Below are 55842 nucleotides of genomic sequence, written 5' to 3'. Positions count from 1 at the left end.
CGCCCTACACCGAGCAGCCGCAGAGCTCGCAGAACGGCGACCAGCCGCGCTGGCCGTCCTTCGCCGAGGAGCCCCCTGCGCCCGCGCAGCAGCCGTTCGGTGAGCAGCCTTTTGGGGAGCAGCCGTTCGGGGAGCCGCGCTGGCCGTCGTTCGCCGAGGAGACGCCGCCTCCCGCGCCGCAGCCCAACTCGTTCGCGGAGAACCGGTGGCCGTCCTTCGCGGAGCAGCCGCCGCCCCTGCAGGAGGAGGAGCCGCGCTGGCCGTCCTTCGCCACCGAGCCGCCCAAGCAGCCGCAGGAGGAGCCGCGGTGGTCGTCGTTCGCCGACCCGGCGCCGCGCAGGTCGCTGTTCGAGTCCGAGGATCGTCCGCAGCCGCAGTTCGGGGAGTCGTACCGCTCGCCGTTCGCGGATGACCTCAAGCCCGCCGACCAGTTCCAGCAGAACGGGCAGTCCAACTACGACAGGTTCGGGCCCGGCGACTACTCCTCGCAGGACATGACCGGCCCGCTCCCCGTGGTGCGCAACTCGCCCATGGAGGAGCAGGGCGACGAGTTCCTGCCGATCTTCTCGTCGGTCGGGTCCGACTGGTTCCGGCGGCCGGAGCCCGAGGTGCTGCAGCCGCACAGCGAGCCCGCTCCCTACGAGCCCGCTTCCTACGAGGCCGCCTCCTACGAGCCCGCTTCCTACGAGCCCGAGCCGGAGACCACGGCCGTGCATCCGGCCGTGCCCGCCGACCCGGCGCCGGTCGCTCCCGCGCAGTCCCCGTCGGGGCTGCCGCGGCGCACGCCCGGCGCGTCCGGGGCGGGCGCGACGTGGTCCTCGCCCGCGGACTCCGGTTTCCAGGCCGCGCAGGCCGCCGCGCAGCCCGCGCAGGGCGGCACGACGTCCTCGGGTCTGCCCCGTCGCGTGCCCAAGGCCAACCTGGTGCCCGGTACGGCCAGCCTCGCCGAACCCCAGGCTTCGTCACCGGCACCGCAGATCTCACCCGAGCGGCTGCGCAGCCGGCTCTCCAGCTTCCAGCAGGGCGTCCGCCAGGGCCGAGCGTTCACCCGGGGCGAAGAGAATGAGGAGGACAAATGAGAGAAATGAGCCAGGGAGCGCGCGGCATCAGCTGGTTGATCACGGATTTCGTGAACAACGTGCCGGGCGTCGCCCACACGGTCGTGGTGTCGTCCGACGGTTTGCCGCTGGCCTTCTCCGAGGGTTTTCCCAAGGATCGGGCCGACCAGCTCGCCGCTGTGGCGTCCGGCGTGATCAGCCTGACCCAGGGCGCCGCGCGGGTCTTCGAGGGCGGTATGGTGAGCCAGACCGTTATCGAGATGCAGCGTGGGCTCTTGATGATCATGTCCATCAGTGATGGGTCCTGTTTGGCGGTCCTGGCTGCTCCCGACTGTGACATGGGCCTGGTGGCTTACCAGATGACCCTGTTGGTCGAGCGAGCGGGCCAGGTGCTGACGCCGGCCGTACGCGCCGAGCTGCAAGCGGCCCGCCCCCGTTAGTGGGGCGGTGACAGGAGATCATGGTGTCAGGTCAGGGTTGGGCTGGTGATAGCACTCCGCCGCATCCGGCGGCTCCCCGTCCGCAGAAGCAGAGCTCCCTGGTACGGCCCTATGCCGTGACCGGGGGGCGCACCGCTCCGCGGATGAAGTTCGCCATGGAGGCATTGGTGTCCTCCGTGACGTCGGAATACCAAGACATTTCCCTACTTAGTCCGGAGTATCAGGCGATTATTCAACTGACCCGGAACGTCCGGTCGGTTGCCGAGATCTCCGCCCTTTTACGCCAGCCCCTTGGGGTGGTCCGGGTGCTGATCGCCGACATGGCGTCCGAGGGCCTGATCCGCGTGCACCAGCCTGCGCTGGACGCCGGAAAGCCGGACCTCAACTTGCTCGAAAGGGTGCTCAGTGGACTTCGCAGGCTCTAGCCCCGGCCTAACCTCGACGAAGATCGTCGTGGCCGGGGGCTTCGGCGTGGGGAAGACGACGTTCGTGGGTGCGGTATCGGAGATCCTGCCGCTCACCACCGAAGCGGTCATGACGGACGCCTCCGCGCACGTGGACGACGTCTCCCTCACACCGAACAAGACCACCACGACCGTGGCCATGGACTTCGGCCGGGTCTCGCTCGATCGCGACTTGATCCTTTACCTGTTCGGCACGCCCGGACAGCACCGCTTCTGGTTCATGTGGGACGACCTGGTACGCGGTGCGATCGGCGCGGTCGTCCTCGTGGACACGCGCCGCCTGGCGGACAGCTTCCCCGCGATCGACTATTTCGAAGAGGCGAAGCTGCCGTTCGTGATCGGCATCAACGGCTGGGACGGGCAGTTCGCGCACGCGGAGGACGAACTCCGCGAGGCCCTGTCGATCGGCGGCCACATCCCGATCGTGAGCCTGGACGCCAGGCAGCGGGAGTCGGTGAAATCCACCTTGATCACTCTGGTGGAACACGCCTTGACCCGCCACATGCACACCCCGGTGTAGGCGGACCCGCGGCCCGTCCGGGTTCAACCTGCTGGACCCCGCCCCGAGGCCAACGGCCTTCGCAATGGGGCGCTTCGCGCCGAAGGCGCTCAGACGTTCTTGTCTGGGCGCCTTCGGCGCACCCCACGCCTTCGGCGACTGGTCGGCCCACCCCTTGACCTACGAGGCGGTGGGCCGACTTCTGCCCACCCCGCCTACTGGATCCGGCAAGCCTCGTTGGGCGATCGCGGTTGAAAGCCCTGCGGAACCCGGTTGGCGGTCGTCGGCGGTTCCGCGACAACGGCGCGTGCGCCCGGGGCACGATCTCCCTGGTTGAGGTCCTGACACCTGGCCAGAGGCGGCCGCTCTCCGCGTGCTCAGGCCCCGGCGCGGCCCAGCGTACGCTCCGGATTGTCCAGCCAGATCCGTTGGCCCTCCCGCGTGATGGTCATGCCGAACCGCTCCCGGTCCGGCTCGCCCCAGGACACCCACTGTGCGTAAGCGTCGGTGATCTCATCCCACAGGGACCGATCGCCGAGCTGGTACGCGAGGTGATCGCCGTCCGAGTCGTGAACCGCCGCCGCCCAGTGGGCCGGGTCGGCCGGGTCGACCACGTACAGCACGAAAAGGTCCCCCTCATCGACCTCGCGGATGTGCAGGCCGGTGAGAGCCGACATGGCCAGCCCCGCCCCCGCCGGCGCGTGCGCGATCGTGCGCGGGTCCACCTGGGTCGTGGACCGTCGGCCGCTGCCGTCGTCGCCGGAGACAGGGGATCCGTCCTGCGAGCGCATCATCATGTACGACGTGCAGCCGGGGAACCGGCCGACGGCGACCCCGTCCGGCATCACCACGAGCCGCACGGAGAGGTCGACGTCGAAGCCTGGCGAGAACGGCGCCACGATCACGCCGCCCGGCCGAGTCTGCTCGACCCATGCATACGGCACCGTGTGGACGGCGCAGGTGACGTGGACCCGGTCGTACGGTGCTCCCTCGGCCCACCCGTCCGCCCCGTCACCGACGATCAGGCGCGGGTGCACGCCGGCCGCGGCCAGCGTCTTTCCCGCTTGCTCGGCGACGGTCTGGTCGACCTCGATCGAGGTCACGACGCCGTGCTCGCCGACCAGGTGGGACAGCAGCGCGGCGGTCCAGCCCGTCCCCGTGCCGATCTCCAGCACCCGATCACCCGGCTCCGGAGCGAGCAGGGTGAGCAGATCGACGACGGTCCCCGGAGCGGAGTTGGAGGAGGTGTAGCGCCCGTCCACCTCGCGGATGTCGGTTGCGCCGGCATCGAGCTGAGTCACGATGGCGTCCGGTCCGTACACCATGGCCCACCAGGTGTCCGGGTCGGCGTGCCGGTCGATGAGGCGGGGGCCGCCTCCGGTGAGAACGACCCCGGCAGGGGGCACGAACCGATGCCGGGGCACGGCCCGCAGCGCCTTGTCGATGGCGCCGCTGACCCGGCGGCGCTCGCTGATGGCGTCGATCAGGCCGTCAATGCGGGCGCCCAAGTCGAGGGTCACTTGCCGTCCTTCTTGTCCCCGTCCCCGCTGCCGCGTTTACCCGCGCTGCCGTCTCCGTCGCCCTGGCTCTTCTTCTTCTCCTTTGGGGGAGTGAACGGCTTCAGGCTGGGCTCCTCGCCCTTGTGCTTTCCCATGCCGGCCTCCTACGTCTAGACGAGTACCTTGTCGTGATCGTATGGCTACGGTGCGGAGTGGGCAAGGGGGTAGTGCGGTTCCGGTCTTCGCCGGTAGGCGAATGTCACTCCTCGCTCTGACACACCCAGGCGTGGCGTATGCCGAGGCCCCGCCCCCGGGGCGATAACCGGAAGCGGGGCCCGTCGTCGGCTGTTCGGCAGGGTCATCAGCAGCCCTCGAAGCCCGTGACGGGCCTCGGTGATCACGAACTGTCGTGCTTGTTCGTCAGCGGCGTCACTATGCCAAGGTCAGTTGGCTGAGACATCACAGATTCATCGGAGGCATCTCCTGCCTGAAGTCCGCGCAGGAGAAATACGGGCCTCCGCTTCCCTGGGCGCCGCTGCCATAGACCGCTTCCAGAGAAGAGGGCGTGGCTCAGGGGCAACCACTCCACGCCCCGATTGGCGGATTCCCTCGCATTCCCCAATCGGGGCTCCTCCACCCGAGGCTGCAGGGCTGTATGCCTGGGTGGGGGCCATCAGGATCTCCGGGTTGGTCGTCACCAGGTTCCACGTACGCGGACATAAGAGTCCAGGCGGTCGGTCATCGGAAATCCTGCTCGATGGCCATGTACTCTCTCGATCTTGCGGGCGTGCCCCGATCCGCTCTACTCCGCTGAGCGAGCGCCATGCCGCAAGCCGATCGATCCGCTCCTGTCGAAGATCGAGGAAGGGTCGATCGGTTGACCAGATGATCCATTGTGAATGGAGAGGCTCTTGCTGACCGGCGATCTCACACGGCTACGCCCCCTTGAACCCTCCGACGCCGAGCCGATGTGGCGTTGGAACAATGACCCCGAGGTCGGGCGCTGGATGTTCGGCAGCTATCCCGAGTCGCTCGCACAGATCACCAGACGCTTCGAGGACCTGCCCCGCAACTCCTATGCCAGCGCCTTCTTCGGCGTCGAGCCGCTCAACGAAAAGCGGTTGATCGGCTCAGTACGGCTCCGCGATGCCGAACCCGAGACCGGCGCCGCCGAACTCGACCTTCGGATCGGGGACAAGGAGTATTGGGGTCGCGGCTATGCCACCGACACCGTGAGAGTGATCTGCCGATACGGCTTCGCGGAGATGCGACTCCACAGAATTCGGCTCTCGGTGGTCGCGCAGAACGCCGCCGCCCTCCGCGTCTATGAAAAGGTCGGCTTCGTCGTGGAGGGCCGTGAACGAGAAGCCTTCCGCCGGGACGGCGCGTGGCATGACATGGTCCTGATGGGCCTTTTGGAGGGTGAGCTACGGTGACCGGGCACCCGGATCCCGGTTGGCCATAGACCTGGATTTTCACTGTCGCCAGCCTCGATCAGATGGGGGCTGATCGCAGGCCGGTCCAGCACGCGGTGCGCCCCAAGACGACAACGGCTCGTGTAGGGCGGGGGTCCGCCCACGGCCCATGTCGGTTCGGCCCTACGGCAACGGGAGCTCGCCGGGTAAGTGCCGGCTATCACCACTGCACCGCCCAAGGAAGTCCTGGGCGTCAGAGGGTCTTCACGGTGCCGCCGTCGATGACGTGGTCCGCGCCCGTGATGTTGCCCGCCACGTCCGACAGCAGGAACGCGATCAGCGCCGCCACCTCCCGCGGTTCGGTGATGCGGCCCGTGGTGATGCCGAACGCCGCCGGGATCCCCTCCAGGAACGCGCCGTGGTCCGCGCCCGCCAGGGCGGCCATCTTGCCGCCGAAGCCGTCCGGGTCGTCCCAGAGTGCGGTACGGACGACGCCGGGCGAAACCGTGTTGACGCGGACGCCCCGCGGTCCGAACTCCTCGGCGAGGGACTTGCCGAGCGCGGTCAGGGCGGCCTTGGCGGCGCTGTAGGCGACGGGGCCGGCGGCCGGGAGCCGGGAGTTGATGGACGAGACGTTCACCACCGAGCCGCGCCGCTCGATCAGGCTGGGCAGGGCGGCCCTGGTGACGCGGACGGCGCTGAGCAGGTTGACGTCGAAGATGGCGGCCCACTCCGCGTCGCCGGTGTCGAGGAAGCCGACCGGCTCCACGGCGTCTCCGCCGCCCACGTTGTTGACCAGCAGGTCGATGCCGCCCAGCTCGGCGAGGGCGGTGTCGATGAGGGTGGAGACCCCGCCGGGGGTGCTCAGGTCGGCCGGTACGGCTATGGCGCCCGACTTCTCCAGTTCGGGCGTGATGGTGCGGGCGGCGCCGACCACGCGTACCCCCTCGTCGATCAGGGCCCGCACGGTGGCCAGGCCGATGCCCCGGCTGGCGCCGGTGACGACGGCGGTCTTGGAGTCGAGTCCGAGCTTCATGATCTCTCCAATTTTCTTGAACTCAAGGTACAAAATGAAGGCGTGATAGATCCCGGTAAGGGGTGGGGTCAGAGGGAGTCGACGACCGCGTCGACCACTCTGGTGAGGCGGTCCGGGCCGTCGGCGACGCGCGCCAGCAGGCGCATGCCGACGACGGTGTTCAGTAGCAGGCTCCCGACCGCCCGGGCGTCCCGGTCGGCGGCGATCTCGCCCGTGCGCCGGCCCTCCTCGACCAGCGCGCGGAAGGCGTCCTCGGTGCGGTCGAACATCCGCCGCACGAGCTGCGCCGCGCTCTCGTCCGCCTGGCCGAGCTCGGCCGCGGCGTTCACGGCCATGCAGCCGCGCCGGTCGGGGTCGGCCAGGTCCATCTCGGACAGGAGGCGCAGTGCCCTGCGCAACCTGTCCTTGACGGGGCCCGGCTCCTCCAGCATCTCGATCAGCGCCGCCGCCTGGCTGTCGCGGTAGCGGCTCAGCGCCGCCTCGAACAGCGCGTGCTTGCTGCCGAAGGCGTTGTAGAGGCTGCCCTTGCCGATGCCGAGCGCGTCCACCAGGTCCTGCGGCGTGGTGGCCGCGTAGCCCTTGCGCCAGAACACGTCCATGGCGTGCCCGACGGCCACGTCCGGATCGAACTGCTTCGGCCTCCCCATGGCAACGACGCTAACAGTTTCTGGACCTGGAGGTCAAAATCACCCGGCGGCCGGCATCTCCGGGGGTGCTCCGGTCGCCAGCCAGTGGGCGCGCCGCGTGATCGCGGCCGGCCAGCCGTCCGGCACCACGGTGAAGGCGCCCGCCCGCACCGCCGCGAGGGCCTGGTCGGCGATGTCCGCGGGGTCCTCGCCGTCGGGCGACATGCCGGTGCGCACCAGGGCCGGGCACAGCATCGTCACGCCGATCGGCGTGCCGGCCAGCGACAGCGCCGCCTGTTCGGCGAGGGCGACGACGGCGTGCTTGGAGGCCGCGTACGCGCCACCGGCCGGGAACGTGACGAGCCCCGCCAGCGAAGCCGTGATCAGGATGTGCGCCGGCCGGCCGGACGCGAGCAGCCGCGGGACGAACGCGCGCAGTCCGTTGACCACACCGCCCACGTTCACGGCGAACACCCGGTCCCAGTCCTGCGGGCTCACCTCCCACGGCGCGCCCAGGTCCCGGCCGACGATGCCCGCGTTCAGGCAGACCAGATCGACATCCGGGGCGGCGGCGGCCAGCGCCTCCATCTGCGCGGCGTCGGAGACATCGGTCCGGACGGCCTCGGCCCCCAGCTCGGCCGCGGCTTCCCCGAGCGCCGTCTCGTCGACGTCGGCGAGCAGGACCCGTGCCCCGTCCGAGCGGAGCCGGGCGGCCAGCGCCCTGCCGATCCCGCCGGCGGCGCCGGTGACGACGGCGTTGGTGAGGTTCATGAAGATGCTCCGAACATGGTCGACGAGTCCGCCGTCGCGGTGGGAGTGCACACGACCGCGTCGAAGGCCTGGTGCAGCGGCGTGTCCACGGTCGCGCTCTGCGACCGGATACGGTCCAGCGGCGGCCCCGTACGCAGGTCGGTCAGGGTGACGGCCCCGCCGAGCCCGGCGTCGACGAGGGCTCCTTCCACGCTCCCGGGGGCCGGGGCGTCGAGGCTGACGCCGTCGAGCGTGAACCCGACAGGGGAGCCCTCGGCGGGGACGATCATCTCCGGCACCTGGCCGGCGGTGTGGGTCAGCGCCACGGCGCGGTAGCGCGGGCCGAGGTCGCGTGCCAGGTAGTGGCCCATCGGCAGGCCGGCCAGGTGGCCGCCGAAGGTGACCGGGGTCTTCTGTATGTGGTTGTTGTGGGCCACCAGCACGACTCGCGCGCCGTTGCCGGCCCTCTCCAGATGCCACTGTACGGCCGCGGCCATGTAGCGGTCGCGAGCCGACGTGTCGCCCGGCAGGCCCGCGCCGGAGAACAGGTCGTTCATCGCCCGGAGCATGTAGTCGGTGTGGCAGGCGGCATCCAGGTGGCGCCGGGCCGTGTCGTATAGGTGCCGGTCGGCGCGGGAGACGTAGAGCGGTTCGAGCGCCCGCAGCCGCAGCGACAGCCGGGACAGGCTCGCGGTGAGGGAGTCCCGGAACGCCGGGTCGAGAGCGCCCCACGCGGGCGCCGACACGGCGGCCGAGCCGCCGGTGATCTCGTCGGCCGCGCGCAGGACGCCGGCCACCAAGTCGTCGAGGTCCGGGTCGACCAGCCGCAGGTATTCGGCGACCGGGCCGAGGTCCGGCCGCAGGGTGAGGGTGTTGGGCAGGTCGATCCCCACGATCCGGACAGGCTGGGACCTGCTCCGGTTGTAGTGGCGCAGCCAGAGCAGCAGCTCTCCGAACACACCGCGGGTCAGGGGCCCGGCCAGCCGGAGGAGGTCGGCCTCGTCGCCCTCGCCGGCGAGCCAGGCGTTGACGGCGGTGGCGTCTGCGGATCCGAGCTCGAACGCCACGTCGGTGAACCCGCAGCGTTCGAGGAGGAAGCGCAGCAGCCGCGCACGGGCGAGGTTGAACTCGCGGACGAAATGGGCGCCCTCGCCGACGGCCACGACCTGGGCGTCACCGACCACGCCGCGCAGCGGCTCGAGGTCGTCGAGGACTGGGTCGGCCGGGTCGAGGGTGTTGAGGACAGCCGTGTGCCCTGACAGGGAAGTCATGGAAATGCACTCGTTTCTCGGTGGATGCCGGAAGCCGGCGGTCAACGCGTCGAAGAACGCGGAACAGAGCGCTCGGCCGGACCCGTGCCGACGGGTCGCCGGAGGCGCTGCGATGTCCGCTCAGGGACGCGGATCAGAGAAACAAGGTGCCAGGAACCATGCGGCCGATCATAGCGGAGCCGTAGCACGTACGCTCCGTCACCGCCGGTGCCGGTGCGTACGTTCATACTTCGCCTCTTGACCTTGTCAGACGGGGTCGGTAATGATCAACCGCGACTCCCGCCGAAAGGTGCACACGTGCGATTCATCGCAGGCAAGACCGCGGCTTTAGCCGCCGTCCTGACAGCAGTTCTCGTCGTCCCCCAGCCCGCCTCAGCCGCCGCCCAGCTCATCGGGAACGGCACCTTCGACAGCTCCACCGCCCCCTGGGCCGCGATCGGCCAGACGACGGTCGCGCTCGACGCCCAGCGGCTGCGGGTGGACGTGAAGGCCGTCGTCGCCAACCCCTGGGACGCCATGGTGGCCGCCCCCACCACCGCCGCCCTGAACCCGGGCAAGAGCTACACCCTCTCCTTCGACGCCTACTCCACCGTCGCCTTCAAGGCCACCGCCACGGTGCAGTACAAGGCCACGCCCAGCGCCAACCAGTCGCTGGCCACGGGCGTGCAGCTCACCACGTCGAGCAAGCGCTACAGCATCCCGTTCACGGCCGCGACCGCCACGGACACGGCGGCAGAGGTGACGTTCCAGCTCGGCGGGTCCGGCGGGACGCCCGTGATCCGGTTCGACAACGTGTCGCTGATGGAGACGCAGACGACGCGCCCGACCGCCCTGTTCGTGTGGAACCAGTCCAACCCGGCCAAGTTCGTCACGGCCAATCCGAACGCGAGCCAGACCGCGGCCATCTCCGCGAACATCGCCAACAAGCCGATCTTCGAGTGGTTCGGCGGCTGGTTCAGTGACATCACCCAGGCCGTGGACACCTACGTCGGCGCGGCGCAGGCCCAGGACAAGCTGCCGATGCTGGTCGCGTACAACATCCCCAACCGGGACGCGTGCGCCAACCAATCGGGCGGCGGCGCGGGCGACGCGGCCGGCTATCACGCGTGGATCACCGAGTTCGCCAAGGCCATCGGCACCAGGCACGCGATCGTCGTGCTGGAGCCCGACGCGGTCGCCGCCGCCGGGTGCGTGACCAAGATCGGCAAGAACCCCGAGGACCAGTACGCGATGCTGCTGGACGCCACGCAGGTGCTGAAGGCCCAGGCCCCCAACGCGTGGGTCTACCTGGACGCGGCCAACGCCACCTGGCTCGCGCCCGACGTCATCGCGCCGCTGCTGGTCAAGTCGGGCATCGCCAACACCCGCGGCTTCTCCGTGAACGTGTCGAACTACTTCTGGACCACCGACTCCGAGACGTACGCCGTCGGGGTCAACGGTCAGCTGTCGGGCACCGTGGGCGCCAAGAAGTACGTGATCGACACCAGCCGCAACGGCAACGGCCCCTACTCGGACAGTACGCCCGAGGACAACTGGTGCAACCCGCCCGGGCGCAAGCTCGGCGCCTCGCCGGTCAGGCAGTTGAGCGGCGCCGAGTACGTCTTCTGGGTCAAGGTGCCCGGTGACTCCGACGGCGTGTGCAACGCCTCCACCAAGCCGGCCGGGCAGTTCGACCCCGACCTGGCCGTGGCCCTGATCAACGGCTAGTCCCCGCCGGCCGGGCCTCTCGGCGAGAGGCCCGGCCGCTCTCTCATACCCGCTGGAGCAGGAGGGTGACGAAGCCGAGCGCCTCCCGGTAGCCGTTGAGCCACAGCTCGCGGTGCTCCCGCGCGACGGCGAGGGCCTGGTCGCCGTCGGGGCCCGGGTTGGCGGCGGCCCATCGGGCCAGGCTGCCGGTCCACGACCATTCGTACTCGTCCCACTCGGCGAGGGTGCTCACGTGGCCGTAGACCGCCAGCCAGCCCTCGGACTCGGCGGCGGCCACCGTGCCCGCCAGGTCGGGGTACGCGCCGATGGCTTCCACGACCTCGGGAGCAGGGGTCCGCTCCCAGAAGCCCTCCCCGATCAGCGCCAGCCCGCCCGGCCGGACGAACCTGGCGACCGCGTCCATCGTGCCCTTCAATCCCTGGAACGCGTGGGTCGAGCCCACGCAGAGCACCAGGTCGTACGGCTGCTCCGAGGAGAACTCGGCCGCGGACATCTCGTGCAGCCTCAGCCGGTCGGACAGGCCACGCGCGGCCGCAGCCCGCCCCGCCGAGGACACGGCCTCCGCGGAGAGGTCCACGCCGTCGGCCGTGGCCGAGGGGACGAGTTCGAGCGCGCGGAGCGACCATTCGCCCTCACCGCATCCCAGGTCGAGGACGCGGGCCCCCTCCGGCAGCGCGGCCCGGAGCAGCAGGCGGTCGAGGTTGCCGGGCGTGATGGGTGCGGCGATCGGATGGTCACGGTGGGCGATGGAGCTGATCAGCGTTCGTTCCATGCCGTTCAGTCTCGCGGCGCCCGCAACCGGTTTATCGGCCGTACCGGTCGAGGACGGCGCGTGCCGTGGCGGCCATGGCCTCGTCCACCATCTCGCCCTCGAACGTCACCGCTCCCGACCCGCCGGCCTGGGCCGCCTCCACCGCCGCGATCAGCCGGGCGTAGCGGGCCAGCTCGTCGGGGGAGGGGGAGAAGGCCGCGTTGATGACGGGGACGTGGGAGGGGTGGATGGCCATCATGCCCTCGTAGCCGAGCGAGCGGTTCTGCGCGGCGAAGGAGCGCAGCCCGTCCAGGTCGCCGATGCTCGTCCACAGGCCCGCGACCGGGTTGGGGATCCCGGCGGCGCGCACGTCGAGGAGCACGCGGGAGCGCAGGCCGAGCGTGCTCTCCGGGGTCCAGCGGTAGCCGACGGCGCGGGCGACGTCGCCGCCCGGCGCGGTGACGGCGCCGAGGTAGGCGATCCGGGACGGGGCCGCCATGGCGACGTCGTACGCCGCCCGCAGCCCGGAGGCCGTCTCCAGCAGCGGCACCAGGGCGATGTGCCCCCGAGGCAGGCCGCGCTCGCGCTCGCACCAGGCGAGCAGCCGGTCGGCGAGGCGCACGTCCTCCGGGCCGCTCACCTTGGGCAGCACGACCCCGGTGAGCCGCTCGTGCGCGACGGCCCGCAGCTCCTCCGCCCCCGCCCACCCGTCCAGCGGGTTGACGCGGACGAACAGGGCCAGGTGCCCCGCGTAGCCGGCCACTGCCTCGGCCACCGCGCGGCGAGCCTCGGACTTGCCGACGTCGGGGACCGCGTCCTCGAGGTCGAGGATGACCGCGTCGGCCCCGGCCGCCTCCGCCTTGGCCAGCCACTCCGTCCTGGTGCCGGGGACGAAGAGCAGGGAACGGAGCAGGGGACGCTCAGATGACACCGTGCTGCTCCAGCTCCGCCAGCTCCTCCTCGGCGAGCCCCAGCCACTCGTGGTAGACGAGGTGGTTGTCCTGCCCGAGCGCGGGGCCGGTGCGCCAGACCTTTCCTGGCTGCCGGTGGAAGTGGGGGATCACGCCCTGCATGCGCACGGGGCCGAGGTCGGCGTCGTCGACGGTGATGATGTCGCCGCGCTCGGCGTAGACCGGGTCGGCGGCGATGTCGGCGGCGGTGAACACCCGCGAGGCCACCACCTCCGCTCGGGCGAACTCCGCCAGGCACTCGTCCGTGGTCCGCGCGGCCACCCACTCCCGCAGGCCCTTGTCCAGGGTCTCCCGGCCCTCATGCTGCTGCGCGGACGTGGCGAAGTCCTCGTCGGGCAGGCCGAGCAGGCGGGCCACGTTGCGTACCGAGCGGAGGGTCGCGGACGTCACGGTGATCCACTCGCCGTCGCCCGAGCGGTAGGTGTTGATCACCGCGGCGGGCGCGACGGCGAGCTGGTTGCCCGCCCGTTCGGGTACGACGCCGAGCTGGTCGTAGGCGATGATCTGCCACTCGATCAGCCGGTAGAGGGGCTCGAAGAGGGCCAGGTCGATCCACTCGCCGTCGAAGCCGGGGTCGCCCGCGCGGCGGTGGAGGGCGGCGAGCACGGCGTACGCGCCCATCAGCCCGGTGACCGCGTCCCCGTGCGAGAACCCCGTGTGCACGGGCGGCCCGTCGGGGAACCCGGTCAGGTGCACCACCCCGCTCCTGGCCTCGCCCATCTTGCCGAAGCCCGGCTCGTTCGCCCGCGAGGACGTCGCCCCGAACCCCGAGATCTGCAGCAGGATCGCCTTCGGGTTGATCCGGTGCACGGCCTCCCAGTCCAGCTCCCAGTCGCGCAGCCGCCCGGCCCGCAGGGTGACGATCACGACGTCCGCCCAGGCGACCAGCCGGTGGGCGATCTCGCGTCCGGCGGCGTGGTGCAGGTCGAGGGTGACCGAACGCTTGTTGCGACCGGCGACCTTGAACCACAGGGGCACGCCGTCCCGTACCGGGCCCATCGCGCGGGCGGCGTCGCCGGCGCCGGGGGCCTCCACGTGCACCACGTCCGCACCCTGGTCGGCGAGCATGGAGCCGGCCATCGGCCCGGCCACCACGTGCGCGAACTCCACCACCTTCAGCCCGCGCAGCTGCCCCTGGCCGCTTCCGCCCGTTTCCTGACCCGTGCCTGTCACCCGCGCTCCTTCGCCTCCCGATCCGTTTCATCCTGCCGAGGCGGTGAAATGCGTGTCCAGCACAAGAAACCCATCATTCAATGCGCTTTGCGCATGAATCACGGGGTGGCCTCAGTCGCGGTTCCAGGAGACGCCCGCGGGCAGGTCCCGCAGTTCGCGGCGGAACCCGTCCAGCAGGTCCAGGAACGCGCTCGTCGCCACCGGCAGCGTGCGGCGAGCCCTGACCACGACGTCCAGCCGGCGGTCCACGACGGGTTCGGCGAGCGGCCGGTAGACCAGCCGCCCCGCCCCCATCAGCGGCAGCACCAGCGCGGGCATCGCCGAGACCCCCAGCCCGGCCGTCACCAGCCCGCCCACCGTCGCCACGCTCCCCGCCTCGGCCGCCAGCGTCGGGACCGCCCCGGCCTGCGCGAACGCCGCGTCCGTGAGCCGCCGCACGCTCGACTCCGGCCCGATCGCGAGGAACGGCTCCCGGGCCAGCTCCTCCCAGGTGATCTCCGGGAGCTCGGTGAGCGGGTGGTCCTCGGGCAGCACGGCGTGGAAGCGGTCCTTGATCAGCGGGCGGTGTTCGAGCTGCTCGGGGGCGGCGCCGACGGTGGAGATCGCGAAGTCGGCGTCCCCCGAGAGCACCCGGCCGAGCACCACCTGCTCCAGGCCGTCCATGATCCGCAACCCGGCCATCGGCCGCCGCAGCCGGAACTCGGAGATCACCCGGGGCAGCAGCACCGCGGCCACCGACGGCAGCGTGGCCACGGCCACCACGCCCGACTCGCCGAGCAGGTAGCGCTCCAGCTCCTTCATGCCCGACCGGTGCGCGGACACGATCTGCTCGGCGACCCGCAGCGTCTCCACCCCGGCCGCCGTCAGCTGCACGTTGCGGGTGTCGCGCTCCAGCAACTGCGCGCCGAGCAGCCGTTCCAGCTCGGCCACCGCGCGGCTGAGCGACGACTGCGACACGTGCATCTCGGCCGCCGCCGCCGTGAAGCTCGCCGCTCTGGCCACGGCGGCGTACGCGGCCAGCAGCCGCAGGTTCGCCTCCATGGCGCGAGCATAGACCCGAACTTTTGCGCAGAACGCATGGATAAATGTTGCTTTGATGCTGGACCTGAGATTTCCTCGCTCGGAAACTCTTCCGTAACACTCCGGCACGTCACCCCCCGCGAGCCGGGCGAGGAAGAAGGCGAACACCGATGCTAGCGGCCCTGGGATTCACCACGATCGTTCTGTTCCTGCTGCTCACCATGACTAGGCGCGTGTCGGTCCTGATCGCGCTGGTGCTGATCCCGGTCCTGGCGGCGCTGGCCGGGGGCTTCGGCGGCGAGCTGGGGAAGATGGTCCTCGACGGGCTGACCAAGGTCGCGCCGACCGGCATCATGATCGCGTTCGCGGTCCTGTACTTCAGCCTGATGATCGACGCCGGCCTCTTCGATCCGCTCATCCGCGGCATCCTGCGCGTCGCCAAGGGCGATCCGCTCCGCATCGCCGTCGGCACCGCCGTACTGACCATGTGCGTGGCCCTCGACGGCGACGGCGCCTCGACGTTCCTCATCACGGTCTCGGCGCTGCTGCCGGTCTACCGGCGGCTCGGCATGAGCCCGCTCGTCCTGTCGGGCGTCGTCTGCCTGGGCGCCGGGGTCATGAACCTCATCCCCTGGGGCGGGCCCACCGCCCGCGCGATGGCGGCTCTGAAGCTGGACAGCTCACAGGTGTTCACGCCGGTCCTGCCCGCGATGGCGGCGGGGATCGCGTGGGTGCTGGTGGCGTCGTACCTGATCGGGCTCAAGGAGCGCCGCCGCCTCGGCATGATCTCCGCCCCCGAGATGCCTGAAGAGCGGCTGGTCGGCGAGGGCCCCGGCACCCAGCGGGCGCCCGTCCACCCGGCTCTGACCGCCTTCAACCTGGTCCTCACGGTCGCCCTGCTGGTCGGGCTCGTGCTGCAGGTGATGCCGCTGCCGGTGCTGTTCGTGGTCGGGTTCGCGATCGCGCTGCTGGTCAACCACCCGACCTGGGAACGCCAGCAGGAGCTCCTGGAGAAGCACGGCAAGAGCGTCGTCCTGGTCACCACGATGATCTTCGCGGCCGGCGTGTTCACCGGCGTCCTCACCGGCACCAAGATGATCAGCAGCATGGCGTCGGCGTTCGTGAGCGTCATCCCCGACTCCCTCGGCGGGCACCTGCCCGTGCTGGTGGCCCTCACCGGCATGCCGCTCAGCCTGGTCTTCACCCCCGACGCCTACTACTTCGGCGTCCTGCCCGTGCTCGCCGAGACCGTCAGCGGCTTCGGCGGCGCTCCGGCCGAGGTGGCCAGGGCGGCCATCCTCGGCCAGATGACCACCGGATTCCCGCTGAGCCCGCTCACCGCGTCCACGTTCATCCTGGTCGGGATGAGCGGCGTGCAACTGGGCGAGCACCAGCGCTTCATCTTCAAGTGGGCCTTCGCCACCACCCTCGTGATGACCGTGGTCGCGCTGCTCACGGGCGCGTTCTCCCTCTGACCCCCCGGAGAGTGACATGACCTGGCGCGAGCTTGCCCTCATACCGGCGCTGGTGGCGCTGCCGCTGTCCCCGCCGCAGCCGGATCTCGACATCCACGTGCTCTCGAACCGGGCCGACCTCGTCTCGGGAGGTGACGCGCTGGTCAGGGTCACCGGCTCCGCACGGGTACGGGTCGAGCTCAACGGCGCCGACGTCACCTCCCGCTTCGCGCCCGGGCCGGACGGCACGCTGACCGGGCTGGTCGACGGCCTCTCGCCCGGCGCGAACGTCCTGACCGTCCGCCCGCCGCGAGGACGGGCCGAGCGGCTGACCATCACCGACCACCCGCCGGGCGGCCCGGTGTTCTCGGGCCCGCAGGTGCGGCCGTGGCAGTGCCAGACCGCCGAGAACGGCCTCGGCCCCGCGCTGAACGACCGGTGCGACGCCGCCCCGGTCCGCCGCGAGATCACCCTCGGCAACGGCGTCAAGGCCACCCTCGAACGCGGCACCGTCAACCGCGGGATCTACGACGTGCTCGTGCCGGCGAACTGGAACCACAAGCTGGTGTGGGTGTTCGGGGCGGGCACGGGCCAGCAGTACCGGCAGGGCGTCTCCCGCGGGCTGAGCATGCCGGAGGCGCAGGAGGCGGCCGCCAAGGGGTTCGCGGTGGCGTCGTCCACGATGACCGACAACTCCCTGCACAGCAACGATGTCACCTCCGCCGAGACCGTCATGATGGTCAAGGAGCGCGTCGTCGAGACGTACGGCGAGATCCGCTACACCATCGGCCGCGGCGGCTCGGGCGGGGCGCTGCAGCAGTACCTCGTCGCCGACGCCTACCCGGGCCTGCTGGACGGCCTCCTGCCGACCCAGGACTGGCCGGACCAGATCGTCGGGGCCTACCGCGAGTTCGGCGACTGCGCCGCGCTGGTCCGCGCCATGGACGCCTCGCCGCTGTGGAGCGACCCCGACGACAGGACCGCCGTCTTCGGGCACGGCGGCACCGGCGTCTGCGCCACCTCCGCGGGCCGCGCCCCTGACTACATGAAGCCCGACGACGGCACGTCCTGCGCGGGCGAGGCCAGCTACGACCCGGCACGCAACCCCGGCGGCGTCCGCTGCACCCTCCAGGACTTCATGATCTCCATTTACGGCGCCCGTCCGCAGGGGTGCGCCGGGGTGCCGTGCGCCCGGCGGCCGTGGGACAACGTCGGCGTCCAGTACGGCCTGACCGCGCTGCGCGACGGCCGCATCAGCGCCGAACAGTTCGTCGACCTCAACCAGCGGGTCGGCGGGTTCGACATCGACATGACCTGGACCCCGTCGCGGAGCGAGGCCGACGCCGCGGCCGTCGAGATCGCGCACCGCACGGGACGCGTCGTCTTCGGCCGAGGGTTGGCCCAGGTGCCGATCCTCGTGGTCCGCGGCACCGACAACAACGACTACCACTACCCCTGGCGCAGCCTCGTGCTCCGCAACCGGCTCGACCGGGCCAACGGCCACCACCGCAACCAGGTGCTCTGGACGAACGGCAGCGACGGCTCGCCCCTGGACGTCATGGACCGCTGGCTCGCCGCCGTCGAGGCCGACCGCCGGCCGATCCCGCTGCCCGCCAAGGTCGTACGCCACCGGCCCACCGAGGCAGTGGACGCCTGCTGGATCTCCGGCGCCAAGGTCACCGACCAGGCCGCCTGCGACCAGGCGTACCCGCACAAGGCCGACACCCGGGTCGCGGCCGGCGAGGGGCCGACCAGCGACCTGCTGAAATGCCGCCTCAAGCCGCTGCGGCGGGGGGACTACGACGGCGTCGCGTTCACGGGGGAGCAGTGGGCGCGGCTGCGCTCGGCCTTCCCCGCGGGCGTGTGCGACTACTCCCGCCCCGGAGCCGGCCAGACGGACCCGGCCACGGGCCGCCTCCGGCCGCCACAGCCCTGGCTCACCTTCACCACCGGCCCCGGCGGCACCCCCCTCGGCCCCCCTCCGTCCTCCCACCCCCTCTAACCCACCCCCTCGCTCTTCACCCCAGAGGACCGGAAGATGAAACCCCTCAAGATCATGGCCGCACTTTCCGCCGCCGCCCTGGCCCTGACCTGCGGCCCCGCCCTTCCCGCAGCCGCCGAACCCGCTCTTCCCACATCCCTCCCTCCCGACCCGTTCTTCGCCTACGACCGCCCCGCCGAGTACGGCGTCCACCGGGAACGCGTCACCGTACCCCTGCGCGACGGCAGCCACCTGGCCTGCGACCTGCACCGTCCCGCCACCGCCGACGGCACCCCCGCCCCCGGCCGCTTCCCCGGCATCGTCTACGACTACAACGCCTACAACCAGCTAGGCCCCCAGGGCCAGGCCGCCGCGTACTTCGTCACCCGGGGCTACGTCGCGGCCGTGTGCAACGTCCGGGGCTCAGGCGACTCGCCCGGCTACCTCGACCCCTTCAGCGGCCAGGAGCAGCGCGACAACTACGACCTCATCGAGTGGCTGGCAGCCCAGCCCTGGTCGACGGGCCGGATCGGGCAGACGGGCGTCAGCTACGGCGGGCACTCGTCCCTGCTCGTCGCCGTCAACAAGCCACCCCACCTGGCCGCCATCATCCCCGTGGACGGCATCAGCGACTGGTACGAGAACACCATCTACCGGGGCGGCATCTACTCGGCCAGGATCCGCGACTGGCAGCGCTCCGTCGCCCCCGACACCCTCGTCACGTACGCCCAGCACCCCCTCTACGACGACTTCTGGCGCGAACGCAGCGTCAAGTCCCGCTGGAAGAACCTCGACGTCCCCGTCCTGGAGATCGCCGGCTGGTACGACCGCTACCGCCAGGGCATGGTGGAGAACCTCCAGGCGCGCGAGCGCAACGTCTGGCTGGTGTCCGGCCCCTGGGTGCACGGCTGGCCGGCCGGGCAGCCCGCCGACATCGGCAACGGCGCCTATCTCGCCTGGTGGGACCGCTGGCTGGCCCGCCGCCCGGGCACCCCGCTACCCGCCGCCAGGGTGACCTCGTACGAGGCGCCCGGCACGGGATGGCAGCAGCTCGACAGCTGGCCCCCTGCCGGAGCGCGGCCGGTGAAGCTCGGCCTCGGAGCGGACGGCACCCTGGCCCCCGACCCCGGCAGGCCCGCCACCCGCACCTTCGAGGTCAACACCGAGCCGGTCGCGGGCAGGCCGGGTCAGCGGCTGTCCTTCGCGACCGGGCCGCTCCAGCGCGACCTGGTCCTCGCGGGGGAGGTCCAGGCCAAGGTACGGGCCTCGTTCACGGCGGCCGACGGCAACCTCGCGGTCGTGGTGCAGGACGTCGCCCCCGACGGCACGTCCACCCGCATCACCCAGGGCTGGCTGAAGGCGAGCCACCGCTCCGGCCACGAGCGCGCGGTCCCGGTACGCCCCGGCAAGACGTACGACCTGGACATCCGCACCTGGCCCACGCACTATCGTGTCGCGGCCGGGCACAGCATCAGCGTCACGGTGTCCAGCGACGACTACCCGGAGATCGACTCCGACGCCCCAGCGGGACAGGTGTCGCTGAAGCTCGGCCACGGCGGCTCAACCATCCACCTGACCACCCTCTGACCCGTCGCCCGCCCCCACCCGCCCCCGCGTGTCCCCACCCGTCCGCACCCGGGCTCACATGGGGGCCGGGCCGCACCCGGACGGACTCACATGCGAGACAACAGCTCAGCCTTCTTCGCCTGGAACTCCTCCTCGGAGAGCAGCCCGGCGTCCCGCAGATCGCCCAGCTTCGCGATCAACTCGGCCACCTCGGCACCCGACGGCGCCGGGCGCACCTCCGGGGCCGCCGGAGCCGGAATCGACGCGAGAACGGCGGCCGCGAAGGGCAGGGACTTGTGCGTCGCCCCCCAACCGAGCCCGAAGACGACAGAGGCCGGATCCTTGTTCGGATCGGGATCCGGCCGCCCCCCGCGAACCCTCAACCGGAGACAGCCGCTCGCCCCCTCCGGCGCGTGCCACTCGACGCTCTCCAGATCCGAGACCGAGAACCGCTGGTCACCCGCGGAGTACTTGGCGGTCGACGCCCCCGACCAGAACCACGTGAACGTGATGGCCTCACCGTCGAACGTCGCCGCCCCGTCCCACCCCTTGAACGAACGGGGCACCGAAGGCGCCTGCACCATGAACCGCGTCACCGGCCCGGACTCGCCGATGGCCGCCCGCAACTCATCCGCGTAATAGTCGGCGAGCGTCTCCCGCCCGGAGGGAAGCACGAGCCGGTAGGGCTCGGCCGCCTCCTGGAGCTGCCCGGCCGCCGCGGTCATGACCGGATCGGCACCCCGCCTGGGCACCACACGCAGCACCACGGTGCCCCTCTTACCGGCCACCACGGTCACCTCGGCGATCGCCGCATGAGGGATGACACGTTCACCGAGCTCGGAAACGAGTTTGGGGACCTTGGCACCTTCGGGCCGTATCCGCAGCGCATCCGCCTCGAACACCCAAACGCAACCCTGGCCCGCCAGGACATCATCCACGAAAACAGGCTAGGCGATCGAGACTACATACGGCACTCGTCCAGTTGGGCCATGGGCATGACCAGCGGGGCGGGTCAGCCCTGGGCGCAGGCGAGTGGCACACCGCAGGCGTCCTCGGCGGAGAGGTGGAAGCCGTCGGGGGCGATGGCGTTGGCCTTGACGAGCTTGCGCGCGGTGGTCAGGTGGGTCACGGTGACGGTGCGGGCGTCCGGCAGGGGTGGCGCGGGCAGGAGGTGTCCGAAAGCAGTTCGCCGAGTACGGAGCGCGGGACGATCTCCACGCGGCCGTCCGCAGCAGCAGTACCCGCTGGACGCCGTCGATGCGACAGCTGGCACCCAGCACCCACGCGTAGCGCTCCCGGTGGGCGTCCAGCTCGCTGTCGGGGAAGATCGGCAGCACTGCTCGATAGCGCCGTTAGGAGGGCCGAGATACCGCGGTTGGTGGACGTACTCGGGGGTGTGATGCTGAGCGGGCTGGAGCGCGGCCCCCTGGGGTGTGGACGAGGTCGATGCGGACGGCTATTTCGGATACTGCGATTGAGAGGTGCCGCGATGGCAGATGTCCAGGCCAAGCGTGTTCAACCCGGGACCATCGATGCCGAGATGGCTGGTCGCGCCGTGCGGCGAATCAAGGACTACCTCATGCGATATCCCGACCAGACGACCATTCGCGTCGCGGGCGAGCACGGTGACGAGGCGCCTTGTGAGGCTGTGAGTCTGCTCGCCTTCACCCTCGCTCAGGCGGCTGAAGGGCGGGGGTAACGGTCATCCCATCCCACTCCACTCAACTCGCCGTACTCGGCAAGAGCAAGCCATCTGAAACATGGCCTTCGTAGTCGTCTACGACGCGAACGTGCTGTACGGCTACTCATCCGTCTCGCTATAACGGGGCGCATACAGGCCGACAAGGCAACGACGATCTTGCCTCCTTGAATCGCGCTTGTCCGGCCACGTCAAGCGCTAGGCGCATAGACACGCAGACAGTCACGCATCACTGTCGCCAGACGATTACGGATCGTGTATCTCGGGGGAGTAGCACGGTGTTCCTGGGATGACCTGCTCGGCTTGTCAGGTTCATGTCGTCTGCCCACCTGACGCCGTGATGGAGCCTGCTGGGTTGCGATCAAGATCCCGCCGAAGCTGAGGCGTCACCGTAAGTCATTTGCCCGGAGGCGGGCCGCCGGGTTCGCAGTCGAACATCTCGGCGAACCGTCGCTGAGCTATTTGCATGAGCTGGATGAGGTCGTGGTCCTGGTCCCGAGCCGGATTTTTCTTGATGTAGATCCTTATGAGCGGGCTCTTGTCCCCGCATTTGAACCACGCTGCCGCTGCACGGAACGGATAGCCACGGATCTCGTCGTTGCCCATTTCGCCCATGCCAAGCTCGGTAGGGAGCTTCACTCGCTCTTCTTTTTCCTTGCCCTTGATGTAGTTCTCCAAGACCTTCTGGTCGGCCGATCGGTCGTAGCCTGTGACAAGGATGCTCTGCACGTCGTTCGTGACCGCACAGCTGTCCCCGACAGCACTACGTTTGCTGGGTCCCGCCGTGTACTGGCCGGTGTATCCGGTCAGCTCGGCCACCGCCACTTGAGGAATGAAATGACACACGTAGGGGGGCTTGTCGGCAACGGGATGCCGTGCGGGTACGGGAGTTGCCGTCGAGACGCTGGGCTTGTCCGGGGCGCAGGAGGCTATCGGCACAAGCGCGGCGGCAAGGCAGAGCCACCCTGCCAGGCGCCTACCCATCGTGCCCTCCCTTAGAAGCGCCGAGGCTCTTCCTGAATTCATGGTTGCCTGTGAGAACGTTCTGTTGCGCTTCGCCGAAATCAGAGGGCACTCCGGAATGGCCCTCTATCCAGTCCGCGAAGGCATCGTATTCCTGCCGGTTCATGAGGTGTGGAGCTTTGACTCGCGGTGGATCGCCGACCACAAAAATTTGCTTGTCCAGGGCGTCACGCCGATAGTATTCATGGGCTACAGCGGATGATTCGAGCATTTGTTTCAATAGCTGTTCGACGGTTTTCTCGTTCGTCGAGATGTCGCCGAATGCCTTGGCCGTCTTACCGCCGCCGTGCCCAGCCTGTTCCACCAGCCAGTTTCCGGCCTTCGCGTAGCCGTCCTTGACGAAGTTCTCGTAGATGGTGTCGGCCGCCTTGAGTCCCACTTTGCCCACCTGTCCGGCGAAGGGAATGGGGACGAGGCCGATGCCCTCCTCGACCATTTTCCGGAAGGCCGCGTCCGCGGCGTCGGCCTCCTTGCCTCGGCCGACCAGCGCCAGCTTGCGTGCCTCGAGCAGGTGCCCCAGCGCCTTGGAGTCGTTCGTGATCACGTTTTGCAGAAAAGTGTTGTCGTGCGCCGCGATCGCCTGGTCGATCCTGCCCCGCATGTGTGCGATCTGCCCGAAGAGCAGGGCCTGATACCCCTTCTCATCGGCGGCCACGTCGAGCAGGACAAGATCGATGTCCGGCGGGCTGAATTCGGCGATCGGCCGCCCATCGACGATGCCCGTAAACTCCCCGTCCTTCGCCCGCGCGTAGTTCTTGTAGTACGAGCTGACGATGTCACCGGTGTGCTCGGCGAGGATGCGGCCCATGTTGTCGCGGATGCCGGAGAGGCGATCGAGTTCCGACGGATTCTTGATCTCGAGCTCTCCGGCGTCGTTGAACGACACATGCGGCTTGACCTCGTCGGCGAGTATTTGCGTGGCCATGACGGCCAGCCGCTTGGAGTCGGCGTCTGCGCCCTTCATCGCCGCCTCCATGGCCTCCCCCAGCGATTCGCCGCGATCGCCCATCTCCCACTGGGGCCGCCGGTCGCTCATCAGGTACTTCAGCAGGTCCTTGTTGTCGAGCAGCGCCTGCGCGCGCTCTCGCGACGTGCTCGCAACGGTCATCAACGCGGCGATCGGATCGGCGGCGCCGATGACGTCGGAATCCTGGAACGGCCGCGTGTCGATGGGCGCGGGAAGGTTGTAGACGTCGGTGTCCTTCGGCAGGAACCGCGTGCGATGCTCTTTCAGGTAGTCGCGGTCCCACTGGATCATGTCCTGGCCGATGGTCCTCATGAACCACTCGCTGTACGCCTCTTTCGGCGCCGCCGCGAGGATCTGGCCGAGTGACCAATATCCAGGGTTCGTCAGCCCGCCCATGTCAGGAGCCGGGATCTCCGTGCGCCCCTGTCGCTTCAGCTCCTCCATGAATTTCCGGTTGAGATGCGCGTTCTTTGTCGGGTCGGTGGCTGCGGCGAGGGCCTTGCTCAGCATGGACAGCACGTCGCGATTCTGCCGCCGGATGGCCGCCGCCGAATCGCGGTCGGCGTCGAGCGCCTTGCGTACCCGCGTTCCCATGGTGGCGGGAAGCGCCAAGAGACCCTGCGGGCCGAGTTGTTCGATGAGGGCGGTGGCGAACTGCGGGTCGGACAGTCGCCCCTTGTAGGCGGCGAGCTTTTCCAGAGCGCCCGCGTCTCCGCGCGCGGCGGCTGCGAACAGCGGGGCCGCCTGTGCCGCCTCGGCACGTACCCTGGCCGGGATTATCCTCGACTCGTCGATCTGCGCCATCCCGGCAGGGACGACCGCACCGGCGAGCGGGTTGCCGAACACGTCCACGTCGACTTTCTCGGCCTCGTACGCGAGATCGCGCCGCCGGTAGAGGTCGGGGGCCTGCTCGGTCAGCCACTGCCCGATCCGGCCGATCGCCGCCACTCCCGGGTGGGTGAGCTCGACCTCGTTCAGAATCGCCCGGAGCTGCGCCGCGCATTCGGCCAGGCCTTTTCCTGCATTTTGCACGCCGGAGCCGAGCTGGTGCATTTCTCTGGGGTCGATCGAGGAGAAAGTCATTCGTCTCTCGGCCCCATCACGGTCTGGTCGGAGATCGTTTCGTGAAGATGGTCGATAACCCCGCGAAGTCCGCGCCACAACTCCGCACGCTGCTGCGCCAGGTCACCGCCGAATCTATCGGCGACAGGCCCCGTCCACGTCCGCCCGCTCGACATTTGCGACAGTGGCTGGTCCAGTGTGTGCCAGTGCTGGTCAGACAATTCCTGCGCACGGCGCAGCGCGTTCATCAACTCGGCACGAGTAGTCATGAAGACCTCCCACCGAAGTGGTACGCAAGCCGTGCCACCGAAGTCTCAAATTCGTTCTGATTCACTTTGCCACGCCGCCATTCCCGACGTCATGCCGCCGAACGAAAACGGTATTCCTGTCTGCCGAGCGCGTCGATCTCCGCGATCAGAGCCGGCTCGGTACTCTGCCTTCGACGTCAGGCCTGTTGGGCGTCGTCGCGTTCGGTGACGAACAGTCCGCGACCGGGCGCGGTGATCAGAAGGCCCTCGTTCTTCAGCACGTCGAGTGCCTTCTTCACGGTGTTCCGGGACAGGCCGGATTCCTCTTCCAACTCCGTCTGAGACGGCACCTTGCGTCCAGGCGGAATCTCGCCGGCCTCGATGCGGGCACGAAGTGCGTCCGCCAGTTGGAGGTAGGGCGCACGCAGCCCATCGGGATCGATTCTCACGATGGGAAGGTTAGGCGGCCAGGATTATCCCGAGATAGGTAGGCCCGGCCATGGCCAGCCATGGCCTAGTTCGTTAAGATGCCTATATTCCTCGAGCCTTGAAGTTCGGGCCAACGCCGGTGGAAGCGCTGGAGTGGGGCCCTAAAACGGACACTGGAGGTCCAGTCCATGGCAGGTCCAACCACAGATCTACGATTCGAACCCTTGGCGGCTGAGATCCATGCCGTGCTTGAGAAGCATGGATACCGGCTGCCTCCGGGCGGTGATCACATCCGCGAACTCGTCATGGCCCGTGTCGACCTCGCACTCAAGAACCTCGTCGAGATCTTTGAAGGAAGGGTGTGGTGACATGGCGCGCGTGATTCCTGACTTCCACGGCCCGCACGTCGCACCGCCCCAGCCGGGCCACCTGGTATTGGCCTGGTATCAATCAGACCGCCGGGCTTTGCGCATCCGTGTCGTCTCGTGGACGTGCGAATGCCGGCCGACGACGTACGAGCTGTGTGCCGCCGTCGGTCAGGCTTTCGTCCGCCGTACCGACCGCGACAAGCGAACCGTCCACGAAACCGTGTGGACATTGACCGCTGCCGCCAGGCACACCTTCGGGCAGATCCTGCGCGGCGAGGACCGTTGATCGCCACAACTTTTAATATCACGCCTATTTTTGAAAGAAGTCTGGGTATGGTGGAGCTATGGCTGTACAGGATGAGCAGGCTCGGCTCGTAGTCGAGGATCTGGCTGACCTCATGTCCCTCGCACAGGGGCGAACGGCCGATCGGGCTCTTCATGCGGCGATCCGGCGCATGGCTCAACGGCACGACCGTGGGCCGCAGCCGAGCGCTGTACGGTTGTCCACAGCGGCCTCAGTTCTCGGCGTGACAGTTCCCACTGCTCGCTCGTGGATGAGTCACGGAGTGCTCGAAGCGGTTCCTGGCGAGGGTGTCGCTCGTGTGACGGCGACCTCACTGGCCCGGGTCGTGGTAGTCCTTCGCGAGATCGGCGAGGACGATCCTGGACGCAGACTCACCAAGGTGATCGCTGCGCTCCGTGACCGGGACCTGCTGCAACAGGCACAAGAAACGCTGGCGGGGAGCTCCGACTTCGTAGAGTACGACGAGGGCGATCTGGAGAGGTTGCTCCGTAGATGAGCCGCGCGCGCCGTTCCGGCGAGTCCCCCCGTGCAGTCCGTTTCCGCATCATCGTGGCCAAACAGGTCGATGCCACTGTCCGTGACACCGGGACGTCACGAAGAGTGAGGCAGGCGTTTGTCGCCGTTCATCGCGAAACGGTCGAGCGCGGATGTGCCGCTGCCCACTACCGACTCTCGGGCCCGGGATACTGGCCCCGATTCTGCGTCGTTCAGCTTCCCGAGAGCTGGCGGTTGGTGATGGGTTTCCCAGAGATCGACACCGTCGCCTTCCTGGTCCTCGACAAACATGACAACCGCACCGACCCCTACACCTTCCTTGAAAATGCCTTCAACCTGCCCGATCGGTCAGGCCACGGTGCGGGCCGCAGCCAAGCCAAGCCTGCCTGCTGCAGTGACGTGAACAGTCCGCCTCTTGCCGACGATGCTGACCTTATGAGTGCGATCGATGAGATCGTGCGGAGTCGTCGGTGAAACTGTCTGCCTTGCTCTCGTCCGTTTGCCGGCGAGAGTAAGGATGGCCGATGTACACACCTCGGGTGACTGGCGCCATCGCGCCGAGCGCGATCAGGATGGCGAGACCGACGAGTAGGACGACACCGGCGGCGAAGACCAGCAGTGCGATCCCCTCGATCGCGAACACGTGCATGAACGCTCTCCTATGAAGGCGCGGGGCGAGCTCCCCATCTTCATGCAGCGCCGACGTGCAGGATCAAACGCCATGGCTCCCGTGGCCATTGATGCTCCTGGGCCTTTGGCGCTGTCCATCTATGGATTGGCCAGCCGGGCAAGATACTGCCTGATCCAGCAGGCAGGGTGGGCATCGGCAGGCCCACCGCCTAGACGGTCAAGGGGTGGGCACGATGGCGCCGAAGGCGCGTGGGGGTGCGCCGAAGGCGCCTAGGGAAGGGCAGCCCGAGCGGAGCGAGGTCCTTTTGTTCGGGGCGGGTGTAAGCAGGCCCACCACCCAGATGGGCAACGGGTGGGGGAGCCCGGGCCACCTACACGGTGGCGTGGCTGCCGCGGACCAGGCGGCCGACCTCGGCGCGTAGGTGGACGAAGTCCGGGTGTTCGCGGGTCGTGATCTGGTCGCGCGGCCCGGGCAGTTCGACCTTGAGGTCGCCGACCACGTGGGCCGGGGCCTTGGACAGGACGACCACGCGGTCGCCCACGTAGACGCTCTCGTCGATGTCGTGCGTGATGAGCACGATCGTCATCTGGTGGTGGCCGCGTACCTTGAGGACGAGGTCTTCCAGGTCCTCGCGGGTCTGCGCGTCGACCGAGCCGAAGGGCTCGTCCATGAGCATCAGCGCCGGACGGTAGGCCAGCGCCCGCGCGATCGCCACCCGCTGCTGCATGCCCCCCGACAGCTGGAACGGGTATTTGCGCTCCGCGCCCGCCAGGCCGACCGACTCCAGGGCCTCCTGGGCGGCCTCGCGGCGCTGGCGCTTGTCCATGTTCTTGCGGCGCAGCGGCAGCGCCACGTTGTCGGCCACCGACATCCACGGGAACAGGGAGCGGCTGTAGTCCTGGAAGACCACGGCGAGGTTGTCCGGCGTCTGGCGTACGAGGTTGCCCTCGACCTTGATCTGCCCGCCCGTCGGCGTGAGCAGCCCGGCGATCGACCGCAGCAGGGTCGACTTGCCCGCCCCGGAGGGGCCGACGATGCACAGCAGCTCACCCGCGGCGACGCTCAGGTTGAGGCCCTCGATGGCGTGGTGCGCGTTGGGGGTACCGCCGCCGTAGACGTGGGAGAGGTTGTCTATCTCGAGCAATGGAGTTCCTCAGGGGCGAGACCATGGACAACTCGGAGCCGGAAATACTCTATCCGAGCCGGAATCGGCATACTTGTAAACGCGTGTGATCTTACTCTTACGTGCTGGAAAGTTGCTGGGCGGCGTGGTGCCAGGCCAGCACCCGTCGTTCGACGACCAGGAAGAGCTCGTTGAGGGCGTAGCCCAGCACTCCGAGCAGCACGATCCCGCCCCACATGGCGGGCAGGTCGAAGGTCTGGTACGCGGCCGTGAGCTGGAACCCGATGCCGTTCACGGTGCCCGGCAGCAGCTCGGAGAAGACCATGACGATCAAGGAGAGCGACAGCGCGAGCCGCAGCCCCGCGAACATCTTGGGCAGCGCCGACGGCAGGATCACCCGGAACAGCCGCTCGGCCCTCGACAGCCGGAACGCCTGGGCGGTCTGCAGGAGCAGCGGTTCGACCGAGCGGGCGCCGTCGGCGGTGTTGAGCAGTACCGGCCAGACGATGCTGAAGACGATGAACGTCAGCTGCATCCGCAGCCCGAACCCGAACACCACCACGAAGACCGTGACCAGCGCGGGCGGCGGGATGGCCCGCAGGAACTGCAGCACCCCGTCGAGATAGTCGTACGCCCGCGCGGACAGCCCCAGCGCGAGCCCGAGCACGACCCCGGCCAGCGCGCCCCCCGCGAACCCGGCGGCCATCCGGCCCAGGCTCGGCAGGATGTTCCCGATGGCGTCCTCGGTCAGGAACAGCGTGCCCGGCGGGCCCGAGAACCACATCGCGTGCATCCTGACCACGATCGTGCTGGGCGAGGGGAAGAACGTGCTGCCCGCCAGCCGGGTGGCCACCTCCCAGGCGAGGATCAGCCCGACCAGCACCAGCGACCGGAACGCCGCCCCGCGCATGCCCCTGGTCCTCATGCCGTCTCTCCCAGGCGCGCGTGGTGCCAGCGGAACGCCCGCCGTTCGGCGGCCACCAGGAGCGCGTTCACCAGCACCCCGAACAGCCCGACCCAGAACACCGCGGCCAGGATGTCGGTCATCCGCGCGGGTACGGCGATGCCGGCGAAGAAGATGAACACGCCGATGCCCTCCCCCCGCCCGGCCACGATCTCGGTGCTCACGATCAGGATGAGCGCCACTCCGGCGGCCAGCCGGAACCCGGTGGTGATGAAGGGCGCCGACGACGGCAGCGACACGCGCAGCAGCACCGCCAGGGGCCCGAAGCCGTACGACCGCAGCGACTCCTTGGCGAGCGGGTCGACGCCGCGCAGGCCGTACATCGTGTTGTAGAGGATCGGCCACAACGAGGCGTAGACCGCGAGCGTGACGCGTACCTGCAGGCCCGTGCCGATCAGGAGGGACACCAGGGGGATCAGCGCCACCGACGGGATCGGCCGCAGGAACTCCACGACCGAGCGCGTGGCGGCGTCGACGATCGGCACGCTGCCGAGCAGCAGCCCGAGCGGCACCGCGATCACCGCCGCGAGGCCGAGGCCGATCGCCCAGGCGAGCAGGCTCGTCAGGGCGTGGGCGCGGAAGGCGGGGTCGGCCATCAGCGTCGCAGCCCGCCCGAGTATCGCCGTCGCGGGCGGCAGGGTCTCCGGGTCCACCAGCCCGGTCCGGCTGAGCAGTTCGATCAGGGCGGCGAAGGCGAGGGCTCCGCCCGCCCGGCGTGACCAGCGTGTCGCGGCGGACGCCGGGCGGGCGGGGGCCAGGGTCTGAGTGCTCACCCGGACGTGGTGGGCGACATCAGCGACTTGACGTCGATCGCCTTCGTGAGCCACTTGGCCTCCAGCATCCAGTCGGCCACCCGCTGGAGGCGGACCGGGTTGTCGTTGCTGGAGAAGTACGGGAACGTGACGGTGGCCGCGGTGGCCGCGTCGATCTGGGTGAAGTTCGGCAGCACCTTGGCCACCACTTCGCGGTTGTTCTCCATGAGCTTGGCCGCGTTGTGGATGGCCCGCTGGAACGCGGCCGCCGTCTTCGGGTTCTTGTCGTACCAGTCCTGCGTGCTGACGTACCCGGAGATCGGGAACTCGGCGGCCGGACCCGACGCCGGGTCGAGGATCTTGCGGGCGCCCATCGCGGACGTGGCCGCCGTGACCATGGGCTCGCCCAGGTACGCGGCGTCGATCTGCCCGCCCTTCCACGAGGGCATGATGTTCTGGAACGTCACCTGGACGTACTTGATCTTGGACGGGTCGACGTTGTTGGCCTTGAGCACCTGCGTCAGCGCCAGCTCCTGGAAGTTGTGCAGGACGTTCACGTTGATCGTCTTGCCTTCGAGGTCCTTGGCGGTCTTGATGGGGGAGTTCGGCAGGGCCATGATGCTCAGCGAGTCGGGGGCCGCGCGAGAGCCCTCGGCCAGGATGCGCAGCTTCAGCGCCTGCTTGTCGTGCGCCTGGAACATCGACACGTAGTTGCCGAACATCGCGTCGATCTCGCCCTTGACCAGCATGGGGATGGCCTCCGGCGCGGCCTGGACCACTTGCGGGGTGACCTCCAGCCCTTCCTTCTCGAAGAGCTTCTGGTCGATGGCGACGTAGATGGCGGCACTGTCGATGGCGGGCAGGGTGGCGACCTTGATCTTCGTCTTCTCCAGGCCGCCGGCGGATGCGGACGGTGCCGCGCTGGGTGTCGTGGAGCCGCCCGTGCTGCACGCAACGGCGCCGAGTGTCAAAGCTAACCCGATGATGGCGGCCCTGGCGGGACGGCCAAGCCTCATGTCAGGGACTCCCTTCAGATGGAGCCAGGCGGGGGGACCGGGTGGCTTCTGCTCCCGGGGGCTGTGTGCCTGACGCACAACAGGGATAGACCGTAACACCAAATCCGTAGTCATTATCGCGAAAACGACGCCTGTGGTTGCAATGTCGGGTTCTCGTTCTATCGTGAAAATTTGATGACCGGTAAGAGATCGGTGTTTGTCCGGTTTGTGAAAGGAGGGGATCGACGGGACGACTGTTACTGATGAGGCCAGTCAGTCGAATATTCCACGAGTCCCGAGGAGGCTCGCTGGGCACTCTTCCGTTGCCTGTTTCGCCAGCTAGAGGGCAGCCTTACCGATTCTGCCGAAATATTTGGACAATCGGGGATAAACGCCTCAATGGGGCACTAGTAGTGGTTGGCCCGCGCCAACTGCTGTGCTCAAATGACGCCTATCTAGACGTAGATATTGCCCCACGTGCATTTACCTGCATGGTCACCGAGAATTCCCCTCCAGGGGCGAGAGGTTGCGAAGGCAAGTGAGAACGCAGAGCGCTGAAGCTTCCGCCGACCGCGAGCCGCACGGGCATCAGAAGCGACGGCTGCCCAACCCTCCTTCACGCAGGTTCGGGCTGGGCAACTGGCACGTGCGATCGCGCCTTATCGCGCTGATCGTCGTCCCCACGGCCGTGGCCGTGGCTCTGGGCGGACTGAACGTGTTCACCTCGCTCAGGGACGCCAACACCTATCAGACCCTCAGAGAGGTGGCCGAGCTCAGCGAGCAGCTCGGCGCCGTCACCCATGAGCTGTCCTTCGAACGCGACCAGACCGCTCTCTACATCGCCCAGGGCCGCCCGGGCAATCGAGAGGCCCAGCTCCGTACGACCTACAGCGGTGTGAACAACCTCATCGACGAGGCCAAACGGCGGGCGCGGGAGCTCACGGACACCCACGCCGACGCCGTACGACCCGTGCTCCGGCGACTGGAGGAGATCCCGACGCTGCGGGAGACGGCCGTCAAGGGGAAGATCCAGCCCCTCCCGATGATCCAGAAGTACTCGCAGATCATCGCGGCCCTGCTCCAGTTCCACGACCAGGTCGGCCAGGTGGCGGTGGACGACGAGGTCTCGCACAGCGCCAGCGCGATGGCCGCCATCGCCCGGGGCAAGGAGCAGGCCTCCAAACAGCGCGGCGTCCTGGCCAGCGCGCTGGACAAGAAGGGCTTCGACAGCGGCGAACTCGACGCGCTCACCGACGCCAAGTCGCGTGAGGAGAGCGAGGAGACGCTGTTCGCGACCCTGGCCACCCTCGACCAGCTCGAGCTCTACCGCAACACGGTCGTGGGCAGGGACGTCGACCAGACCGACCTGTTCAGGCTGCGGGCCATGGCGCAGTCCGCCGAGGGCAAGGCGCTGAGCATCGGTGTACGGCCGGACAAGGACGTCTCCACCTGGTTCGAGGTCAGCACCGGCAAGATCGACGCGCTGCGCAGCGTGGAGAAGGACCTGTCCTCCTCCGTCATCCTGCGCGCCCGTGCCCTGGAGGAAGCCGCCAACCGTTCGGCCCTGATCTCCGGCGGCCTCATCCTGCTCCTGATGATCGTGGTCACCGCGATCATCTCGCTCATCGCCCGTTCGCTCATCAGGCCGCTGCGCAAGCTGCGCGGCGAGGCCCTCGACATCGCCGGCCACCGTCTGCCGGAGACCGTGCAGCAGCTGCGCGAGAGCGGCGAGGGCGCGGCCGGCCCCGTCATCCCCATCGGCGTGGACACGCACGACGAGATCGGCGAGGTCGCGCGGGCGTTCGACGAGGTGCACCGCGAGGCGGTCCGGCTGGCGGGTGAGGAGGCCCGCCTGCGGAGCAACGTCAACGCGATGTTCGTGAACCTGTCGCGGCGCAGCCAGACGCTGGTGGAGCGGCAGATCACCCTGATCGACGGGCTGGAGCAGGGCGAGCAGGACGAACTGCGGCTCGGCAACCTGTTCAAGCTGGACCACCTGGCCACCCGTATGCGGCGTAACAGCGAGAACCTGCTGGTCCTGGCCGGCCAGGACCCGCCGCGCCGCTGGAGCCAGCCGGTCAAGCTGGTGGACGTGGCCCGTGCCTCCCTCTCGGAGGTGGAGAACTACGAGCGGGTGGTGCTCCAGGTTCCGGACGGCGTCTCGGTGGCCGGCCAGGCCGTCAACGACGTCATCCACCTGCTGGCCGAGCTCGTCGAGAACGCCCTGTCGTTCTCGCCCCGCGAGACCAGGGTGACCGTCTCCGGCAGCCGGATCGACGGCGGCGGCGTCATGCTGTCGATCACCGACGCCGGCATCGGCATGACCCAGGAGGAGCTGGTCCAGGCCAACGACCGCCTCACGGACGCGCCGAGCGTGGACGTGTCGGTGTCGCGCCGCATGGGCCTGTTCGTGGTCGCGCGTCTGGCCCACCGGCACGGCATCCGGGTGCAGCTGCGCCCGCACGCCTCGGGCGGTCTGACCGCGATGGTGCTCATCCCGGAGAACATGCTCGGCTCCCAGGCCCCCAACTTCTCCGGCATGCCGTCCTTCTCGGGCAACCAGCCTCCGGCCCTCGCGGGCTCGGCCGCCGGCGGCCCGGGCGAGCAGCCGTACTCGGGGCCGCACCCCGCCCCTCCGGCCACGGACTGGCCGCAGCCGCCGCCGCCCACGTACCAGATGGGCCCCGGCCAGATGGGGCCCGGCCACCCGTCCTTCCCGTCGCACCCGGAGATGAGCGGCAACTGGCCGCCGACGCAGCAGTGGCAGCCGGACGCGAACGCGTGGCCGTCGGAGCCGCGCATCGGCAGCGGCTACGACAGCTCCGACGTGTGGACCCCACCCCGCAGCCCGTCCTGGAACGGCGACCGCGCACTGCCCAGACGACCCGTCCCCGAGCCCCCGCCGGGCGGCTGGGGCCGCGACACCATGCCGCCGCAGCGGCCGGGGTTCGACTTCCCCGAGACCGAGTCGGCCAACCCGGGCTCCATCCCGGCCGCACCGCCCGCCTCGGCGGGAGACGACTACTTACCCATCTTCGCCGCGGTGGAGTCGGCCTGGTTCGGCCGCGACAGCGGGGCGAGCTGGGGTTCGAGCAAGGCGGACGAAGGATGGAGCGCGGCGGAGGCAGTGGTGGAACCGGTACGTGACGGCCAGACGGCGGCCGGGCTGCCGAAGCGGGTGCCCAAGGCCAACCTGGTGCCCGGCTCGGCCGACACCTCGACCCCGAAGGGCGTGACACCGATGCCGTCGGTGTCGCCGGACCGTATACGCAACCGGCTCTCGAGCTTCCAGCAGGGCTTCCGGGCGGCGCGTGACGACATCACCGAGGGCAGGGCGTTCCCCTCTGGCCCCAGGAACAACGACAGGGAGGAGGGAGCATGAGTGAGCGAAGCGAGCGATCAATTAGACACAGCCGATTGTCGCTCATGCGACCGACGGAGGAGGGCGCATGAGCGATCTGAGCCATGCGGCGCGAGGCGTCGACTGGCTGATCACTGACTTCGTCAGCACGGTCCCGGGCGTCGCGCACGCGGTGGTCGTCTCGTCCGACGGGCTGCCACTGGCGGCCTCGTCGGGCTTTCCGGCCGACCGGGCTGACCAGCTGGCCGCCATCGCGTCGGGTCTGGTGAGCCTGACGCAGGGTGCGGCCAGGGTGTTCGAGGGCGGTGCGGTCAATCAGACGATCGTGGAGATGCAGCGCGGCCTGATGCTGATCATGTCGGTCAGCGACGGCTCGTGTCTGGCGGTGCTGGCGGCTCCGGACTGTGACATGGGTCTGGTGGCGTATCAGATGACGCTGATGGTTGATCGCGCCGGTCAGGTGCTGACCCCGGCTGTGCGCGCAGAGTTGCGTGCCAGCCAGACCAGGTGATGTACGTGTCAGACCCGAGATGGAACAGCGGCGGTTGGGCGCCCCCGCCTGTGCCCCAGTCCCAGCCGCAGCTGAATCCCGACCCCGCGTCGCCCGTCCGTCCTTACGCCGTGACAGGTGGACGGACGGCGCCGCGGGTAAAACTGGCGATGGAGGCCCTGGTGTCCTCGGCGACCGCCGAGCACCGGGAGTTCTCGCACATCACGCCGGAGTACCAGGCGATCAGTCAACTGTGCCGGCAGGTGCGGTCCGTGGCAGAGGTGTCGGCCCTGCTGCGGATCCCCCTCGGCGTGGTGCGCGTGCTGATCGCTGACATGGCTGCCGAAGGTCTCGTCCGTGTGCATCAGCCACAGCTGGACGAGGGCAGGCCGGACGTCAATCTGCTCGAAAGGGTGCTCAGTGGACTTCGCAGGCTCTAGCCCCGGTCTCACCTCGACGAAGATCGTGGTGGCTGGAGGTTTCGGGGTGGGGAAGACGACCTTTGTCGGCGCGGTGTCGGAGATCATGCCGTTGACCACGGAGGCCGTCATGACCGACGCCTCCGTGGGGATCGACGATCTGGGCATGACGCCGCTGAAGTCGACCACCACCGTCGCCATGGACTTCGGCCGGGTCTCCCTGGACCGTGACCTGATCCTCTACCTGTTCGGGACCCCCGGGCAGCACCGGTTCTGGTTCATGTGGGACGACCTGGTACGCGGCGCCATCGGCGCGGTCGTGCTCGTGGACACGCGCCGGCTTTCCGACAGTTTTCCGGCGATCGACTACTTCGAGGAGGCCCAGCTGCCGTTCGTGGTGGGCGTCAACGGCTGGGACGGTGAATATCCGCACAGCGACGCCGAGGTACGCGACGCCCTGACGCTGGCGCCGCACATCCCGTTGGTGCGGCTCGACGCCAGGTCCAAGGACTCGGTCAAGGTCGCGCTGATCAACCTGGTCGAACACGCGCTCTCGGTCCGCATGGCCGTACCGGGCTGGGGTGGTTAGCTCCACTTTCGCGCCGCTTTCGCCCGCGTGGGCGCGTTGACAGCCGCGGCCCTCTCCTGATCACAATGGCTCCCGCCGAGCATCGCAGGAGCATCATGTCCCGTGGCCGCACCACATGAACGTGAGGAACCCGATCACCGGGCAGGCCGACAGGCCGCTCGCCCCTGTGCCGCCCGACCGGCTCGCCGCCCTGGCGGCCGGTCTGCGCGAAAGGCAGCGGAGCTGGCTGGAGGCCGACCGCGGCGAGGTCCTCTCCAGGTTCGCCGCCGCGCTGGCCGCCGACGAGGAGCTGCTCGCCGCGCTGGTGGCCGACACCGGCAGGGTGGGGGAGTCGGTCCTGGAGCGGCAGATCGTCGCCGGTCTCATCGATCGGTGGGTACGCCAGGCGCCCGCCCTCCTCGCACCCCCGGCCGAGACCCCCGCCTCCCTGCCCGGAGTCTTCGTGGGCGGCGACGTGGTGCCGTACGAGCTGGTCGGGGTGATCAGCCCGTGGAACTTCCCGCTGCTGCTGGGCCTCATCGACGCCGTGCCCGCGCTGGCCGCGGGATGCGCGGTGCTGGTCAAGCCGAGCGAGGTGACCCCCAGATTCATCGAGCCGCTGATGCGGCTGGTCCCGGACGGGCTGCCGCTGGAGATCGTCGAGGGCGACGGCGATACCGGCGCGGCCCTGGTGGACCTGGTGGACGCCGTGGTCTTCACCGGGAGCGTGGAGACAGGACAGGTGGTCGCCGAGGCGGCCGCCCGCGCGTTCGTGCCCGCGTTCCTGGAACTGGGCGGCAAGGACCCGGCGATCGTGCTGGCCGGGGCCGACCTGGAGCGGGCCGCGTCGGCCGTCCTGTGGGGCGGCACCGCCAACGCCGGGCAGTCGTGCCAGTCGATCGAGCGCGTCTACGTCGCCCGTGAGGTCCACGACGAGTTCCTGGCGCTGCTGGTGGAGCGGGCCGCCGAGGTGGGCCTGACCTGCGAGGGCGGCCCGATCGGGCCGATCATCGGCCCGGGCCAGGAGGACGTCATCGCCGCGCATCTGGCCGACGCCGTCTTCAAGGGCGCGACCGTGCACACGGGAGGCCGGATCGAGCGGCACGGCGGCGGCCACTGGTGCCGCCCGACCGTGCTGTCCGGCGTCGATCACGGCATGCTGGTGATGACGGAGGAGACGTTCGGCCCGGTGCTGCCGGTCATGGCCGTGGACGGGCCCGACGACGCGGTCGCGATGGCCAACGACTCGGTCTACGGGCTGTCGGCAGCGGTCTTCGCCGCCACGGAGGAGCAGGCCATGGCGGTGGCGGCGCGGCTGAGGGCCGGCGCGATCAGCGTCAACGACGCCTCGCTGACCGCGCTGGTGCACGAGGGCGAGAAGCACTCCTTCCGCCTGTCGGGGCTCGGCGGCTCGCGGATGGGCGCCGCCTCCATCCGCCGGTTCGTACGCCGCAGGGCCTTCCTGGTCAACCGTTCCGACGCCGCCGACCCCTGGTGGCACACGACGAAGGAGTAGCCGCGGATGGGACTTCGCGCGGACATGCCGCTGCTGGCCCGCCACGAGGGCGAGTGGGAGGGCGAGTACCTCCACCTCGACCGAGAGGGAAACCCGATCGACCGGCACCGCGTCCAGATGACCTGCGCGATCCTGGACGACACCGTCTACCACCAGACCAACCGCTACATCTGGGACGACGGGCGTACCGAGGTGCACGAGTTCCCGGGCACGTACCTGGGCGGCGGGCGCTGCGGGTTCGACACCGAGCGGATCAAGGGTGAGTTCTGGGAGCTGGACGGCAGCACCATCTACCTCAGCTGGCAGTACAAGGCGGAGGACGAGGACCTACGCCTCTACGAGATGATCGTGCTCAGCGAGGACGGCAAGTCCCGCAACCGCGTCTGGCAGTGGATCAAGGACGGTGTGTGCGTGAAGCGCACCCTGATCAACGAGCGCCGCGTGAGCTGACTCAGCCTCTCGCCCCTCGGTGCCACGACAGCACCACGCGCTCGAACCCCAGGAACCCGGCGTTGAGCAGGATGCCCAGCAGTCCGAGCAGCACGATCCCCGCCCACATGGCCGGGATGTCGAACTGGCTCTGCGCCTCCAGCATCCGGTGCCCGATGCCCTCGGTGCTGCAGACCAGCTCCGAGATGATCATCATGATCAGGGCCAGCGACACGCTCAGCCGCAGTCCGGCGAAGATCTTGGGGGAGGCGCCGGGCAGGATGATCCGGGTGAGCCGCTGCCAGGGGCCGAGCCGGTAGACGACCCCGGTCTCGATGTACTGCCGGTCCACGTTGCGGGCGCCGTCCATGGAGTTGATCAGTACGGGCCAGACGACGCCGTACACGATCGCGGCCAGCTGCATCGGGGTGCCGATCTTGAACAGCGCCAGGAAGACCGGCACCAGCGTGCTGGGCGGCACCGAGCGGCCGAAGTGCAGCAGCGGCTCCACCAGGGCCGACAACCAGCGCGAACGTCCGAGCGCGACCCCGATCGCCATCCCGGCCGCGCAGGCCACCGCCCAGCCCGCGAACAGCCTGGCCAGGCTGGGCAGCAGGTCGGCGACGGCCTCGTCGGTAAGGAACGCCCGCGTCCACGGCCCCGAGAACCACAGCTCGTGCAGCTTGGCCACGATCCGTGACGGCGGCGGGAAGTACGCGGCCTGCGCGGACCGCGTGGCCAGCTCCCAGCAGAGCACGGCCACGGGCAGCAGCCAGTACCACATGAGCCTGCGCAGAGAATTCACGAGGCGTCCCCCGTCCGTTCCCGGTGCCAGCGGAACACGCGCCGTTCGGCGGCCGTGAACAGCAGGTTGGCGGCCAGCCCGATCAGCCCCGCCCACAGCGGCGCCGCCAGCATGCGGTCGAGCCGGTTCGCGCTGCCGGCCAGCGACAGGAAGGCACCGATCCCGCCCCCGCCCGGCGCCAGCAGCTCCGCGCTGACGGCCACGATCAGGGTGACCGACACCGCGATCCGCACGCCGGTCGCGATGAAGGGCGCCGCGCTCGGCAGGCTCACCCGCAGCGCGACGGCGACCGGCCCGAAGCCGAAGCTCCGCAGCGTGTCCTTGGCCAGCGGGTCGACGTCGGTCAGGCCGTACAGCGTGTTGATCAGCACCGGCCACGTGCAGGTGTAGACGACCAGCGCCGTCTTGGCGTCCTGGCTCTCGGTCCACAGGAACATCGCGATAGGGATCAGCGATACCGACGGGATCGGCCGCAGGAACTCCACCAGCGGCCGCACCGACCGCTCCACGAACGGGACCGTGCCGAGCAGCAGCCCCGCGGGCACGGCGACCGCGACCGCGATCACCAGCCCGCTTGCGCACGCGCCCAGCGTGGCCAGCACGTCGGTCCTGAACTGCGGCTCCAGCGGCAGCTCCGCCGCCGTGGCCAGCACGGACGACACGTACGGCCATCCGGCCGGGGCCAGCCCGAGCCGCCCGGCCAGCTCGGCGAGGGCGATGAACACGGCGAGCCCGAGGGCCCCGAGCACCGCCCGCCCGATCCGGTGTTCGATCATCCGCTCACAGGCGCGAACAGCTGCGCCACGTCCACCTTGGACTTGAGGTAGCCATAGCCGTGCAGCAGGTCGGCCAGCTTCTGGACACCGGCCTTGTCGGCCTCCATCGAGAACTTGCCGAGCGTCATCGCCGCCGCCGCGTCCGCCGGGATCTGCGTGTACGTCGGCACCACCTCGTCGATCGCCTTCCTGTCGGAGCCCGCGATCTGCTGGGCCTTGGCCAGGGCGCGGTGGAAGGCGGCGGCCGTCTTCGGGTTCTTGGCCAGCCAGTCCTCCGTGACACCCCACCCGTCGATCGGCACGCCGGCCGTCACGCCGTCGGTGGTGTCGATGATCTGCGTGGCGCCGCTCTTCTTCGCCGCCGTCAGGAACGGCTCGACCAGCCAGGCCGCGTCCACCTTGCCCGAGCCCAGCGCGGAGATCTGGTCGGCGAACGGCACCTGGACGTACTTGACGTCCTCGGGCTTGAGCCCGGCCTCCTGCAGGTGGGCGTTGGTCAGCGTCTGGCCGAGCGCCTTGAGCACGTTGACCGCGATGGTCTTGCCCTTGAGATCGGCCGGCGTCTTGACGGGGGAGCCCTTGGCCACGACGACGCCGGCGATGTTGGGGGCGGCCTCCTGGCTGTGCTGGAAGAGCTTGAGCTTGGCGGCGCCCGAGTCGTTGATGGCCATCAGCGACACGTAGCTCGTGAGGAACGCGTCCATGCTGCCGTTGAGGATCTTCGGCATGACCGCCTGCGGCGCCTGGATGATCTCCGTCTTGACGGTCAGGCCCTCCTCCTTGAAGAAGCCGCGCTTCTCCGCGATGAACAGCGGCGCCGACGACGGGACCGGCACCACGCCGACCAGCAGCTGGGTCTTCTCCAGCCCACCTGCGGCCGAGGTGCTGCTCGTGCCCGTCTGGCTCCCTCCTCCGCCGCCGCACGCGCTGAGCGTCAGCGCGATCGTCATACCCGCGACTACGAACCTGGCCAGCTTCATCGCCAATGCCTTTCTCGGTCCTGAGAGTTCACGAATTTCCGGTGGCCTGCCTGTGCCAGACGAGCGCCCGGCGCTCGGCCAGCACGAACAGGGAATTAACGACGTAGCCGAGGACGCCCAGCAGGGCGATCGCCGCCCACACCCCGGCGCCGTCGAAGCTGCGCATGGCCGTCAGCAACTGGTAGCCGATGCCGTCCGTGCCGCCGACGAGCTCGGAGATCACCATGAGGATCAGCGCCAGCGACAGGCTCAGCCGCAGCCCGGCGAAGATCTTGGGAGCGGCGGCGGGGAGGACGACCAGGCCCAGGCGCTGCGGCCTCGACAGGTTGAAGACCGTGGCCGTGTCGGTGTAGGTGCGATCGACGGACCTGACACCGTCGATCGTGTTGAGCAGCACCGGCCAGATCACTCCGAACACGATAGTGGCCAGCTGAGTGGTCAGGCCCGCCTTGAACAACACCAGGAACAGCGGCAGCAGCAGCGGAGGCGGGATGGCCCGGCCGAACTCGATCAGCGGGTCCACGTAGTCGGTCGCCGAGCGCGAACGCCCGAGCAGCATGCCCGCCGCGATCCCGATCAACGCGGCCAGCAGCCAGCCGCCGAACATGCGGCCGAGGCTGGGCAGGATGTTCGCGATCGCGTCGTTCGTCAGGAAGCCACGAGCGGGCGGGCCGGAGAACCACAGCTCGTGCATGCGCGCCAGGATCGTCGTGGGCGGCGGGAAATCGGTGTCCCCGATCGCGCGCCCGGCGATCTCCCAGACGGCCAGCACCACGGGGACCACCCAGAGCCGGGCCGGCGCCTTCACGAAACCGCCCCGGTCCGCGCGTGGTGCCAGCGGAACAGGCGGCGCTCGGTGGCGAGCAGCACCATGTTCGCGATCACGCCGAAGAGACCGGCCCAGAACGTCGCCGCCATCATGAGATCGGTCCGGTTGCCGTTGCCGGCCACGGTCACGTAGACGCCGATCCCGTTCACGCCGCCGGCCACGAGTTCGGCGCTGACGGCCAGGACGAGCGCGATCCCGGCGGCGATCCTGACGCCGGTCGCCACGAACGGGGCCGCGCTGGGCAGGCTCACCCTGGCGAGCACGGCCAGCGGGCCGAACCCGAAGCTGCGCAGGGACTCCTTGGCCAGCGGGTCCACGTCGCGCATGCCGTACAGGGTGTTGATGAGGATCGGCCAGACGGACGCGTACACGATGACGGAGACCTTCATCAGCTCGTCCACCGGGACCAGCAGGATCGCGAGCGGGATGATGGCCACGGAGGGGATCGGGCGCATGAACTCCAGCACGGGCCTGATCGCCCGCTCCACCGGCGTCAGCGCGCCGAGCAGCACGCCCGCGGGCACGGCCACCGCGACGGCGGTCAGCAGGCCGAGCACCCAGTTCGTGAGAGTGGCGCCCACCCCGGCCAGGAACGTGGTGTCGGCCGGGAGGCGCACGGCTTCGTACAGGACGGTCGAAGGCGGTGGAAAGAGGAGGTTCTCGCCCAGGCCGAAGCGGATGAACAGCTCTCCGGCCAGGAGGAACCCCGCGGCGCCGACGGCGCCGCGGAGCAGGCGGGCACCCGTCATCCGCCCGGGCTCGCCGCGATGAGCGACTTCACGTCGATCGGGCCGTTGATGTACTTGTACTCGAGCATGAGGTCGGCCACCTTCTGCAGCCGGGCCGCCTCCAGGGTGCTCGGGTAGGTGCCCAGGGTGATCGCCGCGGCGGTCTTGGCGTCGATCTTCGTGTACGTCGGCAGCGTCGCCTCGATCTCCTTGCGGTCACCGGAGGCGAGCTGCTGCGCCTTGGAGATCGCCCGCTGGAAGGCGGCCAGCGTCTTCGGGTTCTGCCGCACCCATTCGTCGGTGGCCATCCAGCCCGCGATGGGCAGGTCGGCGGTCTGGCCCGTCATGGTGTCGGCGATCGTGCGGAAGCCGAGCGCGTTCTTGTTGGCCGTGATGAACGGCTCGGTGATCCAGCCCGCGTCGCCCTGCCCCGCGGTGATCGCGTTGCCCATCTCGGGGAACGGCTTCTCGGCGAACTTGACGTCCGTCTCGCTGAGCCCGGCCGCCTTGAGCTGGGTCGTGACCGCCAGCGTGGCGATGTTCCTGAGGTTGTTGACCAGGACCGTCTTGCCCTTCAGGTCCGCGACCTGCTGGATCGGCGAGTCCTTGGGAACCATGATCTCGAAGGTGTTGGGGGCCGCCCGGTACATGTCGGCCACCAGCTTGATCTTCTTGCCCTGGCCGGCCGCCAGGATCGAGGACACGTAGTTGGTCTGCGTGATGTCCAGGGCGCCGCTCTCGATCTGCGGCAGCGCGGCGGCGCCGCCGGTGATCGTGACCGGCTCCACCGTCAGGCCCTCTTCCTTGAAGAAGCCCTTGGCCTGGGCGATGTAGAGCGCGACCGGGTCGGGAATCGGCAGCGCCCCGACCTTGATGGTGGCCTTCTCCAGGCCGTTGGGTCCCGTCGAGGCCGGGGACGCGCCGCCCCCGCTGCAGCCGGTGAGTGCGAGGACGGCGACGGAGCCGAGCGCGAGTACGTGACAGCGCAGAGTGCGTGCCATGGGGGGTCTCCTACTGGGATTTGGGAGAGCGAGACACGTTACTTTGCGTGAGCGTACCCGAGGAATGATCGCCTTTGCAGGCGCACGCGCTTTCAGGCAGGACGGGACACGTAGCGGCCCACCGGCCGGCCCACGATCTTGCCGGCGTCGAGCACGTGGTTGCCGCGTACGAACGTGTCGGTGACCTTGGCGGTCAGCTCGAACCCCTCGAACGGCGTGTACTCCTGCGTCGACTCCGAGTCCTGCGCGCGAACCGTCCAGGTCTGCCCGGGGTCGACCAGGCAGATGTCGGCGTCGAAACCGGGGGCGATGGTCCCCTTGGTGCGCAGGCCGTACCGCTTGGCGGGGTTCCACGAGGTCAGCGCGGCGATCCTGCCGTACGGCAGGCCCCTGCGGCGGCCTTCGGTGACCAGGCCGGGCAGCAGGTACTCGGCGCCGCCGAACCCGGCCTTGGCCACGAAGACGTTGTCGCTCGGCTCGCCGAACTTGAGCTCCTCGCGGCAGCAGGCGTGGTCGCTGACCACCCAGTCCACGGTGCCGTCGAGCACGTGTCCCCACAGCGCCTCGACGTCCTCGCGGGGCCTGATCGGCGGGTTGACCTTGGCCCCGATGCCGCTGGCCGTGTCGATGTCGGCGAGCAGGTGACCGATCGTGACCTCGCGGCGGAAGTCGATGTGGGGGAACGTCGCCGCCATGCGGACGGCGGCGTCCAGGGCCTTGGCGGAGGACAGGTGCAGCAGGTTGATGTTGGCCAGGCCCGTCTCGTGGGCGAGGTAGGAGGCGATGAAGACGGCCAGCCCCTCGGAGTGCGGCGGGCGCGAGGCGCTGTAGGCGGCCAGGCCGCTCAGGTCCCCGGCCTCCTCCACGAGCTTCGTGTACGCGGTCATGATCTCGGCCGTCTCGCAGTGCAGCGACAACGAGATCTCGCCCGCCAGCTCGGGCAGCCGCTCCCGGGCCGCCTGCACGCCGCGCATCACGAACTCGAAGTGCGCGTAGTCGTAGCGCTCGCCCTCCGGCAGCATGAGGAACGCCCGCTGGTCGTCGGAGCGCCCGTGCAGCCCGTGCCCGCCGTAGAACATGAAGATCTTGAACGACGGCACCCCGAACCGCTCGACCAGGTCGGGCAGCTCGCCGATGTGCCCGCTCGACATGGGCGCCAGGTGGAAGCCGTAGTCGACGTAGGCCCGGCCCTCGGCCTGCCTGAGCACCTCCGGGAAGAACTCGGCGTAGGAGCCGCCCCTGTTGAGGTAGTACTGGCCGGTCCGCATGTAGGTGAGCGCCGTCGTCACGCCGCCCTGGGCGCTGGCCCGGCTCTCCGACTCGGTGTCCTCGGGCAGCGGGTTGTAGATGCCCCAGTGCTGGTGGGCGTCGACGACTCCGGGGAAGGCCAGCTTGCCACCGCCGTCGATCACCTCGCCGGCGGCGGACTGGCCCGGCTCCACCCGTACGATGCGGCCGTCCGCGATGGCGATGTCCGCCTCCACGGGGTCGTCGTGTTCGTGGGTGACAACCTTCACGTTCTTCAACAACAGGTCGGTCACAGCAGTGGTCTTTCCTATGCGAGGCGGTAGGCGTGGCGGTGCCAGGACAGCACGCGCCGCTCCACCGTGAGGAACAGTGAGTTGAATGCGAAGCCCAGCACGCCGAGCAGCACCACGTTGGCCCAGATGGCGGGCATGTCGGCGGCGCTGACGGCCATGTTGAGGAGATAGCCGAATCCCTCGGTGCTGGCCTTGAGCTCGGAGATGACCATGAGGATCAGCGCCAGGGAGACGCTCAGGCGCAGACCCGCGAAGATCTTCGGTGCCGCGGCGGGCAGGATGATCCGGAAGAACCGCAGGTGGGCGGGCACGCCGAAGACCGCCGCGGTCTCGACCTTCAGCATGTCGAGGTTGCGCGCGCCGTCGATGGAGTTGAGCAGGATCGGCCAGACGATGCCGAACACGATGGTCGCGACCTGCACCTGCGGGCCGATCTGGAAGAGCACGAGGAAGATCGGCAGCATCACGGGAGGCGGTACGGCCCGGCCGAACTCGATCAGCGGTTCGACGATGTCGGCCAGCCAGGGGGTCCTGCCGATCGCCACGCCGAGGCCCACGCCCACGACCACGGCGATGGCCCAGGAACCGACCACCCTGATCAGGCTGGGCAGGAAGTTGTGGACCGCCTCTTCGGTGAAGATGTAAGGCCCGGAGAGCCACATCTCGTACATCCGAGACAGGATCAGGGTCGGTCCGGGGAGAAACGGAGTGGCGAGCGCCCCCGCGAGCAGTTCCCAGCCGAAGAACATGACCGGGACCAGCCACAGGCGCTTGACCAGGGTGAGAATCATGTGTTCCGCCACCTGAACAGCCGGCGCTCGGCGCGCGCGAGCAGGATGTTGACGACGAGCCCGATCACGCCGGCCCAGATCAGGACCGCGACGACATCGATCAGCGCGTCCATGCCGATGCCGGTGCTCGCCTCGATGAGGAAGCCTCCGACGCCGACCGAACCGCCCACGATGTACTCCACGCTGATGGCCAGGATGAGCGTGATGGAGGCGGCCAGCCGGACGCCCGTCGCGATGAAGGGCGCCGCGCTCGGCAGGGCGACCCGCCAGATCACCGCACCGGGGCCGAACCCGAACGAGCGCAGCGTCTCCTTGCCCAGCGGGTCCACGTCACGCACGCCGTACAGGGTGTTGATCAGGATCGGCCAGGAGGCGGCGAACACGATGAGCGCCACCTTGGCGTTGATCTCCGGCTGGAAGAAGAACAGCGCCAGCGGGATCAGCGCCACCGAGGGGATGGGTCGCAGGAACTCCACGAACACCCGGGTCATCTCCTCGACCACCGGGACCGTTCCCAGCAGCAGCCCGATCGGGACGGCGATCAGGACGGCCAGCGGCAACCCGATGACCGCGGCCGTGAGCGTGCCCCCGATGTCCCCGAGGAACTCCGGGTCCACGGCCAGGGAGAACGTCCTGGCCAGGGTTTCCGCGGCCGGAGGCATCCACTTGAACAGGCCCGTCATGCCGAGAAGCTGCCAGGCAAGCAGAAAACCCGCCACGCCGATGGCGTGGCGGGTGTATTTGGCCAGCTTGGCGCGGGCGAGCGGGTGCTGCCCGCGCCGCGCCGGGTTGATCGTGGTCATCATCCCTGAGGTGCTGCGTAGATCATCGAGTTGACGTCCATCTTCTGCTTGAGCAGGCCGGAGTCGAACATCAGGTCGGCCACCCGCTGGATGCGCTGGGAGTTCAGCGAGGTCGGGTAGGCGCCGAGGTTGATCGTGGCGGCGGTCTCAGCCGGGATCTTGGTGTAGGTCGGCAGGACCTTGGTGACCGCGCTGCGGTCGGTGGCGGCGATCTGCTGCGCCTTGGCCATGGCCCGCTGGAAGGCGGCCAGGGTCTTGGGGTTGTTCTGCGTCCACTTCTCCGTGGCCGCCCAGCCGGTGATGGGCAGACCGTCGGTCGGGCCGGACATGGTGTCCAGCAGCATGGTGGCGCCGATCTCCTTCTTCGCCTGGCTGACGTACGGGTCCGTCATCCACACGGCGTCGACGCTGCCCTTGTCCAGCGAGGAGATCCATTCCGTCGTCTGGATCACGACGTAGGTGATGTCCTTGCCGGGGGTGGGGTCGAGACCGGCGATCTTGAAGTGGGGGCTCATCGTGAGCGTGCCCAGACCACCGACGATGTTGACGCCGATCTTCTTGCCCTTCAGGTCGGCGACCTGCTTGATCGGGGAGTCCTTCTTGACCATGATGCCGAAGGCCCCGGGCGCGCCCTGGTAGGAGTCCGCGATGTACTTGAACTTCTCAGTGCCGGCCTGCTGGATGGTCAGGATGGTGGCGTAGCTGCCCAGCACCACGTCCATCTGGCCGTTGGCGAGCTTGGGGAGCACCGCCTGGGGAGCCTGGATGGGCTCCTGCTTGACGTTGAGGCCCTCTTCCTTGAAGAAGCCGCGCTCCATGGCGATGAACAGTGGCGCAGAGTCCGCACCCGGATACTGTCCGACCAACAGGTCGGTTTTCATGCCACCGGCGGCGGAACTCGCGCTTTCTGGTTTGTCGCCGGAACTTGAACAGCCGGTGATGACGAGGGTGCTCACAAGCCCAATCAGGGCACTACGCCCTAATGCACCGAACCGCATTACGCGTCTCCTTATGAACCCATGGGGGTGGGGGTGTTGGTAACTGAGGGTGTCAGCGACGGTCGAACCCTAGCGCAGGCCGTAGTTCCCGATGCACCGGGAACTCCTAAAATTAACAAGATATATCACCATATGTGGCGATATATCCCTTTTGTCCGATTAATATCTCGGACTCGGCTTGACTTCTAGGGCCTGTGGCAGGTGTTGTGATTTGCGTAAAATGTGCAGCTGTGTGTCGACCGTGATCTTTGCGCTATTGGCCGATCTCGTGTTGATGTGCTCCAATAAGCTCTCGCCCCAAGGGTGCGTCGGCGTCACACCGCAAACACCTGCATAACGTGATCTTCGTGCACCAACCGTCAGAGGAGAGGTTGCGGAGGCAAGTGAAGAGTGTTGTCCCCTCTGTGGGCGGGGATCCGGGCTTAATAGAGGAAGCCCCCCGACATGCGTCCGGTGGACCGCAGCCGGTCGCCCCTGGCGTTGCGGGCGAAGCCGGGAAGGCTCGGACGGGATCGCGTTTCTCCCTGCGTAACTGGCGTGTGCGCTCCAAGCTGCTGGTCCTGGTCGTCATCCCGACCCTCGCCGCGCTCGTGCTCGGTGGCCTGCGTGTCACCACCTCGATCGCGAGCGCCGGCGACTACGCGCAGGTCAACGAGGTCGCCGTGCTGGCGAGCCGGCTGACCGCGCTCGCGCACGAGGTCGAGGTGGAGCGTGACTACACCGCGCGCTTCGTCGCCCTCGGGCGCAAGGCCGGCCGGACCGAAGTGACCGATCAGTACGAGCCGGTCAACAAGCTCGTCGCCGAGGTCAAGGGCAGCGTCGACGCGCTGGCGACCTCCGACAGCCCTCAGGCGCCCGAGGCCCTGCGCATCAAGAACCGTCTCAACGAGCTCGACACCGCGCGTAAGAACGCGATGGACTCCCAGCTCGACGTGAACTCCGTCATCGAGCTCTACGACCGGTTCATCACAGACCTCCTCTCCCTGAACGACACCATCGACCAAGGTGCGGTCGACAAGGAGCTCTCGGCGAGCGTCTCCGGCTTCGCCGCCCTCTCCCGGGCCAAGCAGTACGTCTCCACGCAGCGCGCGCTGCTCGTGGCGGCCCTGGCCACCCGGGAATTCGGTCGGGTGGAGCTTGACTCCTTCATCGCCGCGCGCGCCCAGAAAAACAGCGAGCTGGCCACCTTCCGGGCGCAGGTCCCCCTTGAGCTGCGCCAGGCGTACGACGACACCGTCAGCGGCAAGGCCAACGACCGCGCGGAGATCCTGGCCGCCCGAGCCCTGTTCCTGCAGAGCCTGGGGCAACCACGGAACGTGTCGGACCCGAAGCTCGGGCTCACCCGTGACGGCAAGGACTGGTTCGCCGCCATCAGTGAGACCGTCGACGGGATGCGCAAGGTCGAGCAGCGCGTGGCCGACTCGATCGTGCTCCGCAGCCGCACCCTGGAAGGGGCCGAGCAGCAGGGCGCCGTCATCGTCGGGGTCGGCATCCTGATCCTGCTCATCCTCGTGCTGCTGGTCACCGTCTTCATGGCGCGCTCGCTGAGCGGCCCCCTGCGCAGGCTGCGCAGGGAGGCACTGTTCATCGCCGGTCGCCGCCTGCCCGACACCGTGCGCCAGCTCCGTGAGTCCGAGTCGGTCGAGAGCGTCGACGTCCAGCCCATCGGCGTCGCCTCTCAGGACGAGATCGGTGAAGTCGCGCGGGCGTTCGACGAGATCCACCGCGAGGCGGTCCGGCTGGCGGGCGAGGAGGCCCGCCTGCGGAGCAACGTCAACGCGATGTTCGTGAACCTGTCCCGCCGAAGCCAGACGCTGGTGGAACGCCAGATCACCCTGATCGACGGGCTGGAGCAGGGTGAACAGGACGAGCAGCGACTCGGCAACCTGTTCAAGCTGGACCACCTGGCCACCCGTATGCGGCGTAACAGCGAGAACCTGCTGGTCCTCGCCGGCCAGGAACCGCCCCGCCGCTGGAGCAAGCCCGTCAAGCTGGTCGACGTCGCCCGCGCCTCGCTGTCCGAGGTCGAGAACTACGAGCGGGTCGTCCTCCAGGTGCCCGACGGCGTCGCCGTGGCCGGCCAGGCCGTCAACGACGTCATCCACCTGCTGGCCGAGTTGATCGAGAACGCCCTGTCGTTCTCGCCCCGCGAGACCAGGGTGACCGTCTCCGGCAGCCGGATCGACGGCGGCGGCGTCATGCTGTCGATCAGCGACTCCGGCATCGGCATGACCCCGGACGAGCTCACCATCGCCAACGACCGCCTCATGGACGCCCCCACCGTGGACGTGTCCGTGTCGCGCCGCATGGGCCTGTTCGTGGTCGCGCGTCTGGCCCACCGCCACGGCATCCGGGTGCAGCTGCGCCCGCACGGCACCGGCGGTCTGACCGCCATGGTCCTGATGCCGGAAGCGCTGCTCGGCTCGCAGGCCCCCGCCTACGCGACCCCCGGCGGCACCGGCATGGGGACGCTGGACTCGTTCGACGAGAGCTTCGGCTCCCGTTCGCCCATGCCTCCCATGCCTCCGATGCAGCAGCCCCCCATGCCGCCCGTGCCGCCGCCGCCCACCCCCCAGTGGGGTCCGGGAGGCTACCAGCCCGGGCCGGGGCACCCTTCGTTCCCCTCACAGCCGTCCTTCTCGGCCCAGCCGAGCGTGGACGTGGGCTGGCCGGCCGACCCGCGCAGCAGCAGCGGCGGTTACGACACCTCTGACGTCTGGGTGCCGGCGCGCAACTCCAACAGCCGGCCGGGCGAGTGGGGCCAGGACAACGGCAACTCCCTGCCGAGGCGGCCTTTCGGCGGCGACCAGATGGACATGGGGCAGCCGAGGTACGACTTCCCCGAAACGGAGTCGGCGGCGACCGGTCCCATCCCGGCCGTGAAGCCCGCCTCTTCGGGCGACGAATACCTGCCGATCTTCGCCTCGGTCGAGTCGGCCTGGTTCGAGCACGGCAACGAGGGCGCCGCCACCTGGGGTTCCGCCAAGGCCGACGCGGGCTGGAGCGCCGCGGAGGCGGTCGTCGAGCCGGTACGCGACGGTGCGACCGCGGCGGGGCTGCCCAAGCGGGTGCCCAAGGCCAACCTGGTGCCCGGCTCGGCCGACACCGTCTCGGCGCCCAAGGGCGTCGCCCCCATGCCGGCGGTCTCGCCGGACCGGGTGCGCAGCCGCCTTTCGAGCTTCCAGCAGGGGTTCAGGGCTGCGCGTGACGACATCAGCGAGGGCAGGACGTACCCCTCCGGTCCGAGAAGTGTTGAAAGCAGGGATGAGCGCGCATGAATGACTTGAGCCAGTCGGCACGTGGGGTGGACTGGTTAATCACCGATTTCGTCAGCACCGTTCCTGGCGTCGCGCACGCGGTGGTCGTCTCCTCAGACGGGCTGCCGCTCGCGGCCTCCGCGGGATTCCCGGCCGACCGGGCTGACCAGCTGGCCGCCATCGCGTCGGGCCTGGTGAGCCTGACGCAGGGCGCGGCCAGGGTGTTCGAGGGCGGGCCGGTCAACCAGACGATCGTGGAGATGCAGCGTGGGCTGATGCTGATCATGTCGATCAGTGACGGCTCGTGCCTGGCGGTGCTGGCGGCTCCGGATTGTGACATGGGTCTGGTGGCGTATCAGATGACGCTTATGGTTGATCGCGCCGGCCAGGTGCTTACCCCGGCTGTGCGCGCAGAGTTGCGCGCCAGCCAGACCAGGTGATGTAGGTGACAGACCCCAGATGGAACAGCGGCGGCTGGGACTCCCATAACAGCGGTGCGTGGGATTCCCAGAACAGTGGGAGCTGGCAGCCTCCCCCTCAGCCGCCGCCCAGCAACGACCCCGCCTCGCCGGTACGGCCCTATGCCGTGACCGGCGGGCGTACCGCGCCCAAGGTCAAGCTGGCCATGGAGGCCCTGGTGTCCTCGGCGACCGCCGAGCACCGGGAGTTCTCGCACATCACCCCCGAATACAAGGCGATCAGCCAGCTGTGCCTGCAGGTCAGGTCGGTGGCTGAGGTCTCGGCGCTGCTGCGGATCCCGCTCGGTGTGGTGCGTGTTCTGATCGCGGACATGGCGGCAGAGGGTTTGGTTCGGGTGCATCAGCCGCAGCTGGAAGCGGGTAGGCCGGACGTCAACCTGCTGGAAAGGGTGCTCAGTGGACTTCGCAGGCTCTAGCCCCGGTTTGACCTCGACGAAGATCGTGGTCGCCGGTGGGTTCGGGGTGGGCAAGACGACCTTCGTCGGCGCGGTGTCGGAGATCATGCCGTTGACCACGGAGGCCGTCATGACCGACGCCTCCAAGGGCATCGACGATCTGGGCATGACGCCGCTCAAGTCGACCACCACCGTCGCCATGGACTTCGGTCGCGTCTCGCTCGATCGCGACCTGATCCTGTACCTGTTCGGCACGCCCGGACAGCACCGGTTCTGGTTCATGTGGGACGACCTGGTACGCGGCGCCATCGGCGCGGTCGTGCTCGTGGACACGCGCCGCCTGGCGGACAGCTTCCCCGCGATCGACTACTTCGAGGAGGCGCAGCTGCCGTTCATCGTGGGGGTGAACGGCTGGGACGGCCAGTACGCCCACAGCGACACCGAAGTGCGTGACGCCCTGACCCTGGCGCCGCACATCCCGATGGTGCGCCTCGACGCCAGGTCCAAGGACTCGGTCAAGACCGCGCTGATCAACCTGGTCGAGCACGCGCTCTCGGTCCGCATGGCCGTGCCAGGCTGGAGCGGCTAGCGGAGCGGATAGGCTGGAGTCTTAGACGTTCATTCGCTTCGAGGACTGGCCAACCACGTGTTCGAGACGCTATCCGACCGGTTGACATCGGTCTTCTCCTCCCTCCGGTCCAAAGGCCGGCTGTCCGATGCCGACATCGACGCCACCACCCGCGAGATCCGCATCGCCCTGCTGGAGGCCGATGTCGCGCTCCCGGTGGTCAAGGCGTTCGTCGCCCAGGTCAAGGAGCGCGCCCGCGGGGCCGAGGTCTCCCAGGCGCTCAACCCGGCGCAGCAGGTCGTCAAGATCGTCAACGACGAGCTGATCGGGATCCTCGGCGGCGAGACGCGCAGGCTCCGCCTCGCCAAGACGCCGCCGACCGTCATCATGCTGGCGGGTCTGCAGGGCGCCGGTAAGACCACCCTGGCCGGCAAGCTGGCCAGGTGGCTGCGCGAGCAGGGCCACACGCCCCTGCTCGTCGCCGCCGACCTGCAGCGCCCCAACGCCGTCCAGCAGCTCCAGGTCGTGGGCGAGCGCGCCGGGGTCGCGGTCTACGCCCCCGAGCCGGGCAACGGCGCCGGCGACCCGATCGAGGTCGCCCGCACGTCGATCGACGAGGCCAAGCGCCTGCTGCACGACATCGTCATCATCGACACCGCCGGCCGCCTGGGCATCGACCAGGAGATGATGAAGCAGGCCGCCGACATCCGCGACGCGGTCTCGCCCGACGAGGTCCTGTTCGTGGTCGACGCCATGATCGGCCAGGACGCCGTCACGACGGCGCAGGCGTTCATGGAGGGCGTCGGCTTCGACGGGGTCGTGCTGACCAAGCTCGACGGCGACGCCCGCGGTGGCGCCGCCCTGTCGGTGCGGCACATCACGGGCCGGCCGATCATGTTCGCCTCCACGGGTGAGAAGCTCGAAGACTTCGACGCCTTCCACCCCGACCGGATGGCCTCTCGCATCCTCGACATGGGTGACATCCTCACCCTGATCGAGCAGGCCCAGAAGACGTTCGACGAGGAGCAGGCCGCCAAGATGGCGGGCAAGCTCACGTCGGGCGAAAACTTCACGCTCGAGGACTTCCTCGAGCAGATGATGATGGTCCAGAAGATGGGGCCCATCAAAAACCTGCTGGGCATGATGCCCGGCATGGGGCAGATGCGCGACCAGCTCAACTCCATCGACGACCGCGACCTCGACCGCATCGCCGCCATCATCCGCTCGATGACGCCCGGGGAGCGCCAGGACCCCAAGATCATCAACGGGTCGCGCCGGGCCCGCATCGCGGCCGGCTCCGGCGTCACGGTCACCGCCGTCAGCAACCTCGTCACCCGCTTCTTCGAGGCGCAGAAGATGATGAAGCGGATGGCGGGCGGCATGGGCATTCCCGGCATGCCGGGCGGTCGCGGTAAGGCGGGCAAGGCGCAGAAGAAGGCCAAGGGGCGGCGCGTCAGCGGCGACCCGCGCAAGGCGGCTCTCGGCAAGGCCTCTTCCGCCGAGGCTCCGGAGGCGGAGCCCAAGAGCGGTGGCCTGCTGGGCAACCTCGGGGGCAAGCTGCCTCCGGGCGTGGAGCTGCCGCCCGGCTTCGACCCCTCCAAGTTCCGCCTGCCCGGCCAGAAGTAACCACCGCCGGGACCCTGCTCTCCCGGCGGCCAACCCCGGCCGACCTGCACTTCGGTTTCCGGTTTCCGCAGGTGGCGTGCGTCGGGCTCCGGGCGGCTTCGCTCCGGCTCCCGGCGGTGGTGTGCCCAGGTATCCGGCGATCTCGGGTGTCCGTGGCATGGGCGTCGGCGCGTCTTGGCGCTCCGGCCATCCGCGGTCCGCGCCATGGCTCTCCAGCGGCGCGTGCGCCGGGTCCCCGCCTTCCCGCTGGTGGACTCCCGGCAGCCCCGTCTCCCTGAGCGCCTGCGTCCGCTCCCTCGTACGGCTGCTCGCCTCGACTTGCCGCACGCCCACCCGGAACCGGTCGCTCCCCGTTCGCGCGGCCGGAGATCATGCGCCGGCGGGATACCATGAGCGGGTCGCTCGCCGTACATGCGGCCAGGTCGCAAGCAGTGCCGAGCCTTCGGGCGCCGATCGGGCGCGGATGGAGGCGACGCGCCGTGACGGAACGTCGATGGCAGTGCCGTGGATCTGGCACAATGACATGTTGGAACATCGTGGCCATGCGGGTGCCCTCTCATCTCCCGCCGGACGCGCCTGTCCCTGGAGCGTCGTCCCGTCGTGCCCCACTCGGCGAGATGCCGTTCACCCACGCTCGAATGCAGGAGAGACCACACCCGTGGCAGTCAAGATCAAGCTCAAGCGGCTCGGCATGATCCGCAACGCTCAATACCGCATCGTCGTCGCCGACAGCCGCACCAAGCGTGACGGCCGGGCGATCGAGGAGATCGGCCTGTACCACCCGAAGGACGACCCTTCGCGCATCGAGGTCAACGCCGAGCGTGCGGCCTACTGGCTGGGGGTCGGCGCGCAGCCGACCGAGCCCGTCCTCAAGCTGCTCAAGCTCACCGGCGACTGGCAGAAGTTCAAGGGCGAGCCCGCCCCTGCGCCGCTGAAGGTCGCCGAGCCCGCGCCTGACCGTCACGCCCTCTACGAGGCCGCGGCCAAGGAGGCGCTGTCCGGTGGCGACACCGGCACGGCCGCCACCACGCCGAGGAAGGCCAAGAAGAAGGAAGAGGCTGAGGCCCCCGCCGAGACCCAGGCCGAGGGCGAGGCCTGACGTGCTCGAGGAGGCTCTCGAGCACCTCGTGAAGGGCATCGTCGAACATCCAGACGATGTCCGGGTCCGCGCACGCCGCATTCGCAGCGGGCGCGTCCTGGAGGTCCGGGTGCACCCCGAGGACCTGGGCAAGGTCATCGGACGCGGCGGGCGCACCGCCAAGGCGCTGCGCACCGTTGTGAACGCCCTGGCCGACGGGAAGTACGTACGGGTCGACCTGCTCGACCTGCACGAAACAGTCCGTTAGCGTCAGGTTTCCGCGCCCTCATCGGCTTTGCGGCCGATGGGGGCGCTTGCGTTAGGAGTTCATGTTGCAGCTGGTCGTCGGCCGGATCGGCCGTCCGCACGGGGTGCGCGGTGAAGTGTCCGTGGAGGTACGCACCGACGATCCCGAGCTGCGTTTCGCCGTGGGCACGTCCATCGCCACGGACCCCGCCGACAGGGGTCCGCTCGTCGTCGCGGCCCGCCGCTGGCACAAGGGCTTCCTGCTGCTGACCCTCGAGGGGGTCACCGACCGCGACGTGGCGGAGGAGCTGCGGGGCACCATGCTGGTCATCGACTCGGCCGAGGTGGTGCCGTCCGACGACCCCGACGAGTTCCACGATCATCAGCTCATCGGCCTGACGGTGGAGACCGCCGCGGGGGAGCCCGTGGGCGAGATCACCGACGTTCTCCACCACGGCCAGGACCTCCTGGTGGTACGCAGGATCGGGGCGGACGAGGCGCTCATCCCGTTCGTCAAGGAACTGGTGCCCGAGATCGACCTGGAGGGCGGTCGGCTGGTCGTCGACCCGCCAGAGGGTCTGCTGTGATGCGGCTCGACATCATCTCGATCTTCCCCGAATACTTCGCGCCGCTCGACGTCTCGCTGATCGGCAAGGCCCGCGAGCGCGGCACGCTCGACGTACGCGTACACCAGCTCCGTGACTGGACCCACGACGTGCACAAGACCGTGGACGACACCCCCTACGGCGGGGGGCCGGGCATGGTCATGAAGCCCGAGGTGTGGGGCGAGGCCATCGACGACGTGGCCGGGGACGGCGCGCCGCGGCTGATCGTTCCGACGCCGAGCGGGCGGCCGTTCACCCAGGAGCTGGCGCAGGAGCTGGCGGGGGAGCCGTGGCTGCTGTTCGCGTGCGGGCGGTATGAGGGCATCGACTCGCGGGTCATGGAGGAGTACGGCTCCCGGCTGCGGGTCGACGAGGTCGGCATCGGTGACTATGTGCTGGCCGGGGGCGAGGTGGCGGTGCTGGTCATGGTCGAGGCCATCGGACGGCTGCTGCCCGGTGTGCTGGGCAACGCCCAGTCGGCCGTGGACGACTCTTTCGCGCCCGGTTCCATGCAGAATCTGGTCGAGGGTCCCGTCTACACCAAGCCGCCCGTCTGGCGGGGGCATGAAGTGCCTGAGGTGCTGCTGTCCGGGCATCACGGAAAAGTCGCCAGATGGCGGCGTGACCAGGCGCTGCGCCGTACCGTACGGAACAGGCCGGAGCTGGCGGCGGCGCTCGACCCCGACACGCTCGACAAGCACGACAGGAAGCTCCTCGAGGAGCTGTCGTTTCGCGTCGAGCGCGAAGATATGGCAAACTGAATCGCTGCCAACCGTCATTTGGTTGGTCTGTCATGCCCGGGAAACGATCCC

Annotated in this window: 58 protein-coding genes (1 of these 58 running past the window's edge); 28 read left to right on the top strand and 30 right to left on the bottom strand. The window is 69.1% G+C overall.

Annotated features, from left to right (window positions below; genetic code table 11):
• The 4 genes in view from ACWDRB_RS33115 to ACWDRB_RS33100 are tightly spaced (at most 28 nt apart) and all read left to right on the top strand, a layout consistent with a single transcriptional unit that may run on beyond the window.
• Positions 1 to 1079 carry the final stretch of a nitrate- and nitrite sensing domain-containing protein gene (locus ACWDRB_RS33115; RefSeq protein WP_449900337.1) on the top strand. It extends 2245 nt beyond the left edge of the window, so only the last 1079 of its 3324 coding nucleotides appear in the window; its start codon lies off the left edge, out of view; it ends in the stop codon at positions 1077 to 1079.
• Complete coding sequence (locus ACWDRB_RS33110) at positions 1076 to 1498, top strand: roadblock/LC7 domain-containing protein (RefSeq protein WP_435054279.1); 423 nt, start codon at positions 1076 to 1078, stop codon at positions 1496 to 1498. Before ACWDRB_RS33115 ends, ACWDRB_RS33110 begins: the two co-directional genes overlap by 4 nt.
• Before the next feature lie 20 nt (positions 1499 to 1518).
• Positions 1519 to 1923 (top strand): DUF742 domain-containing protein, encoded by a 405-nt coding sequence (locus tag ACWDRB_RS33105; RefSeq protein WP_225964010.1) that lies wholly within the window; start codon positions 1519 to 1521, stop codon positions 1921 to 1923.
• A 28-nt stretch (positions 1924 to 1951) separates the two neighbouring features.
• Positions 1952 to 2482 carry a GTP-binding protein gene (locus tag ACWDRB_RS33100; protein WP_449900334.1) on the top strand — a complete coding sequence of 177 codons (531 nt, stop codon included), beginning with the start codon at positions 1952 to 1954 and terminating at the stop codon, positions 2480 to 2482.
• 356 nt (positions 2483 to 2838) lie between these two features.
• Here the strand turns inward: ACWDRB_RS33100 and ACWDRB_RS33095 are convergent, their stop codons facing one another.
• Together ACWDRB_RS33095 and ACWDRB_RS33090 are read right to left on the bottom strand one after the other, a co-directional pair.
• A complete protein-coding gene (locus tag ACWDRB_RS33095; RefSeq protein ID WP_449900332.1) occupies positions 2839 to 3981 on the bottom strand; it encodes a methyltransferase domain-containing protein in 1143 nt (380 codons plus the stop codon).
• The gene (locus ACWDRB_RS33090; RefSeq protein WP_363962887.1) at positions 3978 to 4115 is read right to left on the bottom strand and encodes a hypothetical protein; all 138 of its coding nucleotides are present in this window, start codon (positions 4113 to 4115) and stop codon (positions 3978 to 3980) included. The genes ACWDRB_RS33095 and ACWDRB_RS33090 overlap by 4 nt, the downstream gene beginning before the upstream one ends.
• A 756-nt stretch (positions 4116 to 4871) precedes the next feature.
• Here ACWDRB_RS33090 and ACWDRB_RS33085 point away from each other — a divergent pair.
• Positions 4872 to 5396: a GNAT family N-acetyltransferase gene (locus ACWDRB_RS33085; RefSeq protein WP_449900330.1), complete on the top strand. Its 525-nt coding sequence runs from the start codon at positions 4872 to 4874 to the stop codon at positions 5394 to 5396.
• A gap of 232 nt (positions 5397 to 5628) precedes the next feature.
• On the opposite strand, the gene ACWDRB_RS33080 is transcribed toward ACWDRB_RS33085, so the two are convergent.
• From ACWDRB_RS33080 to ACWDRB_RS33065, 4 genes are all read right to left on the bottom strand, one after another.
• The gene (locus ACWDRB_RS33080; protein WP_449900328.1) at positions 5629 to 6411 is read right to left on the bottom strand and encodes an oxidoreductase; all 783 of its coding nucleotides are present in this window, start codon (positions 6409 to 6411) and stop codon (positions 5629 to 5631) included.
• Between the two features lie 68 nt (positions 6412 to 6479).
• Positions 6480 to 7058: a TetR/AcrR family transcriptional regulator gene (locus tag ACWDRB_RS33075; RefSeq protein ID WP_449900326.1), complete on the bottom strand. Its 579-nt coding sequence runs from the start codon at positions 7056 to 7058 to the stop codon at positions 6480 to 6482.
• Positions 7059 to 7097: 39 nt separating this feature from the next.
• Positions 7098 to 7808, bottom strand: coding sequence for an SDR family NAD(P)-dependent oxidoreductase (locus ACWDRB_RS33070; RefSeq protein ID WP_449900324.1), 711 nt, complete (start codon positions 7806 to 7808; stop codon positions 7098 to 7100).
• Complete coding sequence (locus ACWDRB_RS33065) at positions 7805 to 9058, bottom strand: erythromycin esterase family protein (RefSeq protein ID WP_449900322.1); 1254 nt, start codon at positions 9056 to 9058, stop codon at positions 7805 to 7807. Before ACWDRB_RS33065 ends, ACWDRB_RS33070 begins: the two co-directional genes overlap by 4 nt.
• Positions 9059 to 9355: 297 nt before the next feature.
• Between ACWDRB_RS33065 and ACWDRB_RS33060 the strand changes: the two genes are divergently transcribed.
• A complete protein-coding gene (locus ACWDRB_RS33060) occupies positions 9356 to 10765 on the top strand; it encodes a glycoside hydrolase family 6 protein (protein WP_449900320.1) in 1410 nt (469 codons plus the stop codon).
• A gap of 43 nt (positions 10766 to 10808) precedes the next feature.
• Here ACWDRB_RS33060 and ACWDRB_RS33055 read toward each other — a convergent pair whose 3' ends face one another.
• From ACWDRB_RS33055 to ACWDRB_RS33040, 4 genes are all read right to left on the bottom strand, one after another.
• A complete protein-coding gene (locus ACWDRB_RS33055; protein WP_449900318.1) occupies positions 10809 to 11537 on the bottom strand; it encodes an SAM-dependent methyltransferase in 729 nt (242 codons plus the stop codon).
• 31 nt (positions 11538 to 11568) lie between these two features.
• On the bottom strand, positions 11569 to 12447 hold the full coding sequence (locus ACWDRB_RS33050) for an HpcH/HpaI aldolase/citrate lyase family protein (RefSeq protein WP_449900316.1): 879 nt from the start codon (positions 12445 to 12447) through the stop codon (positions 11569 to 11571).
• Positions 12437 to 13660, bottom strand: a complete 1224-nt coding sequence (locus ACWDRB_RS33045; RefSeq protein ID WP_449900314.1) for a CaiB/BaiF CoA transferase family protein — start codon at positions 13658 to 13660, stop codon at positions 12437 to 12439. Before ACWDRB_RS33045 ends, ACWDRB_RS33050 begins: the two co-directional genes overlap by 11 nt.
• A gap of 111 nt (positions 13661 to 13771) precedes the next feature.
• The gene (locus ACWDRB_RS33040; protein ID WP_357743098.1) at positions 13772 to 14701 is read right to left on the bottom strand and encodes a LysR family transcriptional regulator; all 930 of its coding nucleotides are present in this window, start codon (positions 14699 to 14701) and stop codon (positions 13772 to 13774) included.
• Positions 14702 to 14850: 149 nt separating this feature from the next.
• On the opposite strand from ACWDRB_RS33040, the gene ACWDRB_RS33035 reads away from it, so the two are divergent.
• The 3 genes from ACWDRB_RS33035 to ACWDRB_RS33025 are packed head-to-tail and all read left to right on the top strand — an operon-like array spanning position 14851 to position 19702.
• Entirely contained in the window at positions 14851 to 16155 is a 1305-nt protein-coding gene (locus ACWDRB_RS33035; protein WP_449900312.1) for a CitMHS family transporter, read from the top strand.
• A 16-nt stretch (positions 16156 to 16171) separates the two neighbouring features.
• Entirely contained in the window at positions 16172 to 18136 is a 1965-nt protein-coding gene (locus tag ACWDRB_RS33030) for a DUF6351 family protein (protein ID WP_449900310.1), read from the top strand.
• A 36-nt stretch (positions 18137 to 18172) separates the two neighbouring features.
• Positions 18173 to 19702, top strand: a complete 1530-nt coding sequence (locus ACWDRB_RS33025; protein ID WP_449900308.1) for a CocE/NonD family hydrolase — start codon at positions 18173 to 18175, stop codon at positions 19700 to 19702.
• Between the two features lie 86 nt (positions 19703 to 19788).
• Here the strand turns inward: ACWDRB_RS33025 and ACWDRB_RS33020 are convergent, their stop codons facing one another.
• A complete protein-coding gene (locus ACWDRB_RS33020) occupies positions 19789 to 20619 on the bottom strand; it encodes a DUF4429 domain-containing protein (RefSeq protein ID WP_449900306.1) in 831 nt (276 codons plus the stop codon).
• A 551-nt stretch (positions 20620 to 21170) separates the two neighbouring features.
• Between ACWDRB_RS33020 and ACWDRB_RS33015 the strand changes: the two genes are divergently transcribed.
• Positions 21171 to 21380, top strand: a complete 210-nt coding sequence (locus ACWDRB_RS33015; protein ID WP_449900304.1) for a hypothetical protein — start codon at positions 21171 to 21173, stop codon at positions 21378 to 21380.
• A 396-nt stretch (positions 21381 to 21776) separates the two neighbouring features.
• Here the strand turns inward: ACWDRB_RS33015 and ACWDRB_RS33010 are convergent, their stop codons facing one another.
• From ACWDRB_RS33010 to ACWDRB_RS32995, 4 genes are all read right to left on the bottom strand, one after another.
• Positions 21777 to 22205, bottom strand: coding sequence for a hypothetical protein (locus ACWDRB_RS33010; RefSeq protein ID WP_449900301.1), 429 nt, complete (start codon positions 22203 to 22205; stop codon positions 21777 to 21779).
• Positions 22206 to 22356: 151 nt separating this feature from the next.
• Positions 22357 to 24423: a hypothetical protein gene (locus tag ACWDRB_RS33005; protein WP_449900298.1), complete on the bottom strand. Its 2067-nt coding sequence runs from the start codon at positions 24421 to 24423 to the stop codon at positions 22357 to 22359.
• 26 nt (positions 24424 to 24449) lie between these two features.
• Entirely contained in the window at positions 24450 to 24701 is a 252-nt protein-coding gene (locus ACWDRB_RS33000; RefSeq protein ID WP_449900295.1) for a hypothetical protein, read from the bottom strand.
• Positions 24702 to 24877: 176 nt separating this feature from the next.
• A complete protein-coding gene (locus ACWDRB_RS32995; RefSeq protein ID WP_449900293.1) occupies positions 24878 to 25129 on the bottom strand; it encodes a GntR family transcriptional regulator in 252 nt (83 codons plus the stop codon).
• Positions 25130 to 25333: 204 nt separating this feature from the next.
• Here ACWDRB_RS32995 and ACWDRB_RS32990 point away from each other — a divergent pair, with 204 nt between their 5' ends.
• The 3 genes from ACWDRB_RS32990 to ACWDRB_RS32980 all read left to right on the top strand — a co-directional run bounded on the left by ACWDRB_RS32990 (position 25334) and on the right by ACWDRB_RS32980 (position 26750).
• The gene (locus ACWDRB_RS32990) at positions 25334 to 25477 is read left to right on the top strand and encodes a hypothetical protein (RefSeq protein WP_449900290.1); all 144 of its coding nucleotides are present in this window, start codon (positions 25334 to 25336) and stop codon (positions 25475 to 25477) included.
• A gap of 1 nt (position 25478) precedes the next feature.
• Positions 25479 to 25763 carry a hypothetical protein gene (locus ACWDRB_RS32985; RefSeq protein WP_449900287.1) on the top strand — a complete coding sequence of 95 codons (285 nt, stop codon included), beginning with the start codon at positions 25479 to 25481 and terminating at the stop codon, positions 25761 to 25763.
• Between the two features lie 510 nt (positions 25764 to 26273).
• Complete coding sequence (locus ACWDRB_RS32980; protein ID WP_449900284.1) at positions 26274 to 26750, top strand: hypothetical protein; 477 nt, start codon at positions 26274 to 26276, stop codon at positions 26748 to 26750.
• Here ACWDRB_RS32980 and ACWDRB_RS32975 read toward each other — a convergent pair.
• The 5 genes from ACWDRB_RS32975 to ACWDRB_RS32955 form a co-directional block, all read right to left on the bottom strand.
• Positions 26710 to 26925, bottom strand: coding sequence for a hypothetical protein (locus ACWDRB_RS32975; RefSeq protein ID WP_350730290.1), 216 nt, complete (start codon positions 26923 to 26925; stop codon positions 26710 to 26712). The genes ACWDRB_RS32980 and ACWDRB_RS32975 overlap by 41 nt on opposite strands.
• A 352-nt stretch (positions 26926 to 27277) precedes the next feature.
• On the bottom strand, positions 27278 to 28051 hold the full coding sequence (locus tag ACWDRB_RS32970; protein ID WP_319718892.1) for an ABC transporter ATP-binding protein: 774 nt from the start codon (positions 28049 to 28051) through the stop codon (positions 27278 to 27280).
• Between the two features lie 97 nt (positions 28052 to 28148).
• Positions 28149 to 28955: an ABC transporter permease gene (locus tag ACWDRB_RS32965; RefSeq protein WP_397368754.1), complete on the bottom strand. Its 807-nt coding sequence runs from the start codon at positions 28953 to 28955 to the stop codon at positions 28149 to 28151.
• Positions 28952 to 29767: an ABC transporter permease gene (locus tag ACWDRB_RS32960; protein WP_449900281.1), complete on the bottom strand. Its 816-nt coding sequence runs from the start codon at positions 29765 to 29767 to the stop codon at positions 28952 to 28954. The genes ACWDRB_RS32965 and ACWDRB_RS32960 overlap by 4 nt, the downstream gene beginning before the upstream one ends.
• The gene (locus ACWDRB_RS32955; protein WP_350730298.1) at positions 29764 to 30762 is read right to left on the bottom strand and encodes an ABC transporter substrate-binding protein; all 999 of its coding nucleotides are present in this window, start codon (positions 30760 to 30762) and stop codon (positions 29764 to 29766) included. Before ACWDRB_RS32955 ends, ACWDRB_RS32960 begins: the two co-directional genes overlap by 4 nt.
• 625 nt (positions 30763 to 31387) lie before the next feature.
• On the opposite strand from ACWDRB_RS32955, the gene ACWDRB_RS32950 reads away from it, so the two are divergent.
• From ACWDRB_RS32950 to ACWDRB_RS32925, 6 genes are all read left to right on the top strand, one after another.
• Positions 31388 to 34123, top strand: coding sequence for a nitrate- and nitrite sensing domain-containing protein (locus tag ACWDRB_RS32950; RefSeq protein ID WP_449900279.1), 2736 nt, complete (start codon positions 31388 to 31390; stop codon positions 34121 to 34123).
• Positions 34124 to 34190: 67 nt separating this feature from the next.
• Positions 34191 to 34613, top strand: coding sequence for a roadblock/LC7 domain-containing protein (locus ACWDRB_RS32945; protein ID WP_350730302.1), 423 nt, complete (start codon positions 34191 to 34193; stop codon positions 34611 to 34613).
• Entirely contained in the window at positions 34613 to 35032 is a 420-nt protein-coding gene (locus ACWDRB_RS32940; protein WP_397368751.1) for a DUF742 domain-containing protein, read from the top strand. The genes ACWDRB_RS32945 and ACWDRB_RS32940 overlap by 1 nt, the downstream gene beginning before the upstream one ends.
• Entirely contained in the window at positions 35013 to 35600 is a 588-nt protein-coding gene (locus ACWDRB_RS32935) for a GTP-binding protein (RefSeq protein WP_350730304.1), read from the top strand. Before ACWDRB_RS32940 ends, ACWDRB_RS32935 begins: the two co-directional genes overlap by 20 nt.
• A gap of 121 nt (positions 35601 to 35721) precedes the next feature.
• On the top strand, positions 35722 to 37095 hold the full coding sequence (locus ACWDRB_RS32930; RefSeq protein WP_449900276.1) for an aldehyde dehydrogenase family protein: 1374 nt from the start codon (positions 35722 to 35724) through the stop codon (positions 37093 to 37095).
• A gap of 6 nt (positions 37096 to 37101) precedes the next feature.
• Positions 37102 to 37545, top strand: coding sequence for a hypothetical protein (locus ACWDRB_RS32925; protein WP_449900273.1), 444 nt, complete (start codon positions 37102 to 37104; stop codon positions 37543 to 37545).
• Position 37546: 1 nt separating this feature from the next.
• Here ACWDRB_RS32925 and ACWDRB_RS32920 read toward each other — a convergent pair whose 3' ends face one another.
• From ACWDRB_RS32920 to ACWDRB_RS32875, 10 genes are all read right to left on the bottom strand, one after another.
• Entirely contained in the window at positions 37547 to 38329 is a 783-nt protein-coding gene (locus tag ACWDRB_RS32920) for an ABC transporter permease (protein WP_449900271.1), read from the bottom strand.
• The gene (locus ACWDRB_RS32915; protein WP_449900269.1) at positions 38326 to 39105 is read right to left on the bottom strand and encodes an ABC transporter permease; all 780 of its coding nucleotides are present in this window, start codon (positions 39103 to 39105) and stop codon (positions 38326 to 38328) included. Before ACWDRB_RS32915 ends, ACWDRB_RS32920 begins: the two co-directional genes overlap by 4 nt.
• Positions 39102 to 40055, bottom strand: coding sequence for an ABC transporter substrate-binding protein (locus ACWDRB_RS32910; RefSeq protein WP_397368747.1), 954 nt, complete (start codon positions 40053 to 40055; stop codon positions 39102 to 39104). The genes ACWDRB_RS32915 and ACWDRB_RS32910 overlap by 4 nt, the downstream gene beginning before the upstream one ends.
• Before the next feature lie 58 nt (positions 40056 to 40113).
• Complete coding sequence (locus ACWDRB_RS32905; RefSeq protein ID WP_363962924.1) at positions 40114 to 40893, bottom strand: ABC transporter permease; 780 nt, start codon at positions 40891 to 40893, stop codon at positions 40114 to 40116.
• Positions 40890 to 41663 (bottom strand): ABC transporter permease, encoded by a 774-nt coding sequence (locus ACWDRB_RS32900; RefSeq protein ID WP_449900265.1) that lies wholly within the window; start codon positions 41661 to 41663, stop codon positions 40890 to 40892. The genes ACWDRB_RS32905 and ACWDRB_RS32900 overlap by 4 nt, the downstream gene beginning before the upstream one ends.
• Positions 41660 to 42643 carry an ABC transporter substrate-binding protein gene (locus ACWDRB_RS32895; RefSeq protein ID WP_350730319.1) on the bottom strand — a complete coding sequence of 328 codons (984 nt, stop codon included), beginning with the start codon at positions 42641 to 42643 and terminating at the stop codon, positions 41660 to 41662. Before ACWDRB_RS32895 ends, ACWDRB_RS32900 begins: the two co-directional genes overlap by 4 nt.
• 92 nt (positions 42644 to 42735) lie before the next feature.
• Positions 42736 to 44184, bottom strand: a complete 1449-nt coding sequence (locus ACWDRB_RS32890) for a dihydroorotase (protein WP_449900261.1) — start codon at positions 44182 to 44184, stop codon at positions 42736 to 42738.
• Between the two features lie 14 nt (positions 44185 to 44198).
• On the bottom strand, positions 44199 to 44975 hold the full coding sequence (locus ACWDRB_RS32885; RefSeq protein WP_449900260.1) for an ABC transporter permease: 777 nt from the start codon (positions 44973 to 44975) through the stop codon (positions 44199 to 44201).
• Entirely contained in the window at positions 44972 to 45781 is an 810-nt protein-coding gene (locus ACWDRB_RS32880) for an ABC transporter permease (protein ID WP_350730324.1), read from the bottom strand. Before ACWDRB_RS32880 ends, ACWDRB_RS32885 begins: the two co-directional genes overlap by 4 nt.
• On the bottom strand, positions 45778 to 46659 hold the full coding sequence (locus tag ACWDRB_RS32875) for an ABC transporter substrate-binding protein (RefSeq protein WP_449900258.1): 882 nt from the start codon (positions 46657 to 46659) through the stop codon (positions 45778 to 45780). Before ACWDRB_RS32875 ends, ACWDRB_RS32880 begins: the two co-directional genes overlap by 4 nt.
• Positions 46660 to 47315: 656 nt before the next feature.
• Here ACWDRB_RS32875 and ACWDRB_RS32870 point away from each other — a divergent pair.
• The 9 genes from ACWDRB_RS32870 (at position 47316) to trmD (ending at position 55791) form a co-directional block, all read left to right on the top strand.
• Positions 47316 to 50054, top strand: coding sequence for a sensor histidine kinase (locus tag ACWDRB_RS32870; RefSeq protein ID WP_449900256.1), 2739 nt, complete (start codon positions 47316 to 47318; stop codon positions 50052 to 50054).
• The gene (locus ACWDRB_RS32865) at positions 50051 to 50473 is read left to right on the top strand and encodes a roadblock/LC7 domain-containing protein (RefSeq protein ID WP_185071550.1); all 423 of its coding nucleotides are present in this window, start codon (positions 50051 to 50053) and stop codon (positions 50471 to 50473) included. Before ACWDRB_RS32870 ends, ACWDRB_RS32865 begins: the two co-directional genes overlap by 4 nt.
• 146 nt (positions 50474 to 50619) lie before the next feature.
• Entirely contained in the window at positions 50620 to 50928 is a 309-nt protein-coding gene (locus ACWDRB_RS32860) for a DUF742 domain-containing protein (RefSeq protein ID WP_319719344.1), read from the top strand.
• 7 nt (positions 50929 to 50935) lie between these two features.
• Positions 50936 to 51496 (top strand): GTP-binding protein, encoded by a 561-nt coding sequence (locus ACWDRB_RS32855; RefSeq protein ID WP_350730330.1) that lies wholly within the window; start codon positions 50936 to 50938, stop codon positions 51494 to 51496.
• Between the two features lie 57 nt (positions 51497 to 51553).
• Complete coding sequence (gene ffh / locus ACWDRB_RS32850; protein WP_350730332.1) at positions 51554 to 53101, top strand: signal recognition particle protein; 1548 nt, start codon at positions 51554 to 51556, stop codon at positions 53099 to 53101.
• Between the two features lie 658 nt (positions 53102 to 53759).
• Positions 53760 to 54200: a 30S ribosomal protein S16 gene (rpsP, locus tag ACWDRB_RS32845; RefSeq protein WP_449900252.1), complete on the top strand. Its 441-nt coding sequence runs from the start codon at positions 53760 to 53762 to the stop codon at positions 54198 to 54200.
• 1 nt (position 54201) lies between these two features.
• Positions 54202 to 54447 carry an RNA-binding protein gene (locus ACWDRB_RS32840; protein WP_113699978.1) on the top strand — a complete coding sequence of 82 codons (246 nt, stop codon included), beginning with the start codon at positions 54202 to 54204 and terminating at the stop codon, positions 54445 to 54447.
• A gap of 64 nt (positions 54448 to 54511) precedes the next feature.
• Positions 54512 to 55012 (top strand): ribosome maturation factor RimM, encoded by a 501-nt coding sequence (rimM, locus tag ACWDRB_RS32835; protein ID WP_449900540.1) that lies wholly within the window; start codon positions 54512 to 54514, stop codon positions 55010 to 55012.
• Positions 55012 to 55791 carry a tRNA (guanosine(37)-N1)-methyltransferase TrmD gene (gene trmD, locus ACWDRB_RS32830; RefSeq protein ID WP_350730336.1) on the top strand — a complete coding sequence of 260 codons (780 nt, stop codon included), beginning with the start codon at positions 55012 to 55014 and terminating at the stop codon, positions 55789 to 55791. Before rimM ends, trmD begins: the two co-directional genes overlap by 1 nt.
• The last annotated feature ends 51 nt before the right edge of the window (positions 55792 to 55842 follow it).

The organism is Nonomuraea sp. NPDC003707 (genome assembly GCF_053587055.1).
This window is presented reverse-complemented; position numbering and strand designations above follow the sequence as displayed.

What these genes read in the sequence shown, in the direction of transcription:
- ACWDRB_RS33105 (WP_225964010.1), top strand. Translation starts at nt 1,519, where the DNA reads ATGGTGTCAGGTCAGGGTTGGGCTGGTGATAGCACTCCGCCGCATCCG.
- ACWDRB_RS32915 (WP_449900269.1), bottom strand. Translation starts at nt 39,105, where the DNA reads ATGATCGAACACCGGATCGGGCGGGCGGTGCTCGGGGCCCTCGGGCTC.
- ACWDRB_RS33090 (WP_363962887.1), bottom strand. Translation starts at nt 4,115, where the DNA reads ATGGGAAAGCACAAGGGCGAGGAGCCCAGCCTGAAGCCGTTCACTCCC.
- ACWDRB_RS32985 (WP_449900287.1), top strand. Translation starts at nt 25,479, where the DNA reads ATGGCGCGCGTGATTCCTGACTTCCACGGCCCGCACGTCGCACCGCCC.
- ACWDRB_RS32955 (WP_350730298.1), bottom strand. Translation starts at nt 30,762, where the DNA reads ATGAGGCTTGGCCGTCCCGCCAGGGCCGCCATCATCGGGTTAGCTTTG.
- ACWDRB_RS32885 (WP_449900260.1), bottom strand. Translation starts at nt 44,975, where the DNA reads ATGATTCTCACCCTGGTCAAGCGCCTGTGGCTGGTCCCGGTCATGTTC.
- ACWDRB_RS33025 (WP_449900308.1), top strand. Translation starts at nt 18,173, where the DNA reads ATGAAACCCCTCAAGATCATGGCCGCACTTTCCGCCGCCGCCCTGGCC.
- ACWDRB_RS33080 (WP_449900328.1), bottom strand. Translation starts at nt 6,411, where the DNA reads ATGAAGCTCGGACTCGACTCCAAGACCGCCGTCGTCACCGGCGCCAGC.
- ACWDRB_RS32900 (WP_449900265.1), bottom strand. Translation starts at nt 41,663, where the DNA reads ATGACGGGTGCCCGCCTGCTCCGCGGCGCCGTCGGCGCCGCGGGGTTC.
- ACWDRB_RS32940 (WP_397368751.1), top strand. Translation starts at nt 34,613, where the DNA reads ATGTACGTGTCAGACCCGAGATGGAACAGCGGCGGTTGGGCGCCCCCG.
- ACWDRB_RS32865 (WP_185071550.1), top strand. Translation starts at nt 50,051, where the DNA reads ATGAATGACTTGAGCCAGTCGGCACGTGGGGTGGACTGGTTAATCACC.
- ACWDRB_RS33070 (WP_449900324.1), bottom strand. Translation starts at nt 7,808, where the DNA reads ATGAACCTCACCAACGCCGTCGTCACCGGCGCCGCCGGCGGGATCGGC.
- ACWDRB_RS33000 (WP_449900295.1), bottom strand. Translation starts at nt 24,701, where the DNA reads ATGACTACTCGTGCCGAGTTGATGAACGCGCTGCGCCGTGCGCAGGAA.
- trmD (WP_350730336.1), top strand. Translation starts at nt 55,012, where the DNA reads ATGCGGCTCGACATCATCTCGATCTTCCCCGAATACTTCGCGCCGCTC.
- ACWDRB_RS32875 (WP_449900258.1), bottom strand. Translation starts at nt 46,659, where the DNA reads ATGAAAACCGACCTGTTGGTCGGACAGTATCCGGGTGCGGACTCTGCG.
- ACWDRB_RS33005 (WP_449900298.1), bottom strand. Translation starts at nt 24,423, where the DNA reads ATGCACCAGCTCGGCTCCGGCGTGCAAAATGCAGGAAAAGGCCTGGCC.
- ACWDRB_RS32910 (WP_397368747.1), bottom strand. Translation starts at nt 40,055, where the DNA reads ATGACGATCGCGCTGACGCTCAGCGCGTGCGGCGGCGGAGGAGGGAGC.
- ACWDRB_RS32895 (WP_350730319.1), bottom strand. Translation starts at nt 42,643, where the DNA reads ATGGCACGCACTCTGCGCTGTCACGTACTCGCGCTCGGCTCCGTCGCC.
- ACWDRB_RS32975 (WP_350730290.1), bottom strand. Translation starts at nt 26,925, where the DNA reads ATGCACGTGTTCGCGATCGAGGGGATCGCACTGCTGGTCTTCGCCGCC.
- ACWDRB_RS33035 (WP_449900312.1), top strand. Translation starts at nt 14,851, where the DNA reads ATGCTAGCGGCCCTGGGATTCACCACGATCGTTCTGTTCCTGCTGCTC.
- ACWDRB_RS33065 (WP_449900322.1), bottom strand. Translation starts at nt 9,058, where the DNA reads ATGACTTCCCTGTCAGGGCACACGGCTGTCCTCAACACCCTCGACCCG.
- ACWDRB_RS32945 (WP_350730302.1), top strand. Translation starts at nt 34,191, where the DNA reads ATGAGCGATCTGAGCCATGCGGCGCGAGGCGTCGACTGGCTGATCACT.
- ACWDRB_RS33055 (WP_449900318.1), bottom strand. Translation starts at nt 11,537, where the DNA reads ATGGAACGAACGCTGATCAGCTCCATCGCCCACCGTGACCATCCGATC.
- ACWDRB_RS32925 (WP_449900273.1), top strand. Translation starts at nt 37,102, where the DNA reads ATGGGACTTCGCGCGGACATGCCGCTGCTGGCCCGCCACGAGGGCGAG.
- ACWDRB_RS32880 (WP_350730324.1), bottom strand. Translation starts at nt 45,781, where the DNA reads ATGATGACCACGATCAACCCGGCGCGGCGCGGGCAGCACCCGCTCGCC.
- ACWDRB_RS32980 (WP_449900284.1), top strand. Translation starts at nt 26,274, where the DNA reads ATGAGCCGCGCGCGCCGTTCCGGCGAGTCCCCCCGTGCAGTCCGTTTC.
- ACWDRB_RS33075 (WP_449900326.1), bottom strand. Translation starts at nt 7,058, where the DNA reads ATGGGGAGGCCGAAGCAGTTCGATCCGGACGTGGCCGTCGGGCACGCC.
- ACWDRB_RS33040 (WP_357743098.1), bottom strand. Translation starts at nt 14,701, where the DNA reads ATGGAGGCGAACCTGCGGCTGCTGGCCGCGTACGCCGCCGTGGCCAGA.
- ACWDRB_RS33015 (WP_449900304.1), top strand. Translation starts at nt 21,171, where the DNA reads ATGGCAGATGTCCAGGCCAAGCGTGTTCAACCCGGGACCATCGATGCC.
- ACWDRB_RS33110 (WP_435054279.1), top strand. Translation starts at nt 1,076, where the DNA reads ATGAGAGAAATGAGCCAGGGAGCGCGCGGCATCAGCTGGTTGATCACG.
- ACWDRB_RS32965 (WP_397368754.1), bottom strand. Translation starts at nt 28,955, where the DNA reads ATGAGGACCAGGGGCATGCGCGGGGCGGCGTTCCGGTCGCTGGTGCTG.
- ACWDRB_RS33030 (WP_449900310.1), top strand. Translation starts at nt 16,172, where the DNA reads ATGACCTGGCGCGAGCTTGCCCTCATACCGGCGCTGGTGGCGCTGCCG.